51 protein-coding genes and 1 tRNA gene are annotated in these 54,208 nt (G+C 72.4%); 37 read left to right on the forward strand and 15 right to left on the reverse strand.

Going from position 1 to position 54,208, the window contains the following annotated elements:
• The first annotated feature begins 160 nt into the window (after positions 1-160).
• Positions 161-1,600, forward strand: a complete 1,440-nt coding sequence (gene argG / locus QUG93_RS15280; RefSeq protein ID WP_289475356.1) for an argininosuccinate synthase — start codon at positions 161-163, stop codon at positions 1,598-1,600.
• A gap of 295 nt (positions 1,601-1,895) precedes the next feature.
• Here argG and QUG93_RS15285 read toward each other — a convergent pair whose 3' ends face one another.
• Positions 1,896-3,032, reverse strand: a complete 1,137-nt coding sequence (locus QUG93_RS15285; protein ID WP_289475357.1) for an AI-2E family transporter — start codon at positions 3,030-3,032, stop codon at positions 1,896-1,898.
• A 368-nt stretch (positions 3,033-3,400) separates the two neighbouring features.
• Between QUG93_RS15285 and QUG93_RS15290 the strand changes: the two genes are divergently transcribed.
• The 4 genes from QUG93_RS15290 (at position 3,401) to QUG93_RS15305 (ending at position 6,502) form a co-directional block, all read left to right on the forward strand.
• Complete coding sequence (locus QUG93_RS15290) at positions 3,401-3,568, forward strand: hypothetical protein (RefSeq protein ID WP_289475358.1); 168 nt, start codon at positions 3,401-3,403, stop codon at positions 3,566-3,568.
• Between the two features lie 135 nt (positions 3,569-3,703).
• Positions 3,704-3,871, forward strand: a complete 168-nt coding sequence (locus QUG93_RS15295; RefSeq protein WP_289475359.1) for a hypothetical protein — start codon at positions 3,704-3,706, stop codon at positions 3,869-3,871.
• Between the two features lie 76 nt (positions 3,872-3,947).
• The gene (nadE, locus tag QUG93_RS15300; protein ID WP_289475360.1) at positions 3,948-4,775 is read left to right on the forward strand and encodes an NAD(+) synthase; all 828 of its coding nucleotides are present in this window, start codon (positions 3,948-3,950) and stop codon (positions 4,773-4,775) included.
• A gap of 278 nt (positions 4,776-5,053) precedes the next feature.
• The gene (locus QUG93_RS15305) at positions 5,054-6,502 is read left to right on the forward strand and encodes a flotillin family protein (RefSeq protein WP_289475362.1); all 1,449 of its coding nucleotides are present in this window, start codon (positions 5,054-5,056) and stop codon (positions 6,500-6,502) included.
• A gap of 79 nt (positions 6,503-6,581) precedes the next feature.
• Here QUG93_RS15305 and QUG93_RS15310 read toward each other — a convergent pair whose 3' ends face one another.
• The 3 genes from QUG93_RS15310 to QUG93_RS15320 form a co-directional block, all read right to left on the reverse strand.
• A complete protein-coding gene (locus QUG93_RS15310) occupies positions 6,582-7,058 on the reverse strand; it encodes a hypothetical protein (protein WP_289475363.1) in 477 nt (158 codons plus the stop codon).
• Between the two features lie 183 nt (positions 7,059-7,241).
• Positions 7,242-7,517 carry a GlsB/YeaQ/YmgE family stress response membrane protein gene (locus tag QUG93_RS15315; protein ID WP_066656492.1) on the reverse strand — a complete coding sequence of 92 codons (276 nt, stop codon included), beginning with the start codon at positions 7,515-7,517 and terminating at the stop codon, positions 7,242-7,244.
• Positions 7,518-7,654: 137 nt separating this feature from the next.
• On the reverse strand, positions 7,655-7,918 hold the full coding sequence (locus QUG93_RS15320) for a glutaredoxin family protein (protein WP_289475367.1): 264 nt from the start codon (positions 7,916-7,918) through the stop codon (positions 7,655-7,657).
• 73 nt (positions 7,919-7,991) lie between these two features.
• Between QUG93_RS15320 and QUG93_RS15325 the strand changes: the two genes are divergently transcribed.
• The 7 genes from QUG93_RS15325 to QUG93_RS15355 all read left to right on the forward strand — a co-directional run bounded on the left by QUG93_RS15325 (position 7,992) and on the right by QUG93_RS15355 (position 15,545).
• A complete protein-coding gene (locus QUG93_RS15325; RefSeq protein ID WP_289475369.1) occupies positions 7,992-8,939 on the forward strand; it encodes a PrsW family glutamic-type intramembrane protease in 948 nt (315 codons plus the stop codon).
• Between the two features lie 219 nt (positions 8,940-9,158).
• On the forward strand, positions 9,159-10,934 hold the full coding sequence (locus QUG93_RS15330; RefSeq protein ID WP_289475372.1) for an adenosylhomocysteinase: 1,776 nt from the start codon (positions 9,159-9,161) through the stop codon (positions 10,932-10,934).
• A complete protein-coding gene (locus tag QUG93_RS15335; RefSeq protein ID WP_353067778.1) occupies positions 10,931-12,421 on the forward strand; it encodes an amidohydrolase family protein in 1,491 nt (496 codons plus the stop codon). The genes QUG93_RS15330 and QUG93_RS15335 overlap by 4 nt, the downstream gene beginning before the upstream one ends.
• The gene (locus QUG93_RS15340) at positions 12,418-12,939 is read left to right on the forward strand and encodes a cupin domain-containing protein (protein WP_289475373.1); all 522 of its coding nucleotides are present in this window, start codon (positions 12,418-12,420) and stop codon (positions 12,937-12,939) included. Before QUG93_RS15335 ends, QUG93_RS15340 begins: the two co-directional genes overlap by 4 nt.
• 83 nt (positions 12,940-13,022) lie before the next feature.
• The gene (locus QUG93_RS15345; RefSeq protein ID WP_289475375.1) at positions 13,023-13,844 is read left to right on the forward strand and encodes an ABC transporter substrate-binding protein; all 822 of its coding nucleotides are present in this window, start codon (positions 13,023-13,025) and stop codon (positions 13,842-13,844) included.
• Positions 13,845-13,854: 10 nt separating this feature from the next.
• Positions 13,855-14,733 carry an amino acid ABC transporter permease gene (locus QUG93_RS15350; protein WP_289475377.1) on the forward strand — a complete coding sequence of 293 codons (879 nt, stop codon included), beginning with the start codon at positions 13,855-13,857 and terminating at the stop codon, positions 14,731-14,733.
• An 80-nt stretch (positions 14,734-14,813) separates the two neighbouring features.
• A complete protein-coding gene (locus QUG93_RS15355) occupies positions 14,814-15,545 on the forward strand; it encodes an amino acid ABC transporter ATP-binding protein (protein ID WP_434533123.1) in 732 nt (243 codons plus the stop codon).
• Positions 15,546-15,664: 119 nt separating this feature from the next.
• Here the strand turns inward: QUG93_RS15355 and QUG93_RS15360 are convergent, their stop codons facing one another.
• Entirely contained in the window at positions 15,665-16,630 is a 966-nt protein-coding gene (locus QUG93_RS15360; protein WP_289475379.1) for an NAD(P)H-quinone oxidoreductase, read from the reverse strand.
• 106 nt (positions 16,631-16,736) lie between these two features.
• On the opposite strand from QUG93_RS15360, the gene QUG93_RS15365 reads away from it, so the two are divergent.
• Positions 16,737-17,234, forward strand: a complete 498-nt coding sequence (locus QUG93_RS15365) for a hypothetical protein (protein WP_289475381.1) — start codon at positions 16,737-16,739, stop codon at positions 17,232-17,234.
• A 63-nt stretch (positions 17,235-17,297) separates the two neighbouring features.
• On the opposite strand, the gene QUG93_RS15370 is transcribed toward QUG93_RS15365, so the two are convergent.
• The 3 genes from QUG93_RS15370 to QUG93_RS15380 all read right to left on the reverse strand — a co-directional run bounded on the left by QUG93_RS15370 (position 17,298) and on the right by QUG93_RS15380 (position 19,734).
• Positions 17,298-18,173 (reverse strand): aldo/keto reductase, encoded by an 876-nt coding sequence (locus QUG93_RS15370; protein ID WP_289475382.1) that lies wholly within the window; start codon positions 18,171-18,173, stop codon positions 17,298-17,300.
• 187 nt (positions 18,174-18,360) lie between these two features.
• Positions 18,361-18,837 (reverse strand): DUF6264 family protein, encoded by a 477-nt coding sequence (locus QUG93_RS15375; RefSeq protein WP_289475384.1) that lies wholly within the window; start codon positions 18,835-18,837, stop codon positions 18,361-18,363.
• 9 nt (positions 18,838-18,846) lie between these two features.
• On the reverse strand, positions 18,847-19,734 hold the full coding sequence (locus QUG93_RS15380; protein WP_289475387.1) for an HpcH/HpaI aldolase/citrate lyase family protein: 888 nt from the start codon (positions 19,732-19,734) through the stop codon (positions 18,847-18,849).
• 226 nt (positions 19,735-19,960) lie between these two features.
• On the opposite strand from QUG93_RS15380, the gene QUG93_RS15385 reads away from it, so the two are divergent.
• Positions 19,961-23,683: an AAA family ATPase gene (locus QUG93_RS15385; protein WP_289475389.1), complete on the forward strand. Its 3,723-nt coding sequence runs from the start codon at positions 19,961-19,963 to the stop codon at positions 23,681-23,683.
• Between the two features lie 354 nt (positions 23,684-24,037).
• Complete coding sequence (locus tag QUG93_RS15390) at positions 24,038-24,622, forward strand: CDP-alcohol phosphatidyltransferase family protein (protein ID WP_289475391.1); 585 nt, start codon at positions 24,038-24,040, stop codon at positions 24,620-24,622.
• Positions 24,623-24,736: 114 nt separating this feature from the next.
• On the opposite strand, the gene mscL is transcribed toward QUG93_RS15390, so the two are convergent.
• The 3 genes from mscL to QUG93_RS15405 are packed head-to-tail and all read right to left on the reverse strand — an operon-like array spanning position 24,737 to position 26,179.
• Positions 24,737-25,237 (reverse strand): large conductance mechanosensitive channel protein MscL, encoded by a 501-nt coding sequence (gene mscL, locus QUG93_RS15395; RefSeq protein WP_289475393.1) that lies wholly within the window; start codon positions 25,235-25,237, stop codon positions 24,737-24,739.
• 56 nt (positions 25,238-25,293) lie between these two features.
• Positions 25,294-25,593, reverse strand: coding sequence for an FmdB family zinc ribbon protein (locus QUG93_RS15400; protein WP_289475396.1), 300 nt, complete (start codon positions 25,591-25,593; stop codon positions 25,294-25,296).
• A 1-nt stretch (position 25,594) separates the two neighbouring features.
• Positions 25,595-26,179, reverse strand: a complete 585-nt coding sequence (locus QUG93_RS15405; protein ID WP_289475399.1) for a 5-formyltetrahydrofolate cyclo-ligase — start codon at positions 26,177-26,179, stop codon at positions 25,595-25,597.
• A gap of 113 nt (positions 26,180-26,292) precedes the next feature.
• Here QUG93_RS15405 and galU point away from each other — a divergent pair, with 113 nt between their 5' ends.
• The 4 genes from galU (at position 26,293) to QUG93_RS15425 (ending at position 29,351) form a co-directional block, all read left to right on the forward strand.
• Complete coding sequence (gene galU, locus QUG93_RS15410; protein WP_289475401.1) at positions 26,293-27,183, forward strand: UTP--glucose-1-phosphate uridylyltransferase GalU; 891 nt, start codon at positions 26,293-26,295, stop codon at positions 27,181-27,183.
• 89 nt (positions 27,184-27,272) lie between these two features.
• Positions 27,273-27,932, forward strand: a complete 660-nt coding sequence (locus QUG93_RS15415; protein ID WP_289475403.1) for a GNAT family N-acetyltransferase — start codon at positions 27,273-27,275, stop codon at positions 27,930-27,932.
• A 129-nt stretch (positions 27,933-28,061) separates the two neighbouring features.
• Positions 28,062-29,192, forward strand: a complete 1,131-nt coding sequence (locus QUG93_RS15420) for a hypothetical protein (RefSeq protein WP_289475405.1) — start codon at positions 28,062-28,064, stop codon at positions 29,190-29,192.
• An 83-nt stretch (positions 29,193-29,275) separates the two neighbouring features.
• A tRNA-Ala gene (locus QUG93_RS15425) sits at positions 29,276-29,351 on the forward strand.
• Between the two features lie 70 nt (positions 29,352-29,421).
• Here the strand turns inward: QUG93_RS15425 and QUG93_RS15430 are convergent.
• Entirely contained in the window at positions 29,422-29,805 is a 384-nt protein-coding gene (locus tag QUG93_RS15430; RefSeq protein ID WP_289475407.1) for a hypothetical protein, read from the reverse strand.
• 73 nt (positions 29,806-29,878) lie between these two features.
• Here QUG93_RS15430 and QUG93_RS15435 point away from each other — a divergent pair, with 73 nt between their 5' ends.
• Positions 29,879-30,925, forward strand: coding sequence for an amidase domain-containing protein (locus QUG93_RS15435; protein WP_289475409.1), 1,047 nt, complete (start codon positions 29,879-29,881; stop codon positions 30,923-30,925).
• A gap of 49 nt (positions 30,926-30,974) precedes the next feature.
• On the opposite strand, the gene QUG93_RS15440 is transcribed toward QUG93_RS15435, so the two are convergent.
• Positions 30,975-32,075 carry a hypothetical protein gene (locus QUG93_RS15440; RefSeq protein WP_289475412.1) on the reverse strand — a complete coding sequence of 367 codons (1,101 nt, stop codon included), beginning with the start codon at positions 32,073-32,075 and terminating at the stop codon, positions 30,975-30,977.
• A 317-nt stretch (positions 32,076-32,392) separates the two neighbouring features.
• Between QUG93_RS15440 and QUG93_RS15445 the strand changes: the two genes are divergently transcribed.
• A complete protein-coding gene (locus QUG93_RS15445) occupies positions 32,393-33,244 on the forward strand; it encodes an alpha/beta fold hydrolase (RefSeq protein WP_289475414.1) in 852 nt (283 codons plus the stop codon).
• Positions 33,245-33,367: 123 nt separating this feature from the next.
• On the opposite strand, the gene QUG93_RS15450 is transcribed toward QUG93_RS15445, so the two are convergent.
• Positions 33,368-35,221: a glycoside hydrolase family 2 protein gene (locus QUG93_RS15450; RefSeq protein WP_289475415.1), complete on the reverse strand. Its 1,854-nt coding sequence runs from the start codon at positions 35,219-35,221 to the stop codon at positions 33,368-33,370.
• A gap of 92 nt (positions 35,222-35,313) precedes the next feature.
• Here QUG93_RS15450 and QUG93_RS15455 point away from each other — a divergent pair, with 92 nt between their 5' ends.
• Positions 35,314-36,585: a maltokinase N-terminal cap-like domain-containing protein gene (locus tag QUG93_RS15455; protein ID WP_289475416.1), complete on the forward strand. Its 1,272-nt coding sequence runs from the start codon at positions 35,314-35,316 to the stop codon at positions 36,583-36,585.
• 129 nt (positions 36,586-36,714) lie between these two features.
• Here QUG93_RS15455 and QUG93_RS15460 read toward each other — a convergent pair whose 3' ends face one another.
• Positions 36,715-37,089 (reverse strand): DUF1844 domain-containing protein, encoded by a 375-nt coding sequence (locus tag QUG93_RS15460; protein WP_434533122.1) that lies wholly within the window; start codon positions 37,087-37,089, stop codon positions 36,715-36,717.
• A gap of 286 nt (positions 37,090-37,375) precedes the next feature.
• On the opposite strand from QUG93_RS15460, the gene infC reads away from it, so the two are divergent.
• The 15 genes from infC (at position 37,376) to tyrS (ending at position 53,765) form a co-directional block, all read left to right on the forward strand.
• A complete protein-coding gene (infC, locus tag QUG93_RS15465; RefSeq protein WP_289475418.1) occupies positions 37,376-38,035 on the forward strand; it encodes a translation initiation factor IF-3 in 660 nt (219 codons plus the stop codon).
• Between the two features lie 79 nt (positions 38,036-38,114).
• Positions 38,115-38,309 carry a 50S ribosomal protein L35 gene (gene rpmI / locus QUG93_RS15470; RefSeq protein ID WP_022903519.1) on the forward strand — a complete coding sequence of 65 codons (195 nt, stop codon included), beginning with the start codon at positions 38,115-38,117 and terminating at the stop codon, positions 38,307-38,309.
• A 28-nt stretch (positions 38,310-38,337) separates the two neighbouring features.
• The gene (gene rplT / locus QUG93_RS15475) at positions 38,338-38,721 is read left to right on the forward strand and encodes a 50S ribosomal protein L20 (protein ID WP_289475421.1); all 384 of its coding nucleotides are present in this window, start codon (positions 38,338-38,340) and stop codon (positions 38,719-38,721) included.
• Positions 38,722-38,791: 70 nt separating this feature from the next.
• Positions 38,792-39,658 carry a TrmH family RNA methyltransferase gene (locus tag QUG93_RS15480; RefSeq protein WP_289475423.1) on the forward strand — a complete coding sequence of 289 codons (867 nt, stop codon included), beginning with the start codon at positions 38,792-38,794 and terminating at the stop codon, positions 39,656-39,658.
• Positions 39,659-39,729: 71 nt separating this feature from the next.
• Positions 39,730-40,770, forward strand: coding sequence for a phenylalanine--tRNA ligase subunit alpha (gene pheS, locus QUG93_RS15485; RefSeq protein WP_289475425.1), 1,041 nt, complete (start codon positions 39,730-39,732; stop codon positions 40,768-40,770).
• Positions 40,770-43,262: a phenylalanine--tRNA ligase subunit beta gene (pheT, locus tag QUG93_RS15490; protein WP_289475428.1), complete on the forward strand. Its 2,493-nt coding sequence runs from the start codon at positions 40,770-40,772 to the stop codon at positions 43,260-43,262. Before pheS ends, pheT begins: the two co-directional genes overlap by 1 nt.
• Before the next feature lie 74 nt (positions 43,263-43,336).
• Positions 43,337-44,434, forward strand: a complete 1,098-nt coding sequence (locus QUG93_RS15495; RefSeq protein ID WP_289475430.1) for an N-acetyl-gamma-glutamyl-phosphate reductase — start codon at positions 43,337-43,339, stop codon at positions 44,432-44,434.
• Entirely contained in the window at positions 44,431-45,630 is a 1,200-nt protein-coding gene (gene argJ, locus QUG93_RS15500) for a bifunctional glutamate N-acetyltransferase/amino-acid acetyltransferase ArgJ (RefSeq protein ID WP_289475431.1), read from the forward strand. Before QUG93_RS15495 ends, argJ begins: the two co-directional genes overlap by 4 nt.
• Complete coding sequence (gene argB / locus QUG93_RS15505; protein WP_289475433.1) at positions 45,630-46,676, forward strand: acetylglutamate kinase; 1,047 nt, start codon at positions 45,630-45,632, stop codon at positions 46,674-46,676. The genes argJ and argB overlap by 1 nt, the downstream gene beginning before the upstream one ends.
• Positions 46,673-47,938, forward strand: a complete 1,266-nt coding sequence (locus QUG93_RS15510; RefSeq protein WP_289475435.1) for an acetylornithine transaminase — start codon at positions 46,673-46,675, stop codon at positions 47,936-47,938. Before argB ends, QUG93_RS15510 begins: the two co-directional genes overlap by 4 nt.
• Positions 47,935-48,897 carry an ornithine carbamoyltransferase gene (gene argF, locus QUG93_RS15515; RefSeq protein WP_289475438.1) on the forward strand — a complete coding sequence of 321 codons (963 nt, stop codon included), beginning with the start codon at positions 47,935-47,937 and terminating at the stop codon, positions 48,895-48,897. The genes QUG93_RS15510 and argF overlap by 4 nt, the downstream gene beginning before the upstream one ends.
• 20 nt (positions 48,898-48,917) lie before the next feature.
• Positions 48,918-50,081, forward strand: coding sequence for an argininosuccinate synthase domain-containing protein (locus QUG93_RS15520; protein WP_289475440.1), 1,164 nt, complete (start codon positions 48,918-48,920; stop codon positions 50,079-50,081).
• A 173-nt stretch (positions 50,082-50,254) separates the two neighbouring features.
• Positions 50,255-51,703 (forward strand): argininosuccinate lyase, encoded by a 1,449-nt coding sequence (gene argH, locus QUG93_RS15525; RefSeq protein WP_289475443.1) that lies wholly within the window; start codon positions 50,255-50,257, stop codon positions 51,701-51,703.
• Positions 51,700-52,401 carry a DNA-3-methyladenine glycosylase gene (locus QUG93_RS15530; RefSeq protein WP_289475445.1) on the forward strand — a complete coding sequence of 234 codons (702 nt, stop codon included), beginning with the start codon at positions 51,700-51,702 and terminating at the stop codon, positions 52,399-52,401. The genes argH and QUG93_RS15530 overlap by 4 nt, the downstream gene beginning before the upstream one ends.
• A gap of 50 nt (positions 52,402-52,451) precedes the next feature.
• Positions 52,452-53,765 carry a tyrosine--tRNA ligase gene (tyrS, locus tag QUG93_RS15535; protein ID WP_289475447.1) on the forward strand — a complete coding sequence of 438 codons (1,314 nt, stop codon included), beginning with the start codon at positions 52,452-52,454 and terminating at the stop codon, positions 53,763-53,765.
• Positions 53,766-54,208: the final 443 nt, after the last annotated feature.

Consider the following 54,208-nt stretch of genomic DNA (forward strand, 5'->3'; position numbering starts at 1 on the left):
GGGTTCGAGTCCCTGCAGTGCTCGTCCAGGGGCACCAGCAGATCCGTCGTGGGGTTCGAGTCCCTGCAGTGCTCGTCGGGGGCACGTCACGGATGCCGGGTTCTCCACAACCGTCGCCCTGGACGGTAGCGCGGCCCGCGTGCCCCGTACGATTGACCCCGTGTCCAAGGTCCTGAGCAGTCTCCCCGTCGGCGAACGAGTCGGCATCGCGTTCTCCGGAGGTCTCGACACCTCCTGCGCGGTCGCCTGGATGCGCGAGAAGGGAGCGGTGCCCTGCACGTACACGGCCGACATCGGCCAGTACGACGAGCCGGACATCGACGCCGTCCCGGGCCGCGCGAAGGAGTACGGCGCCGAGATCGCACGCATCGTCGACGCGAAGAGCGCCCTGGTGGAAGAGGGCCTCGTCGCCCTGCAGACCGGCGCGTTCCACATCCGGTCCGGCGGCAAGACCTACTTCAACACGACGCCCCTCGGCCGCGCCGTGACGGGCACCATGCTCGTCCGCGCGATGAAGGAGGACGGCGTCGACATCTGGGGTGACGGCTCCACCTACAAGGGCAACGACATCGAGCGGTTCTACCGCTACGGCCTGATGGCGAACCCGCGTCTGCGCGTCTACAAGCCGTGGCTCGACTCCGAGTTCGTCGAGGAGCTCGGCGGCCGCAAGGAGATGAGCGAGTGGCTCGTCGCCCGGGGCTTCCCGTACCGCGACTCCACCGAGAAGGCCTACTCGACCGACGCGAACATCTGGGGCGCCACGCACGAGGCGAAGAGCCTCGAGGAGCTCTCGAGCGGCCTGGACATCGTCGAGCCGATCATGGGCGTCGCAGCCTGGCGTGACGACGTCGAGGTCGCCACCGAAGAGGTCTCCGTCCGCTTCGAGGCCGGCCGCCCCGTCGCGATCAACGGCGTCGAGTTCCCCGACGCCGTCGCGCTCGTGTACGAGGCGAACGCCATCGGCGGCCGCCACGGCCTGGGTGCGAGCGACCAGATCGAGAACCGCATCATCGAGGCGAAGAGCCGCGGCATCTACGAGGCACCGGGCATGGCGCTGCTGCACATCGCCTACGAGCGCCTGCTCAACGCGATCCACAACGAGGACACCGTCGCGGCGTACCACAACGAGGGTCGCCGCCTCGGCCGCCTGATGTACGAGGGGCGCTGGCTCGACCCGCAGTCCCTCATGCTCCGCGAGTCGCTCCAGCGCTGGGTCGCCTCGGCCGTCACCGGCGAGGTCACCCTGCGTCTGCGCCGCGGTGACGACTACACGATCCTCGACACGACCGGCCCCGCGCTGTCGTACCACCCGGACAAGCTCTCGATGGAGCGCGTCGGCGACGCCGCCTTCGGCCCGGACGACCGCATAGGTCAGCTCACCATGCGGAACCTCGACATCGCGGACTCGCGCTCACGCCTCGAGCAGTACGCGGCCGCGGGCCTGATCGGCGGTGCGACGGGTGAACTCGTCGGCGAGCTGCAGACAGGCGAGGCCGAGGAGATCCTGGGCGGTGCGATCGTCTCGAGCGAGGACGAGGCACTCGGGCGGGCGACCGACGCCGCCTCCGAGGGCGCCGCGTTCGACTCGGGGACCGACTGACCCGTACCGCACCACCACGAACGGGAGCCCCTGCCGCGAGCGGGGGCTCCCGTTCGTCGTGCGGGCGTGTGCACACGTGCACCTCGTGCGTGCGCATCGTGCGACGTTGCACCCGTCGATCGACGCGCGCGATGTCGTTCGATGCGCGTGCATCCGTTGCGTTCGCATCGTGCGCCATGGCACCTGTCGATCGACGCGTGCGATGTCGCGAACCGCGGTCGGACCCACGCACCCCGTGACGGACGGGAGGCGCGGTGCCAGCCGGCACCGCGCCTCCCGTCCGTCGTCGGTGCGACTACCGCCGCTCGGCCGTCTCCGGCCGCTTCTTCCGCCACGGCAGTGCGGGCTGGTCCGGCCCGTCCCACACCTGCACGGCGCCCCACGCCGCTGCCAGGAGCGGCACCGAGATGATCGCGCCGGTGATCCCGGCGAGCACCGTGCCGGCCGTCAGACCGATGAGGATGACCAGGCCGTGCAGCTTGAGCGTCTTGCCCATCAGGACCGGCTGCAGCAGGTTGCCCTCGAGCTGGTTCACGAGCACCACGATGCCGACCACGATGAGGGCGGCCACCGGTCCGTTGGCGACCAGGGCGACGAGCGCGGCGAGGATCCCGGCCGCGGTCGCGCCGACGATCGGGATGAACGCGGTGATGAACACGACCACGGCCAGGGGGAGCGCGAGCGGGACACCGATGATCGCCAGTCCGACACCGATGCCGACCGCGTCGACCGCTGCGACGCTCGCAGTACCCCGGACGTACCCGCCCAGCGTGTGCACGACACGGTCGCCCACCCGACGAGCCCGCTCGTACCGGGCGCCCGTGAAGGGGCGGAGCAGGAACTCCCAGATCGCGGGGCCGTCCTTGAGGAAGAAGAAGAGCACCACGATCATCAGGACCAGGCCGGTCAGGAAGTTGGCCGTGGCGGACGCGCCCGCCAGCGCCCCCGTCCCGAACTGCGAGCTGGTGAGGAAGTCCTGCACGCCCTTCACCGCCTGGTCCACCTGCTGGTCGGAGATCGAGAACGGCAGGTGCGCGGCGAAGTCCTGCAGCTGGCCGAACCCGCGGATCGCCGACTTCTGCAGATCGGGCCACTGGGAGATGACGGCGACGACGATCAGCCAACCGACCAGACCGAGCACGACGAGCACGCCGAGCAGGACCGCGAGGGTCGCGAGCACCGAGGGCACCTTGTGGCGGCGGAGCCAGGACACGACCGGGTGCATGGCCGACGCGATGATGAGCGCGAGGAGCACCGGGATCGTGACGACGCTGAGCGTGGCCGCGGCGTACACGACACCGATCGCGATCACGAGCACGATGATCACCTGCAGGCACCGGGTCGCCAGACTGCCGAAGCCGTCGGTCCACTTGCGGACGAACGGGCCGGGCGCAGCGTCGGAGGGGGCGGCGGTGTTGCCGAACAGGGGCATGTGGCTCCTCGGTGGTGGGCGGGACCACCACGCTACCGACGCGGTCACCCCTCGGACGGAGGTCGGTCGTGCCGGCGTCGGCGTCCGCCGTCGCCGGTAAGCGCATCGGCCTCGACGCGCAGTGCACCCACTCCTACGCTGGTCGTACCGGGTTCTCCTTCAGGGTTCCGTCGTCACGATGCCCTCGCGGTCCGCGAGGTCTGGCGCAGCGGGACGGCCCGGTCGGATCCGGAGTGTGCACCACTCCGATGAAGGGCTGGTCCCATGACCGCCATGCACTGCCACTGTGGCACGCACCTCGACTTCTCGGCGGGCCAGACCCGCACCCCCGCTTCCTCGTTCGCGTCCACGACCCTGGCGGTGCTCTCGTGACGCCCCGCCCCACGGAGGACTGGCACCGACACGGCCTCCGCTCGCCGGACGAGGTCGCGGACATGATCGCCGAGCGCGTCGGCGGCACCTCCGACGCCACCGTCCCGGCCGGTGCGGAGCACGACGAGCCGTCCTACGCGGACTTCCTGGGCGAGCAGGTCTGACACCGCGGCGGTCTGCTCGAGCGTGACCCGAACGGGGGGCTCGCTGCGACGTCCGCTCAGGTGAACAATGCTCGGCAAGGGGCAGTCACGCCCCGTCCGCCTCACCAGCGGATGCCGGATCAGGGAGGACCCGACGTGCACGACCACGACACTCACCCGTTCGACCGACACATCGGCCCGCCGCACGTCGAGCGGTTCCGCCTCACGCGGACCGACGAGATGCTGCGGGTCGTCTGCACGTGCGCGATCGGGGCGGACCACGACAACACCATCCGGCACGCGGGTGCCGTCGTCACGAGCTGAGGCGTGTCGCGGCAGCCGAGCCGGGTCCTGCCGGGGAATCCGGACGCGGGCTCGACCGGAGCGCGATACTGGACCGGTGCGTGAACTCCAAGCCGCCATCGCCGCGGACCTCGACGTCCAGCCGACCATCGACCCGGAGCAGGAGATCGCCCGCCGCGTCGGGTTCCTGCGGGACTACCTGACCACCACCGGCGCGAAGGGCTTCGTCCTCGCCGTCAGCGGCGGCCAGGACTCCACGCTCGCCGGGCGACTGGTCCAGCTCGCGGTCGAGTCGCTGCGGGCCGAGGGTCGCGAGGTCGCGTTCGTCACCGTGCGCATGCCGTACCGCGTGCAGGCCGACGAGGACGATGCCCAGCTCGCCCTGCGGTTCATCGCGGCCGACCCGGGGATCGTCGTGAACATCGAGCACGGCGTCGACGGGGTCGTGCAGGACACCGCGGCCTCCGGGGTCGAGCTGAGCGACTTCGTCAAGGGCAACGTCAAGGCCCGCATGCGCATGGTCGCCCAGTACGCGGTGGCCGGGCAGCAGGGGCTCCTGGTCGTCGGGACGGACCACGCGGCCGAGGCCGTGACCGGCTTCTTCACGAAGTACGGCGACGGCGGCGTCGACCTCACCCCGTTGACCGGGCTGACGAAGACCCAGGGGCGGCAGCTGCTGGAGCACCTCGGTGCGCCCGCACGCCTGTACGAGAAGGCCCCGACGGCCGACCTGCTCGACGACCTGCCCGGTCAGACGGACGAGGCGAACCTCGGCCTGACCTACGCCGAGATCGACGCGTACCTGCAGGGGCACGAGGTACCGGACGAGGTCGCCGAGGCCATCGAGACGCGCTACCGCGCGACCGAGCACAAGCGTCGCGTCCCCGCGACACCGTTCGACAGCTGGTGGCAGCAGGGCGCCTAGGCGCCCTGCGAGCTCCGGACGGGAGGCGCGGTGCAGGTCGGACCTGCACCGCGCCTCCCGTCCGTGCCCGCTGCGTCTTCCCTCGCTCACTGCGTGCTCCCCGGGCTCGCTGGGTCCTCCCCGGCCTCGCCGCGTCCTCCCCGGCCTCGCCTCGCCGTCCACAGGCCCGGTCGCGGGGCTGTCGGCGCTGGTCGCGTGGCTCCTAGGATGACCCCAACGGAACAACAGATGCGGACTCCCGGGCGCGACCGACCGTGACCGGCCCGCTGGGGGGAACCATGGAAGTCCTGCTCGCGCTCGGCGCCGTCCCGCTCGTCATCGTCGGGATCATCGTCCTCGCCGTGATCGCGCTCGTGTACGCCAAGCTCGTCTACCGCAATGCCGGTGCGGACGAGGCGCTCATCATCACCGGCAAGCGATCGCGCAAGGTGAAGAACCCCGACGGCACCGAGACCGTCGAGTCCGGCATCAAGGTCGTCCTCGGCGCGGGGGTGCTCGTCCGGCCGTTCTTCGAACGGGTCGCGAAGATCTCGCTGTCGTCGCGGGCGATCGACATCAACGTGAACGCGCAGGACTCCCGCGGCGTCACGATCGACGTCGAGGCCGTTGCGCTCGTCAAGGTCGGCGAGGCCGACGCCTCGATCCGGGCTGCGGCACAGCGCTTCCTCGGCCAGGAGAAGAAGATCGACGACTTCGCGCGCGAGGTCCTGTCCGGCTCGCTCCGTGCATCCATCGGCGCGACCGACGTGTCGACGATCATCCGGAATCGTGACCAGCTCACGGTCGCCGTCCTCGACGTCGCCAAGGATGCCCTGCACAGCCAGGGGCTCGACGTCGACTCGTTCGAGATCAAGGGCATCTCGGACCGCAACGACTACATCAGCGACCTCGGTCGAGCCGAGCGGGCACGCGTGCGGCTCGAGGCCGAGAACGCCGAGGCGCAGGCCGACCGCGAAGCGCGCGAGGCCCGAGCCACAGCCGACCAGGCGATCGCCGAGGCGGAGAACACGCTCGCCATCCGCCGTGCCGCGCTGCAGCTCGACGCCGACCGCGCGTCGGCCGAGGCCGCTGCCGCCGGCCCGCTCGCGCAGGCCCGTGCTTCGCAGGGCGTCGTCGAGCAGGAGCAGATCACGGCGCAGAAGCGGGCCGAGCTCCGTCGTGCCGAGCTGGAGTCCGAGGTCTCCGCCGTCGCCGAGGCGAACGCGCGGAAGACCCGGGTCGAGGCCGAGGCTGCCGCCGCTGCCCAGGTCGAGACCGCCCGAGCGCAAGCCGAAGCGCGACGCATCTCCGCCGAGGCGGTCGCCGCCGAGGCCCAGGCCGAGGCCGCAGCCCGCAAGCTCGCCGCCGACGCCTCTCGTGCCGAGGGGGAGGCGGCCGCCGACGCGATCCGCGCGAAGGGTCAGGCGGAGGCCGACGCGACCAAGGCACAGGCCGACGCACTCGCGCAGCACTCCGAGGCGGTGCTCCGGGTGAAGGCCATCGAGACGCTGCCGAGCATCGCTCGCGAGCTCGCCGCACCGATGGGCAACATCGACAAGCTCACGGTGGTGTCCTCGGACGGCGCCGGCGCCCTGTCGAAGAGCGTCGTGAGCCAGTTCAGCGAGGTCGACGCGCTGCTCGGCACCACCGCCGGGTTCACGCTGAGCGACATCGTGAAGAGCAGCACGACCGGTCAGGCTGCGGCACGCGCCGTCGCACGCGAGCAGGAGACCGTGCCGGGCGACTGACCGGCGGGCACCGACGCCACGACGGGCGCGAGCGGGTCATCCCCGTTCGCGCCCGTCGTCGTCCTGGTGGGCGAGCGGCTCAGTCCCGTTCGCGCCCGTCGTCGTCCTGGCGGCGCTGCTGCCCGCCCGCGTCCTCGCGCTGACCGGCGTCCTCGCGCCGCTCTGCATCCTCGGCGTGGCCCGCATCCTCGGCGTGGTCCGCCTCCTCGATGTGGCCAGCGGCGTCGCGCTCGGCTGCGAGTCGCTGCTGCCAGACCACGCTCCGCGCGGCACCTTCGAGGACGCCCTCCACGCTGCCACCGGTCTTCGCCGCCAGCGCGCCACTGAGGCCCGCGGTGAGCGTGCCACCAGCGGCAGCCAGGCGCTCGACCACCTCTTCCTGGCGGGGGGTCAGCGGTTCGTCGACCATGCTGTCCACGGTCTCCCGGATGTTCTCCTCGCTCGCGTCGAGCGCGGCCTCGTCGCCTGCGTGCAGGGCCGCGGCCTCGCCGACGACGACGAGTCCGAGCCGTGCGGCGTCGTCCTCCGGGCGGGGGTGTTCGTTCTCGTCGGTCATGTCGCGGACGGTACGCCGACGACCATGAGTGCCCGACGTGTCCCGTGCCCCCCGGCCCAGCGGGAGCGGCGGCGCGGGATCCCGCCCGGAACGACGAACTCCCCGGCTCACGGTGGGCACCGTGGACCGGGGAGTTCGTCGACCGCCGACGCCCCCGCGTCGGTCAGCTGCGTCCGCGAGGGATCAGCGGCGGGCGCCGCGACCGGCGAAGCGCGTGTAGAGGAACAGCACGATGACGGCACCGATGATCGAGCCGATGATGCCGGCCGGCTGGAAGAAGCCGTCCATCGGGTCGTGCTGGAAGATCAGGAAACCGAGGAAGCCGCCGACGAACGACCCGATGATGCCGAGGACGATCGTCATGAGGATCGACATGTGCTGCTTGCCGGGGATGATCAGGCGGGCGAGGGCGCCGGCGATGAGGCCGATGATGATGAGGCTGATGATGAGACCGAGCACGGTGTCCTCCTTGTGTCGGACCTTGCCGCGGTCAGGGGTGTCCGCGGTCGTGGTCAGGTGCCGATTGAACTCCGCGGTTCCTCAGCGCGCACTCAGCCTGCGTGGAGGTACAGCACCGGACGGCAGCCCCGCCCCGGTCAGACCGCGCCGGTCGCCTCGAGCTCGGCCTGCAGCTCCGCGTCCGACGGTTCGACGAAGTGCTTGCCGTTCGGTAGCACCACGACGGGGATGTTCTTGCGCCCGCTGATCGCCTCGGCACGGTCCGCCGCCGACAGGTCCGCCTCGACGTCCACGTACTCGTAGTCCACACCGAGCCGATCGAGCAGCGCCTTCGATCGCCGGCAGTCGCGGCACCAGTCCGCACCGAACATGGTCACCTTGTCGAACGTCGCGTCAGTCATGTCCTCACAGTACGTTCAGCAGCCACCGGACATTCCCGCGACGGCCGACCGGACCGGGGAGCACGATGGCGCCATGACCGCGACGACGGACGGCGCCGACCACCCGCACCACCGCCACGGCTGGTGGTGGAAGACGCTGATCGCCGGGTTCCTGCTCTGGGTGGTGACGATCGTCGTCACCGTCGTGACGAGCAACACGAACCTCGTGCCGACCATCATCCTGCTCGGGAGCTTCCTGGTGCCCTTCACCGTGGTGCTCTTCGTCATCGAGCGGGTGACGGGCACGGTGAGCACGATGCAGCTGGTGACGGCGTTCTTCGTCGGAGGCATCCTCGGTGTCCTCGGCGCCTCCCTGCTCGAGGCCGACCTGCGCCAGGGCGCGTTCATCTTCGTCGTCGTCGGCTTCGTCGAGGAGTTCGTGAAGGCCCTCCTGCTGCTCGTGGTCGGGTGGCGGGTCCGGCCGAAGACCGCGCGGCAGGGTGCCCTGCTCGGTGCGACCATCGGTGCGGGCTTCGCGGCGTTCGAGTCCGCCGGGTACGCGTTCAACGCGGCGATCACGCAGCGGGGCATCGACCTCGTGTCACTGCTGCAGACCGAGGTGGTCCGCGCGGTCCTGTCGCCGGTGGGGCACGTGCTCTGGACGGCGATCATCGGTGCCGTCCTGTTCGGGACGGCCCGGAGCGGTGCCAGGTTCCGCTGGTCGTGGGGGGTCGCGGTCGCCTACGTCGTCTCGTCGGTGCTGCACGGACTGTGGGACAGCAACGCGACCCTGTCGACGGTCCTCGCGTTCGTGCTCACCGGCACGCCCTTCTCCGCTGCGGCCTCGGGCTCGGTGCCGCCCGGGCTCGCGGGCTTCGCGACGACGCTCTACGTGGTGGGGCTGCTCGTCGTGACGGTCATCGGCGTCGTGGTGCTCGTCGGCGTGCTCGTGCACCACCGGCGGATCGACGGCGCCCGTGCCGACCAGCGCGCAGACGCCGCCCCGGTGTGGGAGACGACCCCGCCGCCGACCGCGCCCTGACCCGCACTGCCCGGCCGCCGACCGCGCCCTGACCCGCACGGCCCGGCCGCCGCACGCGCCCGGACCCGCACGGCCCGGCCGCCGCACGCGCCCGAACCCGCACGGCCCGGCCGCCGCACGCGCCCTGACCCGCACGGCCCGGCCGTCGCACGTGCTCGGACCCGCCCGAGCACCGTCCACCGACACGTCCCCGTTCCCCGCGCGCCCTACGATGGCCCCATGCCGCAGCGACCCGACCCCGAACGGGCCGCCTGGGCCTCGGCCGCCGTCCGACGCTTCGCCGCCGCGACCAACCTGCTCGTCGCCGCCCGTGTCTTCCGGATCGTCGGCGGCGACCCCCGCGACGCCGCAGCGCTCGCCGCCCTCCTGACCGCGCTGGGCGCGCGCGAGGCGGAGGACGAGGAACCCGCGGGCCGCGGGCCCGACGACCGCGGACGGGTCGACCAGCTCTGGTGCCTCGGCGACCCGGAGGCGTCGACCGCGGCCGTCGAGCGCGAGACCGACCGTCCCCGCGGGGCGACCCTCGTGGTCGTCGATGCCGGCCGTCACGCACCCGCCGTCGACGAGGACGCCTTCGGCCCGGTCGCCCCGGCCCGCCCGGGCGTCCTCGCCGTCCCGGCACTCTCCGACGACGTCTTCCTCGTGTCCACGGGACGCGAGCCGGAGCACGACCCCGCGGCGGTCGCACGCATCCGCTGGGCCCGCCGCTCGATGCCGGTCACGCGTGCCCTCGCTGCCGAGCTCCGCGACGCCGGCCTCCTCCGGGGCACCCGCGTCGGCGTGTCGATGGTGCTCGAACCGAAGACGGCCGTGCTCAGCCTGCTCCTGCGGGATGCCGGCGCCGAGGTGGTCGTGTACGCGCACGCCGACGAGACCGACGACGCCGTCGCCGAGGCGCTGCGTCAGGCAGGGCTGCCCGTCCACGCCAGCAGCACCGCCTCGCTCGCGGAGCAGCAGACGCTCGCGCTGGCGATGCTCGACACCAGACCGCACGTGCTGCTGGACGACGGCTCGCACCTGATCCGGCTCGCACACCAGGAGCGGCCGGAGCTGCTGCCGACGATGCTCGGCGCGGCGGAGGAGACGACGAGCGGCCTCCGCCCCCTCCGCGTGATGGCGGAGCGCGGGACGCTGGGCATCCCCGTGGTCGCCGTGAACGACGCCCGCACCAAGACGTTCCCCGACAACCGGTACGGCACCGGCCAGTCGACGGTGTTCGCGACCCTCGACCTGGTCGACGCGCTCGCGCCCCGCGCGCACCGGGTCCGGCCGGGAGGCACGGCGGTCGTCGCCGGGTTCGGTCCCGTCGGCGAGGGGGTCGCCCAGGTCCTCGGTGCGCTCGGCCTGCGGGTGACGGTCGCCGAGGTCGACGCCGTGCGCGCCCTGCAGGCGCGTCTCGCCGGGTACGCGGCGGCACCGCTCGTCGACGCCGTGGCCGATGCCGACCTGGTCGTGAGCGCCACGGGGGTGCGGGACACGATCGACCACGACGTCCTCCGGGCCTGCGCCGCGGGCGCCGTCGTCTCGGTGGCCGGTGGCGTCGACCACGAGGTCGCCCTCGCGGACGCTGCGGCGGCGGGCGCGGCGGCGACGACCGAGGCGCCCCACGTGGACCGACTGACCTGGCCGGACGGCCACCAGGTGCTGGTGCTCGCCGGGGGCGGCGGCGTGAACACGAGCGCGGCCGAGGGCAACCCCGTCGAGGTGATGGACCTGTCCTTCGCCGTGCAGCTCGGCGCGCTGCGCATGCTGCTCGAACGCGGGGACGAACTCGAGCGTGCGGTCGTGCCGATCGACCCCGCGGTGGACGAGGCGACCGCCCGCGCGGCGCTCGCCGCCTGGGGGAGTCGGGCCGTGCCTCTCGCCACCGGCACGGCCGGTGTGCCGCTGGCGCGTCGGTCCGGATCAGGCGGCGTGGGCCCAGGCCCGCTCGCCGCGCGACCAGCGGACCGCGAGCCCGACGTCCGGACCCACCGGTTCGGGGACCCGTCGTGAGCGCGACCGCAGTCGTCGTGCACTCGGCGCGCGTCGTCGTGCCGATGACCGCGCCGCCGATCGCGGACGGTGCGGTGGCGGTGCGGGACGGACGCATCCTGCACGTCGGCGACCGCTCCTGGGTCGTCGACCAGCTCGACGCGGCGGGCCGCCCGTGGACCGAGCGCCGCTGGCGGGGTGCGCTCCTGCCGGGCCTCGTCAACGCGCACTCGCACCTGCAGTACACCGGCATGTCCGGTGTCGGTCGACGCCAGTACGAGGGGTTCGAGGACTGGGCGGCGGCGTTCAACGAGGACTACGCCCGGCCGCACGACTGGCGGGCCGAGGCGGGCGCCGGTGCCGTGGCCTCGCTCGCAGCGGGCGTGACGAGCATCGCGGACGTCGTCACCGACATCGAGGCGGCCGACGTCCTCCGGGAGCACGGCCTCGGCGGCATCACGTACTGGGAGGTCATGGACTGGGAGAACGCGGCGTGGGAGTCCCACGGGCGCGACCAGGTCCTCGACGAACTCGAGCGCATCCCGTCCACGCCCGGTGCCGGCCTGTCCCCGCACGCGCCCTACTCGCTCGACGTGGCACCGCTCCTCGAACTCCCGGACATCGTGCGCCAGCGCGGGCTCCGCCTGCACCTGCACCTGGGCGAGGCCGCCTTCGAGGGGGAGCGGATCGCGCTCGGGCCGGTCCCCGGGTTCGAGGGCGTCGACGGCGTCGGCCACACCGCGGACTGGCACCTGGCGAACGTGCCGTCCTTCCGTGCCATGCGCGCGCTCGGCTTCGGAGCCAGCGCGACCGCGTTCGTGGACCGGCTCGGGGTGCTCGGTCCGGACTGCCACATCGCGCACGGCGTCTACATGACGGCGTCCGACCGGGCACTGCTCCGTGCACGTGGCACGACGGTCGCGCTGTGCCCGCGGTCGAACGCGGTGATCGGCCTCGACCCACCGCCCGTCGCCGACTACCTGCGCGAGGGCAGCCCGATCGCGATCGGCACCGACTCGCTGTCGTCCTCGCCGTCCCTCGACCCCATGGCCGACGTCACGGCCCTGCACCGCATCGCCCGTGCCCAGGGCTACGGCCACCGCGACCTGCACGAACGCCTGCTGGCCGCGGCCACGCTCGGCGGAGCGCACGCCATGGGGCTGGCCGTCGGCCCGGACCGCACCGGCCACCTGGCGGTCGGGGCCCGCGCCGACCTGGCGGTGTTCGACGTCGACGCCCGCACCGTGCCGGACGCCCTGGCCGAGCTCGTCGAGGACGGGGCCGGCCGGGCCGTTGCGACCGTCGTGCGCGGTGTGGTGCGGGCGACCGACGGCACCGTGCACATCGGCACCGTGAACACCGGGAGCGTGCACACCGGGAGCGTGCCCCCAGATGCGGTGCATGCCGGACGCGCACGAGGCGACGCCGTGCACGCCGGCAGCGCCGCGTCCGACGCCGTGCACCCGGACACCCACAGTCCCACCCCCGTCCCCGAGGAGACCCGATGACCGACACCGCACCCCGTCCCGGCATGGTCGCCCGCCGCACCGTCACCGGCGAGCTGATCGAGTGGCTCGACGTGCCGCAGCGCGCCGCCGCCCTCGGCATGGACCCGCATCCCGAGGGTGGCTGGTACACCCGCACCTGGACGTCGCCGGCCACCGTCGACACCGCTGCGGGGGAGCGCCCGGCGGCGACGCTCATCCACTTCCTGCTGCCCCCGGGCGAGGCCTCCGCCTGGCACCGGGTGACGAGCGACGAGATCTGGATGTGGCACGGCCCGGACACCGTCGTGCTCGAGCTGGGCGGGTCCGGCGACCAGCCCGAGCCCGGGGACCGCATCACCCTCGGCCCGGACGCCGGCCGGCACCGGTTGCACGACGCGCAGGCGTTCGTCCGCGGCGGCGTCTGGCAGCGCACCCTGCCCGGTGACGGCGAGGTGCTCCTCAGCTGCATGGTCTCGCCGGGCTTCTCGTTCGACGACTTCACCATGGTCGCCGCGCACGCCGACGGCGACGCCGCGTAGCGCCCGGACATCCGGATCGCGCTGGTATCCCACGCGCCGGTACACTGCGTCCTGCCCCCGCCCCTCCTGACGAAGGCCCTCCCGTGACCCGCACCCGCCGTCTCTCCCTCGCCGTCGCCACCGCCGCGGTCGCCGCACTCGCGCTCGCCGCCTGCTCCGCCGGGGGCAGCGGCAGCGGCGGCGACACCGTCACCGACGGCAAGCTCACCATCGCCACCGGGCAGCCGGCGTACTCGCCCTGGGTCGAGGACGACGAGCCGCAGTCCGGCAAGGGCTTCGAGTCCGCCGTGGCCTACGCGGTCGCGAAGGAGATGGGCTACGCGAAGTCCGACGTCGTCTGGAAGCGCAGCACGTTCGACAGCGCGATCGCGCCGGGCCCGAAGGACTGGGACCTCAACGTCCAGCAGTTCTCGATCGACGCGAAGCGCAAGAAGGCCGTCGACATGTCGACGCCGTACTACACGACCACCCAGGCGGTCGTGACCACGAAGGGCTCGAAGGCGGTCGACGACACGACCGTCGCTGCGCTGAAGGGCGACACGATCGGGGTCGCCGCGGGTTCGACGAGCATCAGCTCCGTGAAGAACGTCCTCGGCGTCACCCCGCAGGTGTTCAACTCGAACGACGATGCCGTGCTCGCGCTGAAGTCGGGCCAGATCGACGCCATCGTCACCGACCTGCCGACGGCCTTCTACATGGCATCCGCGCAGCTCGACGACGGCACGGTGTCGGCGCAGTTCCCGGCCGACGGCGAGGGCGACCAGTTCGGCTTCGTCCTGCCGAAGGGCTCCGCGCTGACGAAGGAGGTCGACACGGCGCTCGCCGCGCTCGAGGAGGACGGCACCCTGCAGGACCTGCAGACGAAGTGGCTCTCCTCGGAGACGAACACCCCCGTCCTGAAGTAGCCGACGCCGCATGCCCGCACCAGCAGGCGCCGGGACACCGGTCGCCGCCCCCGCACCGAGCCAGGTCGAGGCCGAACGGCGGCTCTACCGTCGCCAGCGCGGCCGTCGCTCGGTCGTCGTGTCGGTCGTCTCGACGCTCGTCGTCGTCGCGGTCGTGTGGCTCGGCGTCGTCAACACGCCGGGGTGGGCCGCGGTCCAGCAGTCGTTCTTCGACCCGCAGACCGCGATCGACACGTTCCCGGGCGTCCTGCTCGGCCTGTGGCTCAACGTCCGGATCCTGTTCTTCAGCGCGATCGGCGTCGCGGTGCTCGGCACCCTGCTGGCCGTGGTGCGCGGGCTGCGCAACCCGGTGTTCTTCCCGCTGCGGATGCTCGCGACCGGGTACACGGACCTGTTCCGTGGGCTGCCGCTCATCATCGTGCTGTACCTCGTCGGCTTCGGCATCCCCGGGCTCGGGATCCTGCCCCGGCAGCCGCCGGAGGTCTGGGGCACGATCGCCATCGTGCTGACCTACTCGTCGTACGTCGCCGAGGTGCTCCGCGCCGGCATGGAGGCCGTGCACCCCTCCCAGCGCCTCGCCGCCCGGTCGCTCGGCCTGTCGCACGCGAAGACCCTGCGACTGGTCGTCCTCCCGCAGGCGGTCCGCAAGGTGACGCCCGCGCTCATGAACGACTTCGTCTCGATGCAGAAGGACGTGGGCCTCGTGTCGATCCTCGGTGCGGTGGACGCCGTTCGGAGCGCCCAGATCGCACAGGCCGAGACCTACAACTTCACGCCGTACTTCGTCGCCGGCCTGCTGTTCGTCGTGATCAGCCTGCCGCTCATCCGCGTGACCGACGCGATCGCGCGTCGGCAGCAGCGCCGCGAGCAGATCGGAGGGACCGTGTGAGTGGCACGGACGAGGCGGGCGCGGGTCGCGCCTCCCGACCGGTCGACGGCCTGGAGGCCCGTGGTGCGTCCGACGCACCGGTGACCGTCCTGGAACTGCGCGGCCTGCGCAAGGCGTTCGGCGAGCACGAGGTGCTGCGAGGGATCGACCTGACCGTGCACCGGCACGAGGTCATCTGCGTGATCGGGGCGTCCGGGTCCGGCAAGTCGACGCTCCTCAAGACCGTGAACCTGCTCGAGGGCATCGACGACGGCGAGGTCCTGCTGCAGGGCACCGACATCGCGGACCCGCGGATCGACGTCGACGCGACCCGCGCGCGGATCGGCGTCGTCTTCCAGCAGTTCAACCTGTTCCCGCACATGAGCGTGCTCGACAACGTGACGCTCGCGTCGCGCAGGGTGCACGGTGTCGGCAAGGCCGAGGCCGAGGCCACCGCCAGACGGCTGCTCGACCGGATCGGCCTGGCGGACTTCGCCGGGTCGTACCCGGACCGGCTCTCCGGCGGGCAGCAGCAGCGCGTGGCCATCGTCCGGGCGATCGCGACCGCGCCGGAGCTCCTGCTGCTCGACGAGGTCACGAGCGCGCTCGACCCGCAGCTCGTGGGTGAGGTGCTCGACCTGGTGCGCGAGCTCAAGGAGCAGGGCGCGACGATCCTCATGACGACGCACGAGATGTCGTTCGCGCGGAACGTCGCCGACCGGATCGTGTTCCTGCACCGGGGCGAGGTGGTCGAGCAGGGCGCTCCGGCGGACGTGCTCGACCGCCCGCAGCACCCGGCGCTCGTCGAGTTCCTGTCCCGCGTCCACGCCTGACCCCGTCCCCCTCCGCAAGACGCAACGTCGGCGGCGCTGCGCAGCGGAACGGCGCTGCGAGGAACCGCCGACGTTGCGTATTGCGAGCCGGGCGAGCCGGGCGAGCCGGGCGAGCCGAGCTACGGGGTCAGGAGCACCTTGCCGATGACCTCGCCGTCGCGGACCCGGCGGTGCGCCTCGGCGGCCTCGGACAGGGGCAGCACCGAGTCGACGACCGGGCGCACCCGACCGTCGGCGACCATCGGCCAGACGTGCTCGCGCACGGCCGCCACGATGGCGGCCTTCTCGTCCGTCGGTCGCGCACGCAGCGTGGTGGCGCTGATCGTCGCGCGCTTGCGCATCATCGCCCCGAAGTCGAGCTCGCCCTTCGCTCCGCTGCCCGCCGCGATCACCGCGAGGTGCCCGTTCGGCGCGAGCACCTCGAGGTGCTTCGCGAGGTAGTCCGCCCCGACGACGTCGAGCACCACGTCGACCCCGCGGCCGTCGGTGAAGGCCAGGGCACGCTCGACGAAGTCCTCGGTTCGGTGGTCCACCACGAGGTCGGCGCCGAGCTCCTCGGACGCCCGGACCTTGCGCTCGCCACCGCTCGTCGCGATCACCCGGGCGCCGAGTGCCTTCGCCCAGACGACCGCGTGCGACCCCATGCCGCCCGTGCCGCCGTGCACCAGGAGCGTCTGTCCGGGTCGGAGCCCGGCGATCATCCCGACGTTCGAGTACACCGTGCACGCCGCCTCGGGCAGCCCCGCGGCCTCGATCAGGTCCACCCCGTCGGGGACGGGCAGCACCTGCGTCGCGGGCACCGCCACGAGCGTCGCGTAGCCGCCGCCGGACAGCAGCGCACAGACCCGGTCGCCCACGGCGAACCCGTCGGCGCCCTGGCCGAGTGCGCGGACCATCCCGGAGACCTCGAGCCCGAGGACGTCGGACGCCCCGGGCGGCGGCGGGTAGTTGCCCGCCACCTGCTGCAGGTCGGCGTTGTTGACGCCGGCTGCCGCGACCTCGATCAGGACCTCGCCGGGCCCGGCCACCGGGTCCGGGTGCTCGTCGAGTCGGAGTCCGCCGTCGTGCGCTGTGATCGCCTGCATGCCCCCGACGGTACGCGCCCGGCCGCAGCACCCTGGACGCGCGCCGTGTACCGTCGGGGCGGATCCGCGCCGGTCCGTCGCGCGGGCACGAACAGGGGGGACACACATGCCCAGGAAGACCATCGCGGTCGCGACCGCCGCGCTCGCCGTCGCACTGCTCGCCGGCTGCTCGACCGGCGGGTCGGAGGATGGCGGATCGGATGCCGCCGGGTCCGGCTCGACCCAGACCTCCGCACCGCGGTCGGCCACCCCGGAGGCCGCGTCGCAGTCGAAGGCCGAGGCGTGCTCGGCGTTCCAGTCCGAGGTCGAGGACGCAGCGAAGGACCTGCAGGAGCAGTCGAGCCAGTTGCAGGCCGATCCCGCCGCCGCCCTGGCGAAGCTGGACGAGCTCGACCAGTCGGTGTCCGAGGGGGTCGCCTCGGTGCAGAACGCCGAGGTCAAGCCGAAGGCGCAGGCCTTCCAGGCCGCCTACCGCGACCTGCTCACCGAGGTCAAGGCGATCACCCAGGACCCGGCCTCGGCAGACATGGCGGCGTTCAAGGCATCCACGCAGGGGCTCGAGGCCGCGAGCACCGACTTCCGCACGGTCTGCCCGTCGTCCTAGCGGCACCGCACGACGACGCCCCGCCCACCGATCGGCGGACGGGGCGTCGTCGTGCCGTGCGGGTCAGGCCGCGGGCTCCGCGCGGTCGAGCCGCTCGACGTCCTCGTCGCGGAGCTTGATGGTCGCCGCGACCACCGAGTCGAGGATCGACTGCGGCCGGGACGCCCCGGGGATCGGGATCACGACGTCGCTCTTCTGCAGCTCCCAGGCCAGCGCCACGACCTGCGGCGACACGTCGCGCTCGCGAGCGATCACGGCGAAGTCCTCGTACGCGGTGCCGAGGTCCGCCGCCTTCGCGATGCCGCCGAGCGGGCTCCACGGCAGGAACGCGATGCCGAGCTCGTCGCAGAGCTCGAGTTCCGGCTCGCTCGACCGGAACGCCGGCGAGAACTGGTTCTGCACCGAGGCCAGTCGGCCGCCGAGGACCTCGTTCGCCTCGCGGATCTGGTCGGGGTCGGCGTTCGAGATGCCGGCCATCCGGATGACGCCCTCGTCGAGGAGCTCCGCGAGCGCGCCGACCGAGTCGGCGTAGGGCACGGCCGGGTCCGGCCGGTGGAACTGGTACAGGCCGACGGCGTCGACACCGAGCCGCTTCGCCGAGGCCTTCGCGGCCTCCTTGAGGTACTCCGGCCGACCGTCCTGCGCCCACGGGCCCGGCTCCGGCCGCAGGTGCCCGCCCTTCGTCGCGACGAGCACCGCGTCGGTGTCGCCGTGGAACGCACGGATCGCCTTCGCGATGAGCTCCTCGTTGTGCCCGACCTCGTCCTTCGCCGCCTGGTGGTAGGCGTCGGCGGTGTCGATGAGGGTCACACCGGCCTCGAGGGCCGCGTGGATGGTCGCGATCGCCTGTCGCTCGTCGGGTCGTCCCTCGATGGACATGGGCATCCCGCCCAGACCGATGGCGCTGACCGACACGTCTCCGATGACTCGTTGCTTCATGCGCCCAGCATGCGCTGACGGTTCGGCACCGCGCCCAGCGTGCGGGGAGGGGACAGGTGGTCGAGGGCGGGTGGGCGGCGCGTGGCGGGCGGGGCGCGCGGGACCAGGTCCCGGACACGGCACCAGGGAGTTCCGCGGTGCGGCGGCCGGAACCTGGTTCCGGTGGTCGCGTCCGACGGGTGCGCGCCTACGGTGCCTGCAGCGCGGACACCGGACCGGTGTCGGCCCCGGTGCCGGTGGCCTCGGCGAAGACGACCCCGCCCCAGGTCACGACCGCGATCGCCAGCACGAAGCCGAGGGCCGCGATCCACCACGACGAGCGCCGGCGCACCCAGGCACCGATCGCGAGCACGACGGTGGCGACCCCGATGACGAACGCGCCGCCGACCGCGATCGCGGCACCGCCGAGGAACCGCCCGGGGGAGCACCCCGTCGCCGCGTCACAGCTCGCGGTGGCGGACACGACGGCGATGATCCCGATCACCGTGGTCAGGATCGTCAGCACGGCGCCGAACGCCAGCAGCAGCACGGTCGACACGCGGTCGGCGACCCGGCCGGCGGGGAAGAGGGTCGTGCCACCGCGCTCCCACGCGGCGCGCTCGGCACCGCTCGGACCGGAGGGCGAGGACTGCGGCGGACCGCCGGACGGGTGCGACCAGGTCATGCGACCGGTCTACCGTGCCTCGACGCCGAACGCCTGGGCGAGGCGCTGGATCTTCTGCGCACGGCCGAGTCGCGGCAGGTCGGAACCGTCGCGGATGACCTGCCCGCGGGCCTCGAAGTCGTCGAGGAAGTCCTGCGCCCACGCCACGTCGGTCGGGGTCGGCGAGATGACCTCGTTGATCACGGGGAGCTGCTCGGTGTCCAGGCAGAGCTTGCCGGTGAGTCCGAGCGACACCGCCACCTGCGACTGCTCGCGGAGGATCGCGTGCGCCGAACCGACGGTCGGACCGTCGATCGGACCGGGCAGGTCGCCGACGCGGGACGCCACGACGAGGCGTGACCGCGGGTACGCCATGGCGAGCGTGTCCGCGGAGGTGCCGGTGTCGCGGCGGTAGTCACCCGAGCCGAACGCCAGCCGGAACGCACCCTGGGCCTTCGCGATCGCCGTGGCCTCCTCGATGCCCAGCGCGGACTCGACCAGCGCGATGACCGGCGTGTGGCCGCCGAGCCGGTGCCAGGTGTCGGTGACCTGCGCGGGGGACTCGGTCTTCGCGAGCACCACGCCCTGCAACCCCGGCAGCCCACGGAGCTCCTCGACGTCGTCGGCCCAGAAGTCGGTCGTGACGTCGTTGATCCGGACCCAGGCCTCGCCGCCGCCCGCCAACCACGACGCGACGGTCGTGCGGGCACCCGGCTTCGCTGCGGGGTCGACGGCGTCCTCGACGTCGAGGATGATCTGGTCGGCACGGGAGCGCTGCGCCCGCTCGAACCGGTCGGCGGCGGTGCCGGGCACGAGGAGCCAGGAGCGGGAGATCTCGGCGGGGACGGACCGGCGTCGGTCCGGCCTGGTCGACGATGGGGCGTGGGCGGACGGGGCGGTGCGGTCGTCGATGGCCATGACCCGTTGGTACCACACCGGCTGCTCGGACTGCGCACCGGGCCCGCCCGGAAACCCCGAAACGTCGGGTCATTGCCAGGGTGGTCGGTCGCTTCCGCCTACAGTGTCGGATGTGTGGCGAGACAGGGTGACCGACGGCGCGGACGACGGAAACGACGACGTCCCCGTCGAGGGTGCCACCGCGCCCACGGACGGACGACAGCGGGGAGAGCAGGAAGAGACCGTCGTGACGGACGAACCCGACCGCACCCTGCGTCCCGAACTGCAGCTCACGAGTCCGCAGGCGATCAGCCTGGGCGACCCGCGCCTCCAGGCCGGCAACGCCGCCGAACCGACGTGGGACGCCTGGCGGACCCAGCTGACCGGTGTCGGGGGCACGAGCCCGCTCACCCACTTCAGCGACCACCCGCGCGCCCGGATCGAGCTCTCGACGACGCACCCCGGCGGCCTCGCGCAGTTCATCACCGGCAAGACGACCCTGCTGTCGAGCCTGATCCGCGACGAGGTCGCGCTCCGCGCCGCCCGTGTCGCGGCGGCCCAGGTCGAGGCGAAGGGCACCGAGCTCGCGACCGTGCGGGGCATCGACGCGGTGAAGCTCGGCATCGGCATGGCCGACTGGCAGCACGGTGACGAGCACTTCCGCGGCCCGGTCCTGCTCCGGCCGCTCGCGATCCGCCGGCACGGCCGTGACTTCGAGGTCCGCCTGCTCGGCGAGCCCGTGCTCAACCCGGGCCTGGCCGACGCGCTGCACGAGCAGCACGGGGTCATCCTCGACGCGCAGTCCTTCGTCGCCCTCGCGCAGCAGGACGGCTCGTTCACGCCGAACCCCGTCATCGACCGGCTCCGCGGCCTGACCGCGCACATCCCCGGGTTCTCGGTGCACGCGCGCCTGGTCGTCTCGACCTTCGCCGAGGTCGCCAGCGGCATGGTCGAGGACACCGGCGACCTGTCGCACCCCGTGCTCGACGCCCTCGCGGGCAACCCGAGTGCGAAGTGGCAGGTCGAGCAGTCGTACCACCCGGTCGAGCAGACCCCCTCGGACGAGCGCAGCCCGGAGACCGACACGCTCCTGCTCGACGCCGACGACGAGCAGGAGAACGTGATCGCGCAGATCACGGCCGGCAACTCCATCGTCGTGAAGACCCTGCCGGGCACCGGCGGCACGCAGACGATCGTGAACGCACTCGGCGGTCTCGTCGCCGCGAACAAGCGCGTCCTCGTGGTGAGCCCCCGTCGTGCGACCCTGCGGGGGATCGCGGCCCGGTTCAGCGAGGTGCAGCTCCCCGGTGTCGCCGTGACACCGGCCACCCTGCGCCGCGACGTCGTCCGTGCGATCGCCCGCAACGAGAAGGCCTCGCGGCCGAACCTGCGCGAGGTCGACGACGCCCTGGTCCGGCTGCGCAAGGTCCTCACCGACTACCGCGGCTCGCTGACCCGCGTCGACCCGGACTTCGGCGTCTCGGTGCTCGACTGCCTGGTCGAGCTCTCGCGGCTGTCGCTCCTGCCGGTGGCGCCGTCGACGACCGCCCGACTGTCGAAGCGGTCCGTGACGAGCATGGTCGAGGGGCGCTCGCGCGTCGCCGAGACCATGGTCAGCGCCGCGAACCTCGGCGAGTTCCGCTACGGCCCCGGCGACTCGCCCTGGTACGGCGCGAAGTTCAGCTCGAGCGACGGCGCGCAGCGGGCGCACAAGACCGCGCAGGACCTCGACGCCGACGGGCTGCCGACGCTGCTCCGCCGGGCACACGACCTCGTCGCGACGACGCACATGCGGCAGTTCACGACCATCAACGAGCTCGGCATCTACCTCCGCCTGCTCACCGAGATCCGGGACACCCTCGACCGGTTCCTGCCGGTCGTGTTCGATCGGTCGGTCTCCGAGCTCGTCGCCGCCACAGCCCCGCGCGGCGAGGGTGCGCCGATGTCGTCGACGAACCGTCGTCGGCTGAAGAAGCTCGCGCGTGAGTACGTGCGCCCCGGTGTGCACGTGTCCGACCTGCACGAGGCGCTCACCCGCGTCCAGCAGCAGCGCGTCCTGTGGCAGCGCTACGTCGCCGCGGGCGTCAACCCCGAGGTCCCCACGGGCATCGGCGACGTGCAGGTGCTCTTCTCGAACGTCGTGCAGGACCTCGCGCGGCTCGACGAGCCCCTCGGCCGGACCGACCGCGACCGTCAGCTCGCGAACCTGCCGATCGACGAGCTCGTGCCGACGATCGCCGAGCTCGCGGCCGAGTCCGACGTGCTGCACAACCTGCAGGAGCGCACCGAGCTCATGCAGACGCTCCGTGACCTGCAGCTCGAGCCGCTCATCACCGACCTGGCCAACCGCCACGTGCCGGACACCCAGGTGCCGGCCGAGCTCGAGCTCGCCTGGTGGCAGTCCGCGCTCGAGACCATGCTCGAGTCCGACCGGGCCCTGCTCGGCGGCAACACCGACATGCTCGACCGGGTCGAGGCCGACTTCCGTCTCGTCGACGACGCACACGCCGCCGGGGTCTCCCAGGGCCTCGCGTGGCAGCTCGCCGAGAACTGGAAGGTCGGACTCGTCGACTGGCCGGACGAGGCCACCGCGCTGAAGACGCAGCTCAAGGAGGGTGCGATCACCTCGCGCCTGCTGCAGGACTCGGCGCCGCACCTGTCGCGGTCGATCGCGCCGGTGTGGCTCGCGTCGCCGTACGAGGTGTCCGAGATCGCCGACACGATGCCGTTCGACACGGTGATCCTCGTCGACGCCGGTGCCGTCACGATCGCCGAGACCGTCGGTGCCGTCCGCCGCGCACGCCAGACGGTCGTGTTCGGCGACCCCGTCACGCAGACCCCGTCGCCGTTCCGGATCGCGGTCGACCCGGACCACCGCGCACTGCAGGTGGACGAGGGTGCGCTCGACGCGCTGCACGCCGACTCCGCCCTGGCGAAGCTCTCCACGCTCCTGCCGACCCTGTCGCTGACACGCTCGTACCGTGCCGGCGGCGAGGACCTCGCCGAGCTCGTGAACCGCCGCTTCTACGGCGGCCGCATCGAGTCGCTGCCGTGGGCCGGCTCGTTCCTCGGCCACGGTTCGATCGCGATCGACTACGTCAGCGACGGCAAGGCCGTCCCGGACCCCGAGTCCGGTGCGGTCGAGAGCGTGGACGCCGAGGTGGACCGCGTCGTCCGGCTCGTGATGGACCACGCCCGCACGCGTCCCACCGAGTCGCTCATGGTCATCACCGCATCGGCCAAGCACGCCGTCCGCGTCGAGCAGGCCGTCCTGACCGCGGCGCAGGGGCACAAGGACCTGACCGAGTTCGTCATCGGCGACCGCGCCGAGCCGTTCATCGTCGCCACCCTCGAGCAGTCGGTGGCGCAGAGCCGCGACCGCGTCGTGTTCTCGATCGGCTACGGCCGGACGCCGCACGGCCGGGTCCTGCGCGACTTCGGCCCGCTCGGCAAGCCGGGCGGGGAGCGCCTGCTCGCCGTCGCGATGACCCGCGCACGCCGCTCGATGATCATCGTCACGTGCTTCCAGCCCTCGGACATCGAGGCCGAGCGGATGGGCCACGGCACGGTCGCGCTGGCCGAGATCCTCGCCGAGGTCCGCGCCCGCACCACGGCCGAGTACGTCCCGGACGACTCCGACCCGCTGCTCGTCGACCTGGCGCGCCGCCTCGAGATGCGCGGCATCCCGGTCGCGCTCGGGCACCGCGGCAAGCTCGGCCTGGTGGCCGCGCACGGCGGTGTCTGCGTCACGATCGAGACCGACGCGTCGCTCGTCCGCGGTTCGTTGCGCGAGTCGCTGCGGCTCCGCCCCGAGGTGCTCCGTCGGCTCGGGTGGCACTACGTCCGCGTCCACGCGTTCCAGCTGTTCTCCGACCCGGACCGCGTGGCGGACACCGTCGCGTCGGTCCTCGGCGTCGACCGCGGCGTCACGCAGGAGATCTCGATCCCACCGATCCCGGCACGCCGGTGAGCACGTCGGAGCTGCGCCCCGGCGTGCCCGTGTCGGGCCCGGCGAGCCGGTGAGCCGACGCGCGTCCCGCGCCGCCGGACCGGTGACGCCGGAGACGGACCAGCTGGTGGGGTCGTGGAGGCGGGCCGACGACGCGGCGCAGGTCGCGCCTCCCGTCCGCCCCCGGACGGCGGTCGACGACACGACGGAGCGGCCGACGGCCCCACTTCGCCGCAGCAGGCGCGTCACCACCCAGCCGGCTCCGGGCAGCGACCCGTCGCCGGCCACGGAGCCGGCGCGGCACCGCGACGGCGAGAACGACGCCCAGCTGCTCCGCGACGTGCCCCCACACTGGTGACGGGTAGCCTGAACGTGATGAGTGACACCGTGCGGCAGCGACCCGACTGGCAGACGTGGCCGAACCTGATCACGGTGGTGCGGTTCCTGCTCATCCCCGTGTTCATCGGGTTCGTCGTCGCCGGGCACCCCGGATGGGCGCTCGTCACGCTCGTCGTCCTCGGCGTCAGCGACTGGGCCGACGGCTTCATCGCGCGACGGTTCGACCAGGGTTCGGAGCTCGGCAAGGCCCTCGACCCCGTGGCCGACCGGCTCGCGATCATCGCGATCGTGCTCTCGCTCGTGCTCGTCGGGCTGCTGCCGTGGCCGAGCGTCGCGATCATCGTCCTGGTCGACCTGGTGCTCGTCGTGCTCTCGTGGTTGTGGTTCCGCGGCAACCCGGACCTCGACGTGACCTGGACCGGCAAGGTCCGCTCCGCGCTGCTGTTCGTCGGCCTGCCGCTGCTGCTCTTCTCGTCGACGTCGGTGGCGTCGCAGCACGACTGGGTCCGCGTGCTCGCGCTCGTCTTCGTCTGGCTCGGGACGATCGGCCACGTCGTCGCCGGGGTGCAGTACGCCCGGGCCCTCGCCGCGAAGCACCGGACGCAGCCCCGCCCGGTCTGACCCCGCGGCGGCTCCGTCGCGGCGGCCCCGCAAGACGCAACGTGGGCGGTTCCTCGCAGCGGGATGTCGCTGCGGGGGACCGCCCGCGTTGCGTTTCGCGAGGGAGGGACGGGGCTAGAGCTTCGTCGAGCCGCCGATCCCCGGACCCTCGGGCGCGGTCGACGGGGCGACGTGTGCACCGCCGCCGGTGCTCGCCGTCACGCCGTTCTGCGCGCGGAGCAGGTCGCGGATCTCGAGCAGCACCTCGACGTCGGTCGGCGGGACGTCCTGCGGGGTCTGCTGCTCGTCGTTCTTGACGCGCTCGAACGCGATCTTCTTGAGCCGGTTCACCGGGACGACCAGGGCGAAGTACACCACGGCGGCGACGATGAGGAAGTTGAGCACGGCACCGATGATCGCGCCGAACAGGATCTTCGCCGAGCCACCCGAGACCGTCGGGATCGCGACGACGAGCGCCTTGTCGAGGCTCGACGCGTTGAAGACGGCTCCGATGAGCGGGTTGATCAGGCTCGTCACGATCGCGGTCACGATCGCGGTGAACGCCGCACCGATGACGACCGCGACGGCCAGGTCGATGACGTTCCCGCGCAGCAGGAACTCCTTGAAGCCCTTCACGCGGGCCTCCTTCCGTGTCGAGGAGACCCCACCGTACCGACGGGGACGAGCGACCGTCAGGAGGCGCTGGGCGCAGCCGGCTTCGACTCGGTCTTCTTCGTCTCGGTCTTCGCGGGCGCGCTCGACGACGAGGAGGACGACGAGGACGAGGCTCCCGACGACCCCTCGGCCTTCGGCGTCGACCGCGAGTCGGTGCGGTAGAAGCCACCGCCGTTGAAGGTCACGCCCACGGGCGAGAACACCTTGCGCAGTGCACCGCCGCAGACGGGGCACTCGGTGAGGGAGGCGTCGGAGAACGACTGCTTGATGTCGAAGGCGTTGTCGCACTCGGTGCAGCGGTACGAGTAGGTGGGCACCCTAGCTCCGGAAGGTGATGATGCGCGACGGCGTGATGATGCCGTCGACGGGTTCGTCGTGGGCCTCGCGCGGGACCTCGTCGAGGTACTCCGCGTCGAAGATCACAGCATAGACGGGCGGCCGGTTCGCCATCGACCCGAGGGTCTTGTCGTAGTAGCCCCGGCCCCAGCCCATGCGGCAGCCGTCGTGCCCGACCGCAGCGGCGGGCGTGAGGATCGCATCGACGTCGCCGAGCGCGAGCGGGGAGAGCACCTCGCCGACGACCTCCGGCATGCCGTGCAGCCCCTGCTGCTCGGTGGACCCGTCGCCGACGGCCCAGTCGAGCAGACCGTCCTCGCGCGTGATCGGCAGCAGCACGCGGACGCCGTGCTGGTGGGCCCACTGCAGGAAGGGACGGACGTCGGGCTCGTCGGGCGCCGACAGGTAGAGGGCGAGCGAGCGGACCTGCCGCTCCTCCACGAAGCGCTGCAGGGTCGCGGTCAGCGACGCGCTGTCGGTGTCGCGCTCGGTCGTGGTCCGGGTGCGCCGCCGCTGCCGGAGCTCGGCTCGCAGGGCGCGCTTCTCGTTCCCGAGATCGGCGGTCATGGCGGGGAGTCTACCGAGGCCGGGTTTGCGGCTTCCCGCTGCGGGGAGCGTGATGCCGTGTCCTCCGAAATGACGATGTCGCCCTCCAGGACACGTCCGGTACGTTCTCGGACATGGGCTTCCAGATTTCGAAGGCGGTGATCCCGGCCGCAGGCCTGGGCACGCGCTTCCTCCCCGCGACCAAGGCGATGCCGAAGGAGATGCTCCCGGTCGTCGACAAGCCGGCGATCCAGTACGTGGTCGAAGAGGCCGTGAACGCCGGCCTCACCGACGTGCTGATGATCACCGGGCGCAACAAGAACGCGCTCGAGAACCACTTCGACCACGTGGCGGAGCTCGAGGAGACCCTCAAGAAGAAGGGCGACCACGAGAAGCTCCAGAAGGTCAACCAGTCGACCGACCTCGCCGACATGCACTACGTCCGCCAGGGCGACCCGCTCGGCCTCGGCCACGCGGTGCTCCGAGCGAAGATGCACGTCGGCCGCGAGCCGTTCGCCGTCCTGCTCGGCGACGACATCATCGACGCCCGCGACCCGCTGCTCAAGCGCATGATCGAGGTCCAGGGCGAGAAGAACGCGACGGTCGTCGCGCTCCTCGAGGTCCCGGAGTCGCAGACCCACATGTACGGCATCGCCACGGTCGAGGAGACCGACACCGACGACGTCGTGAAGATCACCGGCCTGGTCGAGAAGCCCCCGCAGGGCGAAGCACCCTCGAACCTCGCCATCATCGGCCGCTACGTCATCCGTCCCGAGGTCTTCGACGTCCTCGAGAAGCAGGAGCCGGGCAAGGGCGGCGAGATCCAGCTCACCGACGCGCTCATGAAGATGGCGGGCGCCGAGGAGTGGACCGGTGGCGTGTACGGCGTCGTGTTCCGTGGACGCCGGTACGACACGGGTGACAAGCTGGACTACATCAAGGCGATCGTGCAGCTCGCCTCGGACCGCGATGACCTCGGCCCCGACCTCAAGGCGTGGCTGAAGGACTTCAACGCGGGAGAGTAGCCACCCCGTCGCGAACGGGTCCGGGGTCCGCCCCGGGCCCGTTCGTGCGTCCACCCGGCCGACCACCGGGCACCGGAGGAACCACAGCGATGACGACGATCCCGACCCTGTCCCACGGGCGGGTCACGATCCGGCCCCTCCGGCTCCGCGACACCCGCGACCTCGACGTCGCCCTCGCCACGAACCGCTCGTGGCTCCGCACGTGGGAGGCCACCAACCCCTCCGGTCACGTCTCCACCGACGTCCGCGGCAGCATCCGCGCCCTGCAGGCGAACGCGCGCGCGGGCCTCGGTCTGCCGTTCGCGATGGAGCTCGACGGCCGCTTCGTCGGCCAGCTCAACGTGTCCGGCATCACGTACGGCTCGCTCGCCAGTGCGTCCATCGGCTACTGGGTCGTCGAGGACGCGGCCGGGCACAACGTCACGCCGATCGCGGTCGCCATGGCCGTCGACCACTGCTTCCGGGTCGTCGGCATCCACCGCATCGAGATCTGCATCCGTCCGGAGAACGTCCCGAGCCTCCGGGTCGTCGAGAAGCTCGGCTTCCGGTTCGAGGGCCTCCGCCGCCGGTACATCCACATCAACGGCGACTGGCGCGACCACTTCTGCTTCGCCCTGGTCGCCGAGGAGGTGCGCGAGGGCGTCCTCGACCGCTGGGTCGCCGGGCGGGTCCCGCCCGGCGTGGGCAGCGTGCCCGCGTCCGCCCGCGACGAGGCGGCGACACCGCTCGACACCCGACCGCGCATCTGACGGTCCGTCCCGTCACGCCGACGCACCGGCCTGGAGGCTCGCCCCACCGCCCACGGATTCGGTCACGACTCGCGCAACACGCGTCCGGCAATGGGCGGTCCGGGGAACGCGCGCCCCTACCGTGTCCCCATGGCAGGTATCGGCTCCTGGGGCGGCGGCATCGTCCTGCTCATCGCGGCCGTGCTCTGGGTCGTCTACCTCATGCCGTCGTGGGCAGCACGTCGGCAGTACCTCGCGACCGAGCGGAACGCGATCCGGCTGCAGCAGACCCTGCGCATCCTCGCGCAGACCGCCGAACTCCCCGACGAGGTCCGGGTCGAGATGAACGCGAAGTCCCTGGCCGAGGCGCAGCGCGTCGCCCGGTCCGAAGAAGCCAAGCGCGCAGCCATCGTCCGTGCCCACGAGGCCGCCCGGCAGCGTGAGATCACCCGGCGTCTCGCCGAGCAGCAGCCGGCGCTGGAGCGGGTGTCCTCGGTGCCCGCGCTCACCGCCATGCGGATGCGTCGCTCCCGACTCGGCGCGACCCTATTCGGCACGCTCGGCGTCCTCGTCGCGGCCGTCGTCTTCATCGCCGCACCCGGGGCCTGGCTCGTCGGCGTCGCCGGGCTGGTCGCCGCCGGTGGGTCCGCAGCGGTCCTCGCGCAGCTGCACCAGGTCGCCCAGGCGCGGAAGGCGCGTGCCGCGGCGGGCGCTGCGGAGGCGACCCGCGCCTCCCGGCAGGCGAGCACGTGGACGGACCCGGCGCCGCCGCTGTCGACCGAGCAGCCCGCGGAGCCCGTGCGTGACCGGAGCTGGACCCCGTCCCGTGTGCCGAAGCCGCTGTACGTGGAGCGGCCGGCCGCACCCGCGGCGACGCCCGAGTCGTCCGCCGAGCTGGCGGCACGCCTCCGGGAGCGCGTCGCTGCGGCGAAGGCCGAAGCCGAGGCCGAGGCGGCGGCGATCCGGGCGGGGGAGAGCGACCCGTCGCTCGCACGCGTGTCGCGCCTGCGGTCCGACGTCGAGGACGCCGCCGCGTCGCTCTCCGCCCACGACCAGGGGCGCCTCGCGGAGCGGCTCGGCCTCAGGGCGCCGGCGGCGCGGTCCACTGCGGCGCCGTCTGCTGCTGCACCCGCGCCGTCTACTGACCCCGCGACCGAGGAGTCCGCCGAGGCCGGAGCGGCCGCTCCGCCCAGCCGCTGGGCCGGCATGGGCGTCATCGACGACGACGCCTACCAGCAGACGGACCTCGACGCGATCATGCGGCGTCGTCGCGCGGTCTGACCGGACACGACCCGCGGCACGCCCGGCCGCCGCGGACCGATTTCGGTTCGCGCTCCCGGTGGTGCTAGTGTGGTCGAGCACTTGGGGCTATGGCGCAGTTGGTAGCGCGTCTCGTTCGCAATGAGAAGGTCAGGGGTTCGAATCCCCTTAGCTCCACCAAGCACAAGCAGCCACGACGCAGGAAGGCCACCCGGATCGGGTGGCCTTCCTGCGTTGCGCGGTGGACTGCTCAGCCGGGGATGCTGTCGGTCAGGACGCCGGCCTGCGCGAGTTCGGTGTGGATCGCGTTCGCGGCCTGCTCGAACGCCCGGTTGCCGCGCGCGACGCCGAGCGCGCCGCCCTTGACGGCCGACCTGCCGGAGCCCCGGAGCAGTCGGGCGACCGTGCGGCCGTCGGGTGCGATCATCAGCTGCACGTCGAGGCGGGTGTGGAAGGTCCGGTCGTTCGCCAACCCGCCGACGAGCAGTGTCAGGCCCAGGCTGCCGCGGGCGGCACGGAGGGCGCCCTGCTCGCCGTCCTCGACGGTGTAGCCCTGGCGGACGAGGGCGTCGCGGACGCGGGCGCGGGTGGAGCCGGGATCGGCGGCGACGAAGAAGTCGTGGCTCTCGGGCATGCGGGACGGATCCTTCCGATCGGTGGTGTGCTGCCAGTGATCCTGCCGTACCGTCGCCTACCCTGATCAGGTCATGACTGCCTCGTTCACCCGTCGTTCCCTGCTCTCGCTCGCCGGTGTCACCGGGATCGGGCTCGCCGTCGCCGCGTGCTCCCGCAGCGAGGACCCCGCGCCGGGCACCTCGGGCAGCGCCGGATCCGGACGGACCGGGTCGGACGGGTCCTCGCCGAGCGCGCGCCCGACGGCCGCGTCGGTCGAGCCCGCGCAGCTCCCGCTCGCCGGCGGGGTCACGGTCACGGTGACCGGGACCGGGCTCGCCGCGGTGCAGGGCGTCACCGTCAGCGGCATCGCGGCCCGCGACGTCCGGGCGACGGCGACGAAGGTGACCTTCACGGCACCGCACCAGGCGATGTACACGGCCGGGTCGGCGGACGTCGCGCTCTTCACGTCGGCGATCGAGCCGAGCCCGTCGGCCAACCAGTCGTCCGACGGCAACGGCAGCGCAGCGAACGACGGGCAGACCGGTGCGACGCAGGACGACGCCGCTGCGACACCGACGCCCACGGCCGCGCCGACGCCCGATGCGTCCACCGCGGCCGCGACGACCTCCGTCGCCTACGCAGCCCTCACCGACGTCGACCGGCAGCTCGAGTACGCGATGCGGTACTGGAAGGACTACAACCTCTCCGAGTACGGCACGATGAACCCGATCGGCGGCGACTGCGCGAACTACGTCAGCCAGACGCTCGTCGCCCGCGGGTGGGAGCAGCGGGACGACTGGTACAACCGGGCCGGGGGCGCGCAGCACAGTGCCACGTGGACGTACTGCCCGGCGATGGACCCGTGGATGACCGCGAACGCATCGACGTTCGGCCTGACCAGGAGGTCCCTCGACGAGCGGAGCAAGGTCAAGGTCGGCGACATCGTGTTCTACGACTGGAACGACAACCAGTCGCCGGACCACGTGACGATCGTCTCCGAGGTGTTCACGGAGCCGGACGGAACCGTCCGGATCAAGTCCGCGAGCCACAACCAGGACGGGCCGTACCGCGACCTCGACGAGATGATCACCGTGCAGCACCCGGGCGGGACCGCCTGGTTCCACACCTTCGACGCGTAGCCCGAGCCCGGGCCCGAGGAGCCCGACGCCTGATCCCGCGTCCCGCGCGTCAGGGGTAGCCGAGGAACCACAGCAGCACGATCGCGACCGGCTGCAGGCACACCCCGACCACGAGCCACGACATGGTCCGCCGCCGCGTCCCCGTGAACGCGTCCGACCCGAGCAACGGCGCCGTCGGCATCAACAACCGCGGCAGGCTCTGCTGCGGCAGGAACACCGCCACCAGGTACAGCGCGTACGACGCCGTGAACGCCACGACGTCAACCCCGAGCGCCCGCACACCCCGGCGTGTCCAGAACCACACCGCACCCGCGAGCACCACCACCACGAGCACGACGCCGAACGGCCCGAGCCACGTCGACGCCATCGTGAACCAGGGCGTCAGCGGCGCGAAGTGCTGCCTCCCGACGAAGCCCGTCCACCAGGACAGCTCGGTCTCGAGGTACGCGTCCGGCTGCCCGGTCACGGTCGACGCGACGACGGGCCACGCCAGCCCGGCGGCCGCGATCCCGAGCCCCGCCACGACGATCGCCACGGCGTCCCGCACCGGCATCGCTCGGCGCTCCTGCACGATCCGCACGACCAGGTGCACCGCGAGCGCCACCGCCAGTGCGAGGGCGCCGGGCTTCGTGAACGCCGCGACGACCCCGAGCGGCAGCACGAGCCAGTACCGCCGGCGCACGAGGGCGAGCAGGCCGCCGAACAGCAGCAGCAGGAACGTGCTCTCCGCGTAGGCGACCTGCAGCAGGAACCCGGTCGGCGCGAACGCGAAGAGCGCGGTGGCCCGGGTCGCACGCCGCTCGTCGGACACCGCCCGCACCAGCCGCCACAGCACGACGCACGTCCCCGCCCCGGCGAGGGTCGCGACGAGCACACCCGCCGCCCAGAACGACCCACCGACCACCGGCAGCACGGCCCGGGCCAGCGCCGGGAACACCGGCAGGAACGCCCACGGGTTCGGCAGCACGTGCCCGGCGGCGTCGGTCGGCAGCGTGGTCGGGTAGCCGTGCTCGGCGATCGTCCGGTAGAAGGACGCGTCCCAGGACCCGAGGAACGCCGTGAAGGTGCCCTCGCGTCGGTACGACGCGAACCGCCAGCCGTTCGCGGTGGCGAGCAGCCAGACGGTGAGCAGCAGGACCGTGCTGACCACGCGTGAGGCCAGCCACACGAGCAGGGGAGTGGTCCACCCGCTGTGCCGTCCCTCCCGTCCGTCCGTCAGCACGCGTCGGGCGCGGGTCGGCAGCCCCGGCCCGGGCCCACGCCGCCGGTTCCGGGTCGACGCGCCAGCGGCGTCCCGGCCGTGCCGGTGGGGGGAGGCACGGGTCGTCTCCGCCAGGTCGGTCACCGACCGATCCTCCCACCCCCGGGGCGGCGGGCGCGCTGTCCGGTCCCCGCACCCCCAGCGGGCGCCAGGGCGCCCGGCGTTGGATCGGGCACGTTCCCTGGAGACCACCAACAGGAGGAATCATGCCCTTCATCACCGTCGGCGCCGAGAACGGCCACGACATCGACCTGCACTACGACGACTTCGGCTCGGGCGACCCGGTCGTCCTCGTCCACGGCTGGCCGCTGTCCGGCCGCTCGTGGGAGGGTCAGGTCCCGGCGCTCGTCGAGGCCGGCCACCGCGTCATCGCCTACGACCGTCGCGGGTTCGGACAGTCCTCGCAGCCCTGGGGCGGCTACGACTACGACACCTTCGCCGCGGACCTCGACACGCTCATCACCGAGCTCGGGCTGACGAACGTCACGCTGATCGGCTTCTCGATGGGCGGCGGCGAGCTCGCGCGCTACGCATCGACGTACGGCACGGCGAAGCTGAAGAAGCTCGTCTTCGCCAGCGCGGTGCCGCCGTACCTGTGGAAGTCGGACGACAACCCGGACGGCGCGGTCGACCAGGACCTCGCCGACTGGTTCGCGAACGGCATCACCGGAGACCGTCCGGCGTTCCTGCACCAGTTCGTCGACATGTTCTACACCGCGGGCGGTGAGCCGGGCTTGCTCAAGAAGCCGCTCGTGAGCGACGACCAGCGCGCCTACGACCTGTCGATCGCGGAGCTCGCATCGCCGAAGGGCACCCTCGACTGCACCGTCGCGTTCGCCACGACGGACTTCCGCGACGACCTGACGAAGATCGACGTCCCGACGCTCGTCATCCACGGTGACGCCGACGGCATCGTGCCGTTCGAGGCCTCGGGCAAGCGCACGGCGGCGGCGATCCCGAACGCCCAGACGCACGTCATCGAGGGCGGGCCGCACGGCGTGCTGGCCTCGCACACGGACGAGTGGAACGAGGCCGTCCTCCGCTTCCTGGCCTCCTGACCCCCTCCCCTTCCGCAAGACGCAACGTGGGCGGTTCCTCGCAGCGGTACTCCGCTGCGCAGGGCCGCCCACGTTGCGTCCCGCGGGCCCGGACGGCCCACGCGCGCGTTCCCGCCCGGTAGCTCAGCGCCCGGTGACGGCGGCGCGGATCCGCTCGATCGGCACCTTCGGCGTGCGGTCGGCGTTGAGCAGGCCGTTCGTCTCCTGCATCGTGTCGGTCAGCTGCGTCCAGCACGACCCGGCCAGGAACGCGCTCGCCCGCACGCCGTCGTAGAGTGCCGTGATCCGGGCCACCCAGTCGTCGCCGTCGACGGCCGAGGTGTAGCCCCAGCCGTCCTCGCGCCGGGCCCCCGGCTGGAAGTCCACGCCGCCGAACTCGGTCAGCATCACCGGCTGCCCGCCGTCGACCGCGCCGCCGACCAGGATCCGCCGGTCGGCCGGACCACGGCCGCCGAGCAGGGCCGTCCGTGCGGCGTCGTCCGCGTAGGTCGCCGCGAGCCGGGTACCGTCGCCCTCGTAGTCGTGGATCGTCGTGATGTCCGAGTTCGTGTGCTCCCACCCGTCGTTCGAGATCACCGGACGCGTCGGGTCGAGCGCCCGCGTCACGTCGGCGAGGGCCCGCGCGTACGCCTGCTGCGCCGGGTCGGTGGCGATGTGCTGCACGCCCCAGCTCTCGTTCGCCGGCACCCAGGTGACGATCGACGGGTGCGAGGCGTCGCGCTCGACGGCGTCCATCCACTCGCGCACGAGCCGCTGCACGGCGAGCGGGGTGAACGCGTACGCGCCGGGCGCCTCGCCCCAGACGAGCAACCCGAGGCGGTCCGCCCAGAACAGGAACCGCGGGTCCTCGATCTTCTGGTGGTTGCGAGCGGCGGTGAAGCCGAGCTCCTTGATGAGCTCGACCTCGCGCCGGAGGGCCTCCCGCGACGGTGCGGCGAGGTGCGACTCCGGCCAGTAGCCCTGGTTGAGCACGCTCCGCACGTCGTAGGCGCGCCCGTTCAGCAGGAAGGCCCCGCCGTCGGTGCCGACCGTGCGGACGCCGAAGTACGTCGACACGGCGTCGAGCGGAGCCCCGCCGTCCGCGGGCAGCAGCGACACCACCGCGTCGACCAGGCGCGGGGTCTCCGGCGTCCAGACGAGCTCGTCCTCGGCCTGGCCGTTCTGCTGCCGCGCCACGGGCACGACGACCTCGACCTCGTGTGCGTGCTCGGGGACGGTGGTCTCGACGGTGCCGAGGTCCTCGTCGCCCTCGTGCCACCTGCTCGCGACGCGGATGCGCGCACCGGCCGGGCGTTCGCCGGCGAGCCGGACGGTCAGGCGCATCGTCGCGTGGTCGACGTTCGTCCAGCGCAGGCGCTCGATCGACGCGGTCGGCACGGCCTCGAGCCAGACGGTCTGCCAGATCCCGGTCGTCCGGCGGTACCAGATCGCGTGCGGGTGCTCGTGCCAGTCCTGCTTGCCGCGCGGCTGCGTCACGTCGTGGGGGTCGTCCTCGGCCCGGACGACCAGGGTGTGCTCGGCGTCGGGGTCCGCACCGAGGGCCTCGGTCACGTCGAACGAGAACGGCGTGTGGCCGCCCTCGTGCTCGCCGACGAACTGCCCGTCGATCCAGACGCGCGCACGGTGGTCCACGGCGCCGAAGTGCAGCACGAGCCGAGGCGCAGCGTCACCGTGCCCGGCGGCGTCGAGGTCGGCACGGGTCAGCGTGCGGGCGTACCAGACGACGGGGTGGAAGCCCGGCTCGTCGATGCCCGACGCGGGTGACTCGGGTGGGAACGGCACGGTGATGTCCCGCGCGTCCGGGAACCCCGTGCGCCAGGCCGGGTCGTCCCCGGTGTTCCGGAACGACCACGTGCCGTCCAGGTCAGCCCACGCGGCGCGCAGCACCTGCGGGCGGGGGTACGTGCCGTCCTGCTCGGACGCCAGGGGGAGTGCGGGGGACCGGTGGGCGGCGTCGGTGCCGTCGAGCGAGTGCATGCACCCATGCTGACCGGTTCCTACATCGTTGTAAAGCGCGGCGGCGACATCGCCCGGGACACGCCCCGGTACCGACGCGTACCGTTCGCTGCATGAGCGCCGAGGCACCCGACCAGGTCACCGATCGCACCCTCGAGGGCTGGATCGCCCGGCAACGCTGGTACGCGGCGAAGGGCGGGACACCGGCGCTCCGCACGATCGCCGAGACCGACGGCACCCGGCTCGTCCTCGACGACGCCCCGACCGGTGCCGTGCTGTACCAGGTGCCCCTCGCGGCTCCGGTGCCGGGTGCCCCGGACGCGGAGCCGGTCGACGGCACCTCGGACACCGACTGGGTCCGCGCCCTCGCTGCCCGCATCGACGCCGACCCGAGCAGCCTCCGGCCGATCGGCGAGGTCACCGCGTCCCACGTGCTCTCCGGCGAGCAGTCGAACACCTCGGTCATCTGCGACACCGCGGCGGGCGACCAGGTCATCGTCAAGGTGTTCCGCGTCCTCCACCACGGCGACAACCCGGACGTCACGACGCAGCTCGCGCTCTCCGCCGCCGGCAGCACCCGCGTGCCGAGCGTCTACGGGGCGCTCAGCAGCAGCTGGCCCGACACCGGCCGACCCGACGGCACCGCACGGGGCCACCTCGCCTTCGCCCAGGAGTTCCTCCCCGGGCTCGAGGACGCCTGGCGGGTCGCGCTCCGCGACGCCCGGCACGGCACCGCGTGGGACACGCAGGCCGCCGCACTCGGCGAGGCGCTCGCCGAGGTGCACCGCACCCTCGCCACCGCGATGCCGACCGAGCCCGCCGACCAGGCCCGCCGGGACGCGGCCGTGGCGACCATGCACGCGCGTCTGGACGCCGCGGTGCGCGAGGCACCGACCATAGAGCCGCACGTGGACGCCGTCCGTGCCGTGTACCAGCGAGCCGCCGAGGCGCACTGGCCCGACCTGCAGCGCATCCACGGCGACCTGCACCTCGGGCAGGTCCTCGCCGCACCGGAACCCCGCGGCTGGGTCTTCCTGGACTTCGAGGGCGAGCCGCTCCGGCCCCTCGCCGAGCGGACGCTCCCGGACGTGCCCCTGCGCGACGTCGCCGGGATGCTGCGGTCCTTCGACTACGTCGCGGGTGCGCTCGCGCACGACGCCGAGTTCGTCGACGCGGGCGTCTGGGCGCAGGCCGCGCGCGATGCGTTCCTGGACGGCTACCGGCGTGGGACCGGCGAGGACCTCGCGGCGCACCACGCGCTGCTCGACGCGTTCGAGCTCGACAAGGCGGTCTACGAGGTCGTCTACGAGACGCGGAACCGGCCCGACTGGGCCGGCATCCCCCTGGCGGCCGTGGCGCGCCTGGCGGCGCGCAGCGCCGACTGACCGCGGTGGGGGAGACGGGCGGCGGTCGTCGCCGCCCCGCGGCGCACGTGCGTCCCTGACGGACGGGAGGCGCGGCACCGACCGGTACCGCGCCTCCCGTCCGTCACGTGGTGACGTGCGCCGGTCGGGTCAGTTGACGGGACCGGTGTACTTCTCGCCCGGGCCCTTGCCCGGGGCATCGGGGATGCTCGACGCCTCGCGGAACGCGAGCTGCACCGAACGGAGCCCGTCGCGCAGGGGGCGCGCGTGGTGGTCGCCGATCTCGGTGGCCGCGGCGGTGACCAGGCCGGCCAGGGCGGTGATGAGCTTCCGGGCCTCGTCGAGGTCCGTCTGCTCCTGCGGGTCGTCCGCCAGGCCGACCTTGACGGCCGCCGCGCTGAGCAGGTGGACGGCCACCGTGTTGATCAGCTCGACCGCGGGGACCTCGGCGATGTCGCGGGCCTCCTCGCCGGCCTCGTACTGCGTCTCGTCCTGCGGGGTGTCGGTCTCGGGGGTGTCGGGCACGGTGCTCCTCTGCTAGACTCATCGGCGGCAGATGCTGTCCGCGTGCCCTGATCCGCTCTCCGAGCTGGTCCCGGGCCCCGAACGGCGTCGTAGAAGAGGAGTCTCTCCCACCCGCGGCCGTGCACCACAGGCTACCGGGTCCCAACCGCTCCGCCGGCGTCCGCGCCGGTCGGCAGTCCCACCAGGGACCGCGTCGGGCGGCTGCCGAACGGGTCTCGATCCGTGCGTCAGATCTCCTCTCTCGTGCCGTCGTCCAGGGCAGATGCCCCGGACGGCCACCACCTGATTGAAGGAGCTCCGCATCACCGATCCCCGCACCAACGACCGAATCCGCGTTCCCGAGGTCCGACTCGTCGGCCCCCAGGGTGAGCAGGTCGGCGTTGTCCCGATCGCCATGGCCCTGCGTCTCGCGCAGGAAGCCGAACTGGATCTGGTCGAGGTCGCCCCGAACTCGAAGCCGCCCGTGGCCAAGATCATGGACTACGGCAAGTTCAAGTACGAGGCTGCGCAGAAGGCCAAGGAAGCCCGTCGCAACCAGGTGAACACGGACCTCAAGGAGGTCCGGTTCCGCCTGAAGATCGACGTGCACGACTACGAGACGAAGCGCAAGCGTGCCGAGGGGTTCCTCCTCGGTGGCGACAAGGTGAAGGCGATGATCCTCTTCCGCGGCCGCGAGCAGTCGCGTCCGGAGCAGGGTGTCCGTCTCCTCCAGAAGTTCGCCGAGGAGATCGCCGAGTTCGGTGTCGTCGAGTCGCGTCCGACCCAGGACGGCCGCAACATGACGATGATCATCGCCCCCCTGAAGAACAAGTCCGACGTCAAGGGCGAGCAGAACGCCAAGCGTGCTGCCGAGAAGGCCGAGCGTCGCGCGTCGGAGCACGCCGCGAAGGGCAAGGAGACCTCCGGGTCGTCCGAGTCCGCGCCGGCGGGCGCTCCCGCCGAGTAGGTCCACCCGGACCGACCGCGCAGCTCCGTCGAACCGCAACGGCGCGGCCCACCCAACCACCCCACGGAAAGGCACCCCCATGCCCAAGCAGAAGACCCACTCCGGGTCGAAGAAGCGCTTCAAGGTCACCGGCAGCGGCAAGATCATGAAGCAGCAGGCCGGTATGCGTCACAACCTCGAGGTCAAGAGCGCCAAGCGCAAGGCCCGCCTGAACGAGGACCAGGTCCTCGCGAAGGCCGACGCGAAGAACGTCAAGAAGCTTCTCGGCCACTGAGCCGGCGGAAACGTAAAGGAACAGATCAATGGCACGTGTCAAGAGAGCGGTCAACGCCGCCAAGAAGCGTCGCGTCATCCTCGAGCGCGCCGAGGGCTACCGCGGCCAGCGTTCGCGCCTGTACCGCAAGGCCAAGGAGCAGGTCACCCACTCCCTCGTCTACGCGTACCGCGACCGCCACGCGAAGAAGGGCGAGTTCCGTCGCCTGTGGATCCAGCGCATCAACGCCGCGTCGCGTGCGAACGGCCTGACCTACAACCGCCTCATCCAGGGCCTGAACCTGGCCGGCGTCGAGGTCGACCGTCGCATCCTCGCGGACCTCGCGGTGAACAACCCCGACACCTTCGCCGCGCTCGTCGCGACCGCGAAGAACGCGCTGCCGGCCGACACCTCGGCCCCGAAGGCCGCGTAGTCACGCCAGCTGCACCCGAAGCCCCCGCTCCGTCACGGAGCGGGGGCTTCGTCGTTCCTAGACTGGTGCCGTGAGCGATCTCCTCGAGAACCCGAAGTCCGGACGTGTCAGGGCGGTCGCCGCCCTCGCGAAGAAGGACGTCCGTGCCGACACCGGTCTGTTCCTGCTCGAGGGGCCGCAGGCGGTGCGCGAGGCGATCGAGTACCGTCCGGAGCTCCTCCGCGAGCTCTACGTGACCCCGACGGCAGCCGCCCGCTACGGACTCGACGACGCACCGGTCGACACGTGGTTCGTCTCCGAGCAGGTGCTCGAGACGATGGCGGACACCGTGACGCCCCAGGGCGTCGTCGCGGTGTGCCAGCAGTTCCCGACGTCGGTCAAGGACGTCTTCCCCGACGCCGGTCCGGCCGGCCAGGAGGCACGGCGCGGCTCCGGTACGGACGGTTCGCTCCCGGGGTTGGTCGCGATCCTCGAACAGGTCCGCGACCCCGGCAACGCGGGCACGATCATCCGCGCCGCCGACGCCGCGGGCGCGGATGCCGTCGTGCTGACCGGACGGAGCGTCGATCCGTACAACCCCAAGGTCGTCCGCTCGACCACGGGCTCGCTGTTCCACGTGCCGGTCTCGGTCGGGGTGACGCTCGCCGACACCGTCGCCCGGGCGAAGGCGCTCGGGTACACGGTCCTCGCGGCGGACGTCTCCGGTGACGACCTGCCCGACGTCCGGGCGGACGGGATGCTCGACGGGCCGACGGCGTGGGTCTTCGGGAACGAGGCCCGCGGGCTCACGAGCGAGGACCTCGCCCTCGTCGACCGCGCCGTGAAGGTCCCGATCTACGGCAGGGCCGAGTCGATGAACCTCGCGACGGCGGCGTCGGTGTGCCTGTACGAGTCGGCGTTCGCGCAGCGGGTCGCAGCGTCCTCCACAGGTCACTGACCGCGGTCCGCCGTCCACCGTCCGTGCGGTGCAGGGCGGCGGTATCCCGGCGGCCGGTAGGCTTGGGCCTCGTGTCAGAACACCTCGAGATCAGCGAACCGGCCGTCGCCGCCGCCGTGGACGAGGCCCTCGCCGCCGTCCGTGCCGCGACGACCGTGGCCGAGCTGAAGCAGGCCCGGACCGAGCACACCGGCGAGCAGTCGACGCTCGCACGGATGAACGCGTCGATGCGCAGCGTGCCGAAGGACCAGAAGGCCGAGGCGGGCAAGCTCGTCGGCCAGGCCCGTGGCCGGGTGAACGCGGCGATCGCGGAGCAGGAGTCCGTCCTCGCCGAGGCCGAGGAGCGCGCCAGGCTCGAGGCCGAGCGGATCGACGTCACCGCCCTGCCGGTCCGCCGTGCACCGGGCTCCCGGCACCCGCTCTCGGTCCTCAACGAGACCGTCGCCGACATCTTCGTCGGCATGGGGTGGGAGGTGGCAGAGGGCCCCGAGCTCGAGCACGAGTGGTTCAACTTCGACGCCCTGAACTTCGACCCGGACCACCCGGCGCGGGCGATGGCGGACACGATCTTCGTCGAGCCCGTCGACCGGCACCTCGTGATGCGGACGCACACGTCGCCGGTGCAGGTCCGTTCGCTGTTGTCCCGCGAGCTCCCGCTCTACGTCATCGCCCCCGGCCGGGTCTACCGCGCGGACGAGCTCGACGCCACGCACCTGCCGGTCTTCACGCAGGTCGAGGGCATCGCGATCGACAAGGGCCTCACGATGGCGCACCTGCGTGGCACGCTCGAGCACTTCGCACGCCAGGTGTTCGGCGCCGAGGCGCAGATCCGCCTGCGCCCGAACTACTTCCCGTTCACCGAGCCCAGCGCCGAGATGGACGTCTGGCAGCCGAACGCCAAGGGCGGCGCCCGGTGGGTCGAGTGGGGCGGCTGCGGCATGGTGAACCCCAACGTCCTGCGCGCCGCCGGCATCGACCCGGACGAGTACCAGGGCTTCGCGTTCGGGATGGGCATCGAGCGGACGCTGCAGTTCCGCAACGGCCTGAACGACATGCGTGACTTCCTCGAGGGCGACATCCGCTTCTCGCAGCAGTTCGGAACGGTGGTCTGATGCGCGTCCCACTCCGTTGGCTCGGCGAGTCCGTCGACCTCCCCGACGACGTCTCCCTCGAGCACGTCCACGCGGCGCTCGTGTCGGTGGGCTTCGAGGAAGAGGACGTCCACACCTACGACCTCACCGGACCGATCGTCGTCGGCCGCGTGCTCGAGCGGGAGCCCGAACCGCAGAAGAACGGCAAGACGATCAACTGGTGCCAGGTCGACGTCGGTGAGCCCGAGCCGCGCGGCATCGTCTGCGGCGCGCACAACTTCGACGTGGGTGACCTCGTCGTCGTGACGCTGCCCGGCGCGGTGCTGCCCGGCCCGTTCCCGATCGCCGCGCGCAAGACGTACGGGCACGTGTCCGACGGCATGATCGCCTCGGCGCGTGAGCTCGGGCTGGGCGACGAGCACGACGGGATCCTCCGCTTCGCCGACCTCGGCATGGAGCCCGAGGTCGGCGCGGACGCCATCGCGTTGCTCGGCCTCGACGACGCCGCGGTCGAGATCAACGTCACGCCGGACCGCGGCTACGTCATGAGCATGCGCGGCGTCGCGCGGGAGTACGCCCACGCGACGGGGGCGACCTTCCACGACCCGGCGGAGCGCGTGACGCCCCGCACCGGTGAGGGCTTCCGCGTCACGATCGACGACCAGGCCCCGGTCCGCGGCCGCGTCGGAGCGCACACCTTCGTCACGCGCGTCGTGCGCGGGATCGACCCGACGGTGAAGACACCGGCATGGATGGTGTCGCGTCTCGCGCTCGCCGGCGTGCGCTCGATCTCGCTGCCGGTCGACATCACGAACTACGTGATGTTCGAGCTCGGCCAGCCCCTGCACGGGTACGACCTCGCGAAGGTCGTCGGCGGTCTCGGTGTCCGTCGGGCGACCGCGGGGGAGACCCTCGTCACGCTCGACGACGTCACCCGGACGCTCGACGCCGAGGACCTCGTCATCACCGATGACGACGGCCCGGTCGGCCTCGCCGGCGTGATGGGCGGCGCCCGCACCGAGATCTCGGACACGACGACCGACGTCCTGATCGAGGCCGCGGGCTTCGACCAGGTCTCGATCGCCCGGACGGCCCGTCGGCACAAGCTGCCGAGCGAGGCCTCGAAGCGCTTCGAGCGCGGAGTGGACCCGATGGTGGCCGAGGCCGCGGCGAACCGCGCCGTCGAACTCCTCGTCGAGCTCGCCGGCGGGACGGCGGACGCCCTCGGGTCGACGCTCGTCGACGCCGAGCCCCGCCCGACGGTCACGATGCGCGCCTCCCGCCCGGCCGAGCTCGTCGGGGTCGAGTACACCGACGCCGAGGTCATCGACACCCTGCGGGCGATCGGTGCGACGGTCGAGGTCGACGGTGCGCTGCTCGTCGTCACACCGCCGACCTGGCGTCCGGACCTCACCGACGACACCACCCTGGTGGAGGAGGTGGCGCGCATCGTCGGGTACGACCGCATCCCGAGCGTGCTGCCCGTGGCGCCGCCCGGGCGCGGACTGACCCGCCACCAGCAGGCCCGTCGTCGCGTGGCCGCCGCCCTCGCCGCGGACGGTCTCGTCGAGGTCGTCACCGCGCCGTTCGTCTCGCAGGCGACCCAGGCCGCCTACCCGGGCATCGACGGCGACGGCGGCCCGAGCGTCGTGCTCGCGAACGCCCTGGACAGCGAGCAGTCGCTGCTCCGGCGCAGCGGTCTGCCAGCGCTCGTCGACGCAGCACGCCGCAACGTGTCGCGCGGTCTCGTGGACGTCGCCCTGTACGAGACCTCCCGGGTGTTCCTGCCCGCCACGGACGTACAGCTCGGCACGGACACCGTGCCCGCCGGCGCCGCCCGTCCGGACCGCGAGACCCTCGCCGCCCTCGACGCCGCGCTCCCGCCGCAGCCGTTCCACGTCTCGGCGCTCCTCACCGGCAACCGTGTCGTGAAGCAGCCGGGCGTGCAGCCCGAGCCCTACGGCATCGCGGACGCGCTCGACGTCGCCCGCGCGGTGGCGTGGGCCGTCGGGGTCGAGCTCCGGATCGCGCAGACGAGCCACCCGTCCCTGCACCCGGGGCGTGCGGCGTCGCTGCTCGTCGGGGACACCGTCGTCGGTGTCGCGGGCGAGCTGCTGCCCGTCCTCACCGAGGCCGCGGTTCTCCCGCGCGTGGTCGCCGTCGTCGAGCTCGACCTCGACGCCCTGGTGGCCGCGGCACCGGAGCTCGTCTCGGTCGCGCCGATCGTCACCTACCCGGCAGCGACACAGGACCTGTCCCTCGTCGTGGCGGTCGACGTCGCGGCTGGTGACGTGCTCGACGCCGTCCGCTCTGGCGCCGGAGACCTGCTGGAGTATGCTCGGCTCGTGGACGACTACCGGGGCTCCGGCGTGGACGAGGGACAGAAGTCCCTGACGTTCGCGCTGCGCTTCCGCGCCACGGACCGCACGCTGACCGCTGCCGAGGCCTCCGAGGCCCGTGACGGCGCCGTCCGACGTGCCGGCGAGCGATTCGGGGCGACCCTGCGCGACTGATCCACCGGATCAGCACCGCCCGGGGCCGCCGCCTCCGAACCTCTCGACGACCAGTCCGACCAAAGGTGGAACCCATGTCCGTATCCGTCGCCGTGGCGGGAGCCTCCGGCTACGCGGGCGGTGAGCTCCTGCGCGTGCTCGCCGCCCATCCCGAGTTCGAGGTCCGGACGGTGACGGCGTTCTCGAACGCCGGACAGCCGCTCATCGCGACCCAGCCGCACCTGCGGTCGCTGGCCCACCTGACCCTGGTCGAGACGACGGCGGAGCACCTGCGCGGACACGACGTGGTGTTCCTCGCGCTGCCGCACGGGCAGTCCGGGGCGATCACGGCGGAGCTCGACGACGACACGCTCGTCGTCGACTGCGGCGCGGACCACCGGCTGACGGACCCGGCCGCGTGGGAGGCCTTCTACGGCGGCGAGTACCACGGCGCGTGGACCTACGGGCTGCCCGAGCTGCTGCACGCGGCGCCGGCTCCCGGGACGGCCGAGGAGTGGCGCGACGTCGACGACATCGCCGGGCTCGGCCGCCAGCGGACCGAACTCTCGTCGACCAAGCGGATCGCGGTGCCGGGGTGCAACGTGACCGCGGTGACACTGGGCATCCAGCCGGGGATCCAGGCCGGTCTCGTCGAGTCCGACGACCTCGTCGCGGTGCTGAGCGTCGGCCCGAGCGGTGCCGGCAAGAAGCTCGCCACCACGTACCTGGCGTCGGAGATCATGGGTTCCGCCAGCGCGTACGCCGTCGGCGGCTCGCACCGGCACGTCCCGGAGATCCAGCAGAACCTGGTCGCAGCGGGCGCCGGCGACGTCACGATCTCGTTCACGCCGGTGCTCGTGCCGATGTCGCGCGGCATCCTCGCGACGACGACCGCCAAGCTCTCGCCGGGTGTCAGCGCCCGCGACGTCCGGCTCGCATGGGAGCAGGCCTACGCCGACGAACCGTTCGTGCACCTGCTGCCCGAGGGCGAGTTCCCCCGGACAGCCGACACCGTCGGGGCCAACACCTGTCTGGTCGGCATCGCCGTCGACGAGGCAGCGGGCCGCGTCGTCGCCGTCAGCGCCCTCGACAACCTCGCCAAGGGCACCGCCGGCGCGGCCGTGCAGTCGGCGAACATCGCCCTGGGCTTCCCCGAGACCCTCGGCCTGAGCGTGGACGGAGTCGCACCGTGACCGACGCAACCTCGACGGACCAGGCCGGGACGAGCCTCCAGGGTGTGACCGCCGCTGCGGGCTTCCGCGCTGCCGGCGTGACCGCCGGACTCAAGGCGAGCGGCAAGCCCGACGTCGCCCTCGTCGTGAACGACGGACCCGAGGCGGCCGCGGCCGCCGTGTTCACCAGCAACCGCGCACAGGCGCACCCCGTCGTCTGGTCACGCCAGGTCGTCGGTGACGGTGTCGCCCGGGCCGTGGTGCTGAACTCCGGCGGCGCGAACTGCTTCACCGGCCCGTTCGGCTTCCAGACCACCCACATGACTGCGGAGGCCGTCGGCGACGCGCTCGGCATCGGTGCCGGCGACGTGGTGGTGTGCTCGACCGGCCTGATCGGCGTCGGCGACCAGACGTTCCGCGACGGCGTGCTCCGCGGCGTCGACCTCGCGGTGGCGGCGCTGGACACCGAGGGCGGGCCGGCCGCCGCGACCGCGATCATGACGACGGACACGAAGCCGAAGCAGTCGGTGGCGACCGAGGACGGCTGGACCGTCGGCGGGATGGCCAAGGGTGCCGGCATGCTCGCTCCGGGGCTGGCCACGATGCTCGTCGTCATCACGACCGACGCGGTGCAGACCGCGGAGCAGCTCGACCAGGCGCTCCGAGCGGCCACCCGGGTGACGTTCGACCGCGTCGACTCGGACGGCTGCATGTCGACGAACGACACCGTCGTGCTGCTGTCCTCGGGTGCGAGCGGCGTCACGCCCGAGGTCGGGGACTTCCAGGAGGCACTGACCGCGGTCTGCGCCGACCTCGCCCGACAGCTCCAGCAGGACGCCGAGGGTGCGAGCCACGACATCACCATCACGGTGACCGGCGCAGTGAGCGAGGACGACGCGGTGACCGTCGGCCGCAGCGTCGCACGGAACAACCTCTTCAAGGCGGCCGTCTTCGGCAACGACCCGAACTGGGGCCGGGTGCTCGCGGCGATCGGCACGACCGACGCCGAGTTCGACCCGTACGCGGTCGACGTGAGCATGAACGGCGTCCGGGTGTGCCACGCCGGAGCCCCTGATCGTCCGAGCGACGAGGTCGACCTGACCCCGCGCGACACCCAGGTCCTGATCGAGCTCGGCGTCGGCACCCACGCGGCGACGATCCTGACGAACGACCTGACGCACGACTACGTCCACGAGAACAGCGCGTACTCCAGCTGATGCCCGAACTCACGAAGGAAGAAGAGCACGAGCTCGCCGCCGTCAAGGCCGCGACGCTCATCGAGTCCCTGCCGTGGCTGAAGCGGTTCTCGGGCAAGACCGTCGTCGTGAAGTTCGGCGGCAACGCCATGGTGAACGACGACCTCAAGCGCGCGTTCGCCGAGGACATGGTCTACCTCCGCTACGCCGGCCTGCACCCCGTCGTCGTGCACGGCGGCGGCCCGCAGATCTCCGCCGCGCTCAAGGAACAGGGCATCGAGTCCGAGTTCCGCGGCGGCTACCGCGTCACGACCACCGAGGCGATCACGGTGGTGCGCGACGTCCTGGCAGGCGAGGTGAACCGCGAGATCGTCGACCTCGTCAACGAGCACGGGGACGGTCTCGCGGTCGGCGTGTTCGGTGACGGCGGGTCGCTGTTCACCGGCGAGAAGAAGGGCGTCGTCGTGGACGGCGAGCACTTCGACCTCGGCCACGTCGGCGACATCACGCACGTCGACCCCTCCGGGGTCCTGGCCGCGATCGAGGCCGGGCGGATCCCGGTCGTGTCGAGCATCGCGATCGACGACGCCCACCCGGACCAGGCGCTCAACGTGAACGCCGATGCCGCTGCTGGTGCCCTGGCGATCGCCCTCGGCGCCGCGAAGCTCATGATGCTGACCGACGTGCCCGGCCTCTACCGCAACTGGCCGGACCGCGACTCGATCATCGACCTCATCGCCGTCGACGAGCTGCGCGAGCTGCTCCCGACGCTCGAGTCGGGGATGATCCCGAAGATGACCGCCTGCCTCGACGCCGTGGTCGGCGGGGTCGGCGGCGCGACGATCATCGACGGACGGATCCCGCACTCGATCCTGCTCGAGGTCTTCACCCTCCGCGGCGCGGGCACCGAGGTGATCCCGGACCCGAGCCGCCGGACCGAGAACCAGAACACCCACGCCGAGGTCGGCCGACGCGTGCCCGAGTCCGCAGCGGACCCGGGCCGCCACGCAGCGCCCGACACCACCGGCACCGGCACCGCCACGACACCGAAGGGGACCGAGCAGTGAGCACCGAGACGCAGACCCAGACCTGGAACGACCGGTTCGGGGCGTCGCTCATGCGATCCCTGACGCCGCCGAAGATCATGCTCGAGCGCGGACAGGGGTGCCGCGTCTGGGACGTCGACGGCAACGAGTACCTCGACTTCCTCGCCGGCATCGCCGTGAACTCGCTCGGTCACGCCCACCCGGCGCTGGTCGAGGCCGTGGCCGACCAGGCCGCGAAGCTCGTGCACGTGTCGAACTACTTCGCGACGCCGCCGCAGCTCGAGCTCGCCGAGCGCCTCAAGCGCATCACCGGCGCCGGTGACGCGGGTCGCGTGTACTTCGGCAACTCCGGCGCCGAGGCGAACGAGGCCGCCTTCAAGCTCGCCCGGCTCAACAAGGGTGCCGACGGCCGCAAGACCCGCATCCTCGCGCTGAAGCAGGGCTTCCACGGCCGGACCATGGGTGCGCTCGCGCTCACCGGCAAGCCCGCCCTGCAGGAGGACTTCCTGCCGATGATCCCGGGCGTCGAGCACATCGACTCGACGGTCGAGGCGCTCGAGGCCGCGATCGACGACACCGTCGCGGCGCTCATCGTCGAGCCGATCAAGGGCGAGGCCGGCGTGGTCGACCTGCCCGAGGGCTTCCTGCAGACGGCGCGGCGCCTCACCGAGGAGCACGGCGCGCTGTTCATCCTCGACGAGATCCAGACCGGGGTCGGTCGCACGGGCAACTGGTTCACGTTCCAGGGGCACGATTTCGTGCCGGACGCGGTGACGATCGCCAAGGGCATCGCCGGTGGCTTCCCGATCGGTGCCCTCGTCACGTTCGGCTGGGCGTCCGAGCTGTTCTCGGCGGGTCAGCACGGTTCGACCTTCGGCGGCAACCCCCTCGGCACCCGGGTGGCGAACGCCGTGCTGGCCGAGATCGAACGTGCCGACCTGGTCGCCGGAGCGGTGACCAAGGGCGAGCGCATCCGAGCGGGGATCACCGGTCTCGGCTCGCCGCTGGTGCAGGAGGTGCGCGGGACGGGGCTGCTCGTCGGCGTGGGTCTCACGGCGCCCGTCGGTCCCGCCGTCAACGCCGCCGCACTCCAGCGCGGCCTGATCATCAACGCCCCGAACGAGTCGAGCCTGCGCATCGCGCCGCCGCTCGTCGTGTCCGACGCCGAGATCGACGAGTTCGTGTCGATCCTCGGCGAGAGCCTCGCCGCCGTCGCCTCCGAGCACGTCGGCACCGAGCCCGTCGCCGCCGACCAAGGCGCCACCCAGGAGACCTCCGCATGACCCGCCACTTCCTCCGGGACGACGACCTGAGCCAGGCCGAGCAGTCCGCCATCCTCGACCTCGCCGCGCAGATGAAGCGCGACCGCTGGGGCGAGAAGCCGCTCGCCGGGCCGCAGTCCGTCGCGGTGATCTTCGACAAGTCGTCGACGCGCACCCGGGTCTCCTTCCACGTCGGCATCTCCGACCTGGGCGGCAGCCCGCTCGTCATCACGACGGCGAACAGCCAGCTCGGCGGCAAGGAGACGCCGTCGGACACCGCACGCGTGCTCGAGCGCATGGTGTCCGCGATCGTCTGGCGCACGTACGCGCAGTCCGGCCTCGAGGAGATGGCGGCGGGCACCCGGGTGCCGGTGGTCAACGCGCTGTCCGACGACTTCCACCCGTGCCAGCTGCTCGCCGACCTGCTGACCATCCGGGAGCACCGCGGCGCCCTGGCCGGGCAGACCGTCGCGTTCATCGGTGACGGTGCGAGCAACATGGCGCAGTCGTACCTGCTGGCCGGCGCGACGGCGGGCATGCACGTCCGCGTCGCCGCCCCCGAGGCGTTCAGCCCGGACCCGCAGGTCGTCGCCGACGCCGAGCGTCGTGCAGCGGAGACGGGCGGATCCGCCCTGGTCGTGACGGACCCGGTCGCTGCGGTCGCCGGCGCGGACGTCGTCGTGACCGACACCTGGGTGTCGATGGGCAAGGAGGACGAGAAGCAGGCGCGACTCGACACCTTCGCTGGCTACCGCGTCGACGACGAGCTGATGGCGCACGCTGCCGACGACGCGGTCTTCATGCACTGCCTGCCTGCCGACCGGGGCTTCGAGGTCACGGCCGAGGTGATCGACGGGCCGCGCAGCATCATCTGGGACGAGGCCGAGAACCGACTCCACGCGCAGAAGGCCCTGCTCGCCTGGCTCCTGGCCGCCAACGCCACGGGTGCTCCGGCGGCGCCCGCGGTGCCCGCCGCCTGACCACGTCCGACAGGAGTCCCGTGACCGACCGCATCGTCGTCGCCTGCTCCGCCGGGGTCGACCCGGCGGGTGCCGTCGAGCAGTTCGGGGTGGACCACGAGGTCGTCGCCCTCGTGGTCGACGTCGGCGGTCGGTCGCGCGAGGTGGACGCGGTCCGTGGACGCGCACGAGCGGCCGGCGCCGTGGACGCCGTGGTCGTCGACGCGAAGACCGAGTACGCCGAGCAGTACGTGGTCGCGGCCGTCCGGGCCAATGCCGGCGAGCCGGGGCGTCCGCTCGTGCCGGCGCTCCGTCTCCCCCTCGTCGCCGACCACCTCGTCCGGACGGCCAGGCACTTCGGTGCGGTGGCGGTGGCCCACGTGACCATCGCGCCGGACGACGTCGCGCTGGCTGCGACGGTCGCCGGGTTCGACCCCGACCTCGAGGTCCTGCCCGTGCCCGTCACCGTCGTCCCCACCGTCGGTGCGGAGCAGGACCTCTGGGGCCGGCTCGTCACGGAGCCGGACCTCGACGACCCCTGGGCCCTGGTCGACCCGTCCGACTGGTCCCGCACCCGGGACGCAGCAGGAGCCACGACCGCAGCGGAGGCCGCGACCGGAGCGGGGGCCGCGACCGCAGCGGGGGCCGCGACCGGCGCGCCCGATCCGGACGACGTCACGGTGACCTTCGAGCACGGCGTCCCGGTCGCCCTCGACGGACAGCGCTTCACCGTCCTCCGGCTGCTGCAGGAGCTCGACGCCCTCGCCGGTCGCCACGGCGTCGGTCGGCACGACCTCGTCGACGACCTGGTCGACGGCCGCAAGGTCCGCCGGGTCGCCGAGACCCCGGGCGCCACTGCGCTGGTGGCCGCGCACCGAGACCTCGAACGGCTCACCCTCGAGCGGGACGTCCTGCGGTTCAAGCAGGGCATCGATCGCGAGTGGACCGACCTGGTGCACGACGGGCGCTGGGCGAGCGGGCTCCGCCGCGGTCTGGACGCCTTCATCGAGCAGACCCAGCGGCACGTCTCGGGCGACGTGCGCCTCCGACTGCACGGCGGTACGGCTGCCGTCACCGGGCGGCGCTCCGGCCAGAGCCTCTACGACTTCGAGCTCGCCGCCACCCACGCGGACGACCCGGTGTCGCTCATGACCGCGTGGGCGCGGCCCCCACGCACGGCGGCCCGCCGCGACCGCGCGAACTGACGACCGCGCGCACCGACGCACCGTACGACACCACGGACACCACCAGCACCGGGCACCACCAGCACCAGGCACCACCAGCACCGGGCACCACCAGCACCAGGCACCACCAGCACCAGGCACCACCAGCACCGCCCACCACCCAGCACCGACCGACCAGCACCAGGCAGGACGACATGACCGACGCGACCCAGCCCGCCAAGACCGACGCCACGAACACCGGCGCCCTCTGGGGCGGACGCTTCGCCGACGGCCCGAGCGCCGAGCTCGCCGCGCTGTCCCGATCGACGCAGTTCGACTGGCAGCTGGCCCCGTACGACATCGCCGGCTCGCGTGCGCACGCCCGCGCACTGCACACCGCGGGCTACCTCACGGCGGACGAGCTCGAGCGGATGACCGCCGGCCTCGACCGCCTCGAGTCCGCGCACGCCGACGGCTCCCTGCAGCCCGACGACGGCGACGAGGACGTCCACGGCGCCCTCGAACGGCTCCTCATCGCGGACCTGGGGCCCGAGCTCGGCGGCAAGCTCCGCGCGGGCCGGAGCCGGAACGACCAGATCGCCACGCTCGGTCGCATGCACATGCTCGACCACGGTCGTCGCATCGGACGGCTCGTCATCGACCTGGTGGACGCGATCTCGCAGCAGGCGAGCGAGCACCCGACCGCGATCATGCCCGGCCGCACGCACCTGCAGCACGCGCAGCCCGTGCTCCTCGCACACCACCTCCTCGCGCACGCGTGGCCCCTCGTCCGCGACCTCGAACGGCTCCGCGACTGGGCCGACCGCGCGAGCGTCAGCCCGTACGGCGCCGGTGCGCTCGCGGGCAGCTCCCTCGGCCTCGACCCCGCTGCGATCGCACGCGAACTCGGCTTCGCCCGACCGGCCGACAACTCGATCGACGCCACGGCCGCTCGTGACGTCGTGGCCGAGTTCGCCTTCGTGCTCGCCCAGATCGGCATCGACGTGTCGCGGCTGGCCGAGGAGGTCATCCTCTGGAACACGAAGGAGTTCGGTTTCGTCCGGCTGCACGACGCGTTCTCGACGGGCTCGAGCATCATGCCGCAGAAGAAGAACCCCGACATCGCGGAGCTCGCCCGCGGCAAGTCCGGCCGACTCGTCGGCAACCTGACGGGGCTCCTCACCACGCTCAAGGGCCTCCCGCTCGCGTACAACCGTGACCTGCAGGAGGACAAGGAGCCCGTGTTCGACTCGGTCGCGCAGCTCGAGGTCCTGCTCCCCGCCTTCACCGGCATGATCGCGACGCTCACCTTCGACACCGACCGGATGGCCGAGCTCGCACCGCAGGGCTTCTCGCTCGCGACCGACGTCGCCGAGTGGCTCGTCCGTCAGGGCGTGCCCTTCCGTGACGCCCACGAGATCTCCGGCGCACTGGTCCGGTACTGCGAGGAACGCGGCATCGAGCTCGACGACCCGTCCGACGACGAGTACCGCGCCGTGTCCGAGCACCTGACCCCCGCGGTGCGCGAGGTGCTCACCATCGAGGGCAGCGTCGCCTCCCGCGCGGGCGCGGGCGGGACCGCTCCGGACCGTGTGGCCGAGCAGCTCACCTCGCTGACCCGTCGTGTCCACGACCTCGCCGAGGGCGCCCCCTTCACCCGATGACGGTCCCGAGTCCGTTGGCAGCCCTGCTGTCCGAGCCCGCACCGGTCTGTGCTCCGGCTCTGCTCGGCGCGACGATCACGGGGCGGGGTGTGACGCTCCGGATCACCGAGGTCGAGGCCTACTGGGGACCGACCGACCCCGGCTCGCACGGACACCGCGGACCCACACCACGCAACCGACACCTCTTCGGTCCGCCCGGCACGCTCTACGCGTACCGCTCGTACGGCATCCACACCTGCGTCAACGTCGTGAGCGCGCCGGCCGGCACGTCGTCCGGCTCGCTGCTCCGGGGCGCCGAGGTCGTCGACGGCATCGAGCTCGCCCGGGAGCGCCGCGGTCCGTCCGTCCCGGACGCCGCGCTGGCACGTGGTCCCGGCAACCTCGGCAGCGCCCTCGGCGCCGTGCTCGGCGAGGACGACGGCACCTCGCTCCTCGACGGGTCCGGTCCGTTCACGCTGCGGCTCGCACCCGGCCTGGAGGCGCGGCTCACCTCCGCCGACCCGGCCGACGTGGTCGGGTCGCTGCTCCAGGAGGCCGTGCCCGGCCCGGTCGGGCCGTCCCCGGTCCGACGGATCTCGCGCGGGCCGCGCACCGGTGTCGCCGGCGTCGCCGGCGGCACGACGTTCCCCTGGCGGTTCTGGCTGACCGGCGAACCGACGGTGTCGGCGTACCGACGGCACCAGCGGGCGGTCGACTGACGGGGCCGCACCGCGCCTCCCGGCCGTCCGCCGGTGACTACGATGGTCGGGTGTCCAGCACAACCGACCACGACGACCTGACACGCCAGCAGAACGATCCCACCTTCGCCTCGGTGTGGGACGAACTGCGCTGGCGCGGTCTGGTGCACGTCTCGACCGACGAGACGGCACTCCGGGAGGCCCTCGACGGCGAGCCGGTCACGTACTACTGCGGCTTCGACCCGACGGCACCGTCGCTGCACTGCGGCAACCTGCTGCAGCTGCTCACGATGCGACGACTCCAGCTCGCGGGCCACAAGCCGCTCGCACTGGTGGGCGGGTCGACCGGTCTCATCGGCGACCCGCGACCGACCGCGGAGCGCACCCTGAACACCCCGGAGACCGTCGCCGAGTGGGTGAGCCGGCTCCAGGCCCAGGTGTCGCGGTTCCTCAGCCCCGACGGCGAGAACGGCGTCCGGCTGGTGAACAACCTCGACTGGACGGCGCCGCTGTCCGCCATCGACTTCCTGCGCGACATCGGCAAGTACTTCCGCGTCGGCACGATGCTGAAGAAGGACGCGGTCGCGGCGCGGCTGAACTCCGACGCGGGCATCAGCTACACCGAGTTCAGCTACCAGATCCTGCAGGGGCTGGACTACCGCGAGCTGTACCGCCAGTACGGGTGCACCCTGCAGACCGGTGGGTCGGACCAGTGGGGGAACCTGACGTCGGGGACCGACCTCATCCGGCGGACCGAGGGTGTCGCGGTGCACGCGATGGGCACGCCGCTCATCACGAACTCGGACGGCACGAAGTTCGGCAAGAGCGAGGGCAACGCGATCTGGCTCGACGCCGAGATGACCTCGCCGTACGCCTTCTACCAGTTCTGGCTCAACACGGCGGACGCGGACGTCGTCGCTCGGCTGCGGGAGTTCACGTTCCTGGACCGGGCGGAGATCGAGCGCCTCGAGCAGGCGGTGGCTGACGAGCCGTTCCGGCGCGAAGCCCAGCGGACCCTCGCGTTCGTGGTGACCTCGCTGGTGCACGGGACCGAGGCGACCCAGGCCGTGATCGACGCGTCGGCGGCGCTGTTCGGCAACGGTGACCTCGCGGCGCTCGACCCCGAGACCCTGCGGGCCGCGCTCGCGGAGCTCCCCGGATCGGGTTCGATCGACGGCAGCGCCGATGTTGCGCGAGCCCTCGTGGAGACCGGCCTCGTGAAGTCCCTCGGCGAGGCCCGTCGAGCCGTCGACCAGGGCGGCGTGTACGTGAACAACGTCCGCGCCGAGGACCCGACCGCGCAGTTGTCCGGCCTCGCCCTCCCCGGAGGCGCCGTCGTGCTGCGCCGCGGCAAGAAGACCCTCGCCGGCGTGACGCTCGCCTGAGCAGCCGTCCGGAGCGCGATCGGTGCCCGACCTCCCCCGCGGGAGGTCGGGCACCGTCGTACCCGGGGGAGTGCGCCGCCGGCTGTTGCACAAGGCGACACGCCCGGGAGTCGGGGCGGTTGGCGCTCCGCCGGACTGCTGCGTAGAGTTCTTACTCGTCACCCCAAAGGTGCGGCGGAGCGGCTGGAGCGAGAGCCCAGAGCCTGCCGGCCTCAAGCGGGGACCATCCTCCACCGAAGTTCAGACCGGGTCTTGCACTCGGGCGCTTCGACGCTTAGGATGATTACTCCACCGGCCCTCTCCTACGGGATGAGCCACAGGACCTCGGTCCGACGCGTTGCCGGTGGCACCAAGAACACAAGCCCTTCTGGCGGAGCTTCCTGTGTGGGAGTCGAGTGGGGGGTGCGTCTGGTCCTTGAGAACTCAACAGCGTGCACATTGTC

The sequence above is a fragment of the Curtobacterium caseinilyticum genome (genome assembly GCF_030363035.1).
GTDB classification, from domain to species: domain Bacteria; phylum Actinomycetota; class Actinomycetes; order Actinomycetales; family Microbacteriaceae; genus Curtobacterium; species Curtobacterium caseinilyticum.

Coding starts and splice junctions, on each gene's coding strand:
- QUG93_RS15495 (WP_289475430.1), top strand. CDS start 43,337: ATGTCCGTATCCGTCGCCGTGGCGGGAGCCTCCGGCTACGCGGGCGGT.
- QUG93_RS15330 (WP_289475372.1), top strand. CDS start 9,159: ATGCCGCAGCGACCCGACCCCGAACGGGCCGCCTGGGCCTCGGCCGCC.
- argB (WP_289475433.1), top strand. CDS start 45,630: ATGCCCGAACTCACGAAGGAAGAAGAGCACGAGCTCGCCGCCGTCAAG.
- QUG93_RS15405 (WP_289475399.1), bottom strand. CDS start 26,179: ATGACCGCCGATCTCGGGAACGAGAAGCGCGCCCTGCGAGCCGAGCTC.
- QUG93_RS15350 (WP_289475377.1), top strand. CDS start 13,855: ATGCCCGCACCAGCAGGCGCCGGGACACCGGTCGCCGCCCCCGCACCG.
- QUG93_RS15420 (WP_289475405.1), top strand. CDS start 28,062: ATGGCAGGTATCGGCTCCTGGGGCGGCGGCATCGTCCTGCTCATCGCG.
- QUG93_RS15320 (WP_289475367.1), bottom strand. CDS start 7,918: ATGACTGACGCGACGTTCGACAAGGTGACCATGTTCGGTGCGGACTGG.
- QUG93_RS15340 (WP_289475373.1), top strand. CDS start 12,418: ATGACCGACACCGCACCCCGTCCCGGCATGGTCGCCCGCCGCACCGTC.
- QUG93_RS15390 (WP_289475391.1), top strand. CDS start 24,038: ATGAGTGACACCGTGCGGCAGCGACCCGACTGGCAGACGTGGCCGAAC.
- pheT (WP_289475428.1), top strand. CDS start 40,770: ATGCGCGTCCCACTCCGTTGGCTCGGCGAGTCCGTCGACCTCCCCGAC.
- QUG93_RS15530 (WP_289475445.1), top strand. CDS start 51,700: ATGACGGTCCCGAGTCCGTTGGCAGCCCTGCTGTCCGAGCCCGCACCG.
- QUG93_RS15380 (WP_289475387.1), bottom strand. CDS start 19,734: ATGGCCATCGACGACCGCACCGCCCCGTCCGCCCACGCCCCATCGTCG.
- rplT (WP_289475421.1), top strand. CDS start 38,338: ATGGCACGTGTCAAGAGAGCGGTCAACGCCGCCAAGAAGCGTCGCGTC.
- QUG93_RS15325 (WP_289475369.1), top strand. CDS start 7,992: ATGACCGCGACGACGGACGGCGCCGACCACCCGCACCACCGCCACGGC.
- QUG93_RS15455 (WP_289475416.1), top strand. CDS start 35,314: ATGAGCGCCGAGGCACCCGACCAGGTCACCGATCGCACCCTCGAGGGC.
- rpmI (WP_022903519.1), top strand. CDS start 38,115: ATGCCCAAGCAGAAGACCCACTCCGGGTCGAAGAAGCGCTTCAAGGTC.
- QUG93_RS15445 (WP_289475414.1), top strand. CDS start 32,393: ATGCCCTTCATCACCGTCGGCGCCGAGAACGGCCACGACATCGACCTG.
- argH (WP_289475443.1), top strand. CDS start 50,255: ATGACCGACGCGACCCAGCCCGCCAAGACCGACGCCACGAACACCGGC.
- QUG93_RS15375 (WP_289475384.1), bottom strand. CDS start 18,837: ATGACCTGGTCGCACCCGTCCGGCGGTCCGCCGCAGTCCTCGCCCTCC.
- QUG93_RS15435 (WP_289475409.1), top strand. CDS start 29,879: ATGACTGCCTCGTTCACCCGTCGTTCCCTGCTCTCGCTCGCCGGTGTC.
- argF (WP_289475438.1), top strand. CDS start 47,935: ATGACCCGCCACTTCCTCCGGGACGACGACCTGAGCCAGGCCGAGCAG.
- QUG93_RS15285 (WP_289475357.1), bottom strand. CDS start 3,032: ATGCCCCTGTTCGGCAACACCGCCGCCCCCTCCGACGCTGCGCCCGGC.
- QUG93_RS15305 (WP_289475362.1), top strand. CDS start 5,054: ATGGAAGTCCTGCTCGCGCTCGGCGCCGTCCCGCTCGTCATCGTCGGG.
- QUG93_RS15370 (WP_289475382.1), bottom strand. CDS start 18,173: ATGAAGCAACGAGTCATCGGAGACGTGTCGGTCAGCGCCATCGGTCTG.
- QUG93_RS15360 (WP_289475379.1), bottom strand. CDS start 16,630: ATGCAGGCGATCACAGCGCACGACGGCGGACTCCGACTCGACGAGCAC.
- QUG93_RS15310 (WP_289475363.1), bottom strand. CDS start 7,058: ATGACCGACGAGAACGAACACCCCCGCCCGGAGGACGACGCCGCACGG.
- QUG93_RS15430 (WP_289475407.1), bottom strand. CDS start 29,805: ATGCCCGAGAGCCACGACTTCTTCGTCGCCGCCGATCCCGGCTCCACC.
- QUG93_RS15450 (WP_289475415.1), bottom strand. CDS start 35,221: ATGCACTCGCTCGACGGCACCGACGCCGCCCACCGGTCCCCCGCACTC.
- QUG93_RS15365 (WP_289475381.1), top strand. CDS start 16,737: ATGCCCAGGAAGACCATCGCGGTCGCGACCGCCGCGCTCGCCGTCGCA.
- QUG93_RS15415 (WP_289475403.1), top strand. CDS start 27,273: ATGACGACGATCCCGACCCTGTCCCACGGGCGGGTCACGATCCGGCCC.
- galU (WP_289475401.1), top strand. CDS start 26,293: ATGGGCTTCCAGATTTCGAAGGCGGTGATCCCGGCCGCAGGCCTGGGC.